A 57,671-nucleotide genomic window follows, 5' to 3' on the forward strand; every position below is an offset into this window, starting at 1 on the left:
TATGGCTGGGGTACCTGGATTCGAACCAGGGAATGCCGGTATCAAAAACCGGTGCCTTACCGCTTGGCGATACCCCATCAACATACTGCGCCGACGATGAAGAGAAATGGTGCGGGAGGCGAGACTTGAACTCGCACACCTTGCGGCGCCAGAACCTAAATCTGGTGCGTCTACCAATTTCGCCACTCCCGCAAATGCAAAAAAGAGATGGTGGCTACGACGGGATTCGAACCTGTGACCCCATCATTATGAGTGATGTGCTCTAACCAGCTGAGCTACGTAGCCCTCTTTTTTTGCTTTGCCTTCATCGGCGTTGCGGGGCGCATTATGCGTATATGACCGATTTGCGTCAACAAGTTTTTTCCCGAAAAAGCGCCCGGAAGCGCCGTTTGTCTGGGTTGTGAACATTATGGCGATAAAATCGGCAATTCAGGCAGTTGGCGGAGGAAAAAGGCAACAAAAAGGCGGGCCAAAAGGCCCGCCCCAAGGGAAAACGCCGCGCGATTATTTATAGGCGGCCTGATGCACGCCGACGGCGCGGCCGGAAGGATCGTCCATCTTCTTGAACGATTCGTCCCATTCGATGGCCTTGGCGGACGAGCAGGCGACGGACGGGCCGCCCGGCACGCATTCGGCAGCGCTCGGCAGCGGGAACAGCTCCTCGAAGATTTCGCGGTACAGGTAGCCTTCTTTAGAGGTCGGCGTGTTGTACGGGAAGCGGAAACGCGCGGTTTCGAGCTGTTGATCGCTGATTTGCTGCGCAGCGACCTCTTTTAGCGTGTCGATCCAACTGTAGCCAACGCCGTCGGAGAACTGCTCTTTCTGGCGCCAGGCCACGCTGGCCGGCAAATAGGACTCGAAACATTCGCGAACGATGTGTTTTTCCATTTTGCCGTTGCCGCACATTTTATCTTTCGGGTTGATGCGCATCGCCACGTCGAGGAATTTCTTGTCCAGGAACGGCACGCGGGCTTCGACGCCCCAGGCGGACATCGCCTTGTTGGCGCGCGCGCAGTCGAACATGTGCAGCGCCAGCAGTTTACGCACGGTCTCTTCGTGGAATTCGCGGGCGTCCGGCGCCTTATGGAAGTACAGGTAGCCGCCGAACACTTCGTCCGCGCCTTCGCCGGAGAGCACCATCTTGATGCCCATCGCCTTGATTTTGCGCGACATCAGGTACATCGGCGTCGAGGCGCGAATGGTGGTGACGTCGTAGGTTTCGATGTGATAAATCACGTCGCGGATGGCGTCCAGGCCTTCCTGCACGGTGAAGTGGATTTCATGGTGCACGGTGCCCAGATGGTTGGCCACCTCTTGCGCGGCGCGCAGATCCGGCGAGCCTTCCAGGCCGACGGCGAAGGAGTGCAGCTGCGGCCACCAGGCCTCGCTGCGTTCCTGATCCTCCACGCGGCGCGCGGCGTATTTCTTGGTGATCGCCGAGATGACCGAGGAATCCAGCCCGCCCGACAGCAGCACGCCGTAGGGCACGTCGGACATCAGGTGGCTTTTCACCGACTCTTCCAGCGCGGTGCGCAGGGCGGCGGCGTCGGTCACGTTGTCCTTGACGCTGTCGTAATCGAACCAGTCGCGGCGATAATATTCACGGATCTCACCGTCCTGGCTCCACAGATAGCTGCCGGCCGGGAATTCCTTGATGGTGCGGCACACCGGCACCAGCGCTTTCATTTCCGAGGCGACGTACAGGTTGCCGTGCTCGTCGTGGCCCATGTACAGCGGAATGATGCCCAGGTGATCGCGGCCGATCAGGTAGGCGTCTTTTTCGGTGTCATACAGGGCGAAGGCGAACATGCCTTGCAGATCGTCGAGGAAGTCCGGGCCTTTCTCCTGGTACAGCGCCAGGATCACTTCACAGTCGGAACCGGTCTGGAACGCGTAGCGGTCGCTCAGCTGTTGGCGCAGCGTCTGATGGTTGTAAATTTCGCCGTTGACCGCCAGAACGTGGGTGTGCGCAGCGTTGTACAGCGGTTGAGCGCCGTTGTTGACGTCGACGATCGACAGGCGTTCGTGAGCCAGAATGGCTTTGTCGCTGGCGTAAACGCCGGACCAATCCGGGCCGCGGTGGCGCATCAGACGTGACAGCTCCAGCGCTTTCTTACGCAGTTCAACGGGATCGGACTTCAGATCGAGCACACCGAAAATAGAACACATACAACTCTCCTAACGGGCTTTTATGACTGTGATGTTGTTTTTTACTCTTATGGGCAGCATTGCCGATTTATCAGCGATAACCCAGTTTTGCTGCGCTGTGGTTATGAAAATGCGCCAAAAGCTGCGGGAGATGCAAGCGTTTTAGCCATGCGTTGAGAAATAGTTGTTTGCTTAGGTGCGGTTTTTAACGGATGTTCAGTTATCGGCGTGAAAAATTATCGATTATGCAATTTTTAGCGTGATGGCGAGATTGCCGGCCAGTTTGACCGGCAATCGATTAGCGATTAGGCGATGAGCTGCCACAGGGTGAAGGCGGCGTCCGGCGTCCAGCCGGCGTTGGAAGTGTGCGCCTGGATACAGGTGTATTTCTTGCCTTTATAGCTCACCACGTCGCCGGCTTTGTAGCTGTGGTTGTTCTGCCACTCGGGCGCACCCGGATCGGGCGGCGTGCCGTCGTTGGCGGTTTTGACCGCCAGCGCGCTGCTCGGCAGCGAGGTATTGCCCTGGCTGTCGGTTGCGGTAACGAAGTAGCTGTACTGGGTGGCCGGGGTCAGGCCGCTGTCGGTCAGCGACAGGCCGGCGGTCTGGCCGATCGGGTTGCCGTTGCGGTAGACGGTGTAGCTGGCGATCGGTAACGCGCCGGTGGCGGCGGCCCAGCTCAGTTTCAGCGAGGTGGTGCCCAGCTCGGCGACCGTCAGCGCCGTCGGCGCATTAGGCTTTCCCGGCGGCGGGGTGACGCCGCCCTGAATCAGCGGCGCATAGCGGGTTTTGAATTCCCAGTTGTAGGCCACGCCGGCTTTGCTCTTGCCGTTGTCCCAGTTGATCGACCAGGTCATCAGGCCCTTGATCGACAGGCTTTTGGCGTCGAGACGCGCGAAGGCGTTATACACCGCCTGTTTGTCGATCACGTAGCCGGTGGCGGCGGCATCGTTGTTGCTCGGCAGGCCGATGACGAATTTCGCCGCCGGGATTTTCGCATAGCCGCGGGTGCCGGTGACCAGGCTTTCCGTCAGATAGTAGAGGAAGTCCTCTTTCATGGCGTCGTTATTCTGCGTGATCCAGGCGTTGAGTTCATCCACCCAAATACCGTCGCCGCCCTGGTTGTAATATTGCGGCGCAATAAAGTCGTAATAGCCTTCAAGGGCGTTGATATAATCCAGATAGGTGCCGTTGGTGCGCAAATACGGGAATTCCGGCGCCATGCTGATAATAAAGTTTTTCCCCTGCGCGGCGTAATGGTCTTTTACTTTTTTCAATGCCGCAGGCAAGACGGTTTTATTATTGGCGGCGCCGATCGCCGCCTGTTCCAGATCGATATCCAGGCCGTCGAAGCCATAGACTTCCACCAGGCGAATAATCTCGTCTTTCAGCTTGTCTTCGTCGCCGGTCTTCAGCTCGATATGCGCGTCTGCGCCGCCGAGGGAGATCAGCACCGCGCGGCCCTGGCTGTTCAGCACGCCCACCTGGCGGCGAAACTCGGCGTCGGACAGGTTGTAAGGTTTGAAGGTCGGGATGCCCTGGCCTTTCATAAAGGCGACGGCCACTACGTTGTACTCGGCGGGAATGTCGGTCAGATTCATATTGGCGAACTGGCCTTGTTGATAACCGTCACTGGCGCCGGCGGCCCAGTTGTGCCAGAAACCCATCAGGATCTTTTTATTGGCGATAGACGGCATAATGGCCGCGTCATCGGCGGCGACGGCATTAATAATGTTATTTGTGCTCATGGTGGCCTCATTCATTAAGGGGGAGAGTTTTTCGCTCGCCGGCAATATCAGCTATTGGCGGGGCGTAAACTTATAATGAGGATTTTTAGCGCAGGCAGGCTGAAACCTTTTGCGGCCATGAGCGAATTAAATTCAAACTGCGGTCAGGAAGAGGGAAATAATGGCGGCCGGGCAGCCGCCATCGATGGATCAGAAGATGGTGATATCGGCGACGGAAGGGTAGACGTAGCTCGGGCGGAACGGCATGGTTTCGATGTCGCTCAGCGTGGAGACGCCGGACAGCACCAGCACGGTTTCCAGGCCGGCCTGGAAGCCCGCCAGAATGTCGGTGCGCAGGTTGTCGCCGACGATCACCGTCTCTTCCGAGTGCGCCTGCATTTTGTTCAGTGCGGCGCGAATGATCCACGGGCTGGGCTTGCCGACATAAAACGGCTTGCGGCCGGTGATCTTCTCGATGGGCGCGCACAGGGCGCCGCAGGCCGGCGAGAAGCCGTGGCCGTGGCTATCCGGATTGGTCGCGATAAAGCGCGCGCCGTTACTGACGAAGTAGGCGGCTTTGTGCATCATGTCCCAGTTGTAAGAGCGGGTTTCACCGACGATCACAAAATCCGGGTTGATGTCGGTGATGGTGAAACCGGCTTTGTACAGCTCATGGATCAGCGCGCCTTCGCCGACCACATAGGCTTTTTTGCCTTCCTGACGGCGCAGGAAGTCGGCGGTGGCCATCGCCGAGGTATAGAACGCGCTCTCCGGCACTTCCAGCCCGGCGGCGGCGAAGCGGTTCGCCAGATCCTGTGCGGTCTGTGACGGGTAGTTGGTCAGCACCACCAGCGGCATGCCTTGTTCCTGGATGCGCGCCAGGAACAGATCGGCGCCGGGTACCGGCGTATTGTCATGCAGCAGCACGCCGTCGATATCGCATATAACGTTTTTGATTTTCATTTGTCGCTGTTTCTCATGATTACGGCAGGCAAGAAGTGACGATAACACACCTGCCAGAAGCGGCGGATCAGCTTTCCAGCAATCGCTGCAAGAGCACGCCGTTGAGCATCGCGCGTTTGGCCAGGGCGAAAGCGCCGATCGCCGAGCGATGATTGAGTTCGGAGGTCACCACCGGCAGATTTTTGCGGAAGTCCTTCAGCACCTGGGTATTGATGCAGCTTTGGATCGCCGGCAGCAGCACCTTGTCCGCTTCGGTGATCTCACCGGCGATCACCACCTTCTGCGGATTGAACAGGTTGATGGCGATGGCCACCGCCTTGCCCAGATAGCGGCCGACGTGTTCGATCACTTCGCTGGCCAGCAGATCGCCGCGGTTGGCGGCCTTGCAGATGGCGTTGATGCCGCAGTCTTCCAGCGTCAGTTTGCTCGGGTAGCCCTGGCTCAGCAGCTGGCGCACGCGCTGTTCGATCGCCGCGTTGGCGGCCACCGTCTCCAGGCAGCCGAAGTTGCCGCAGTGGCAGCGTTCGCCGAGCGGATCGATCTGGATATGGCCGATCTCGCCGACGTTGCCGTTGTTGCCGAGAAAAATCTGCCCGTTGACGATGATGCCGGCGCCGGTGCCGCGGTGCAGGCGCACCAGAATCGAGTCTTCACAGTCGCGGGTGGCGCCGAAGTAGTGCTCCGCCAGCGCCAGGCTGCGGATATCGTGGCCGACGAAGCTGGTGACGTTAAAGCGCTGCTGCAGGTTGTCTACCAGCGCCCAGTTGCTGACGCTGATGTGCGGCATATAGCGCACCACGCCCAGCGCCGGATCCACCAGGCCGGGCAGGATCACCGCGATGGCGATCAGCTCGCGCAGGCGGCGCTGGTTCGCTTCGATGAATTGAGTGATGGCGGCGAACAGCGCATTCTCCAGCGTTTCCTGGGTGCGTTCCGGCAGCGGATAGTGTTCTTCACTGAGCGATTTACCGCTCATGTCATACAGCGTGATGGTGGCGTCGTGGCGGCCGAGGCGCACCGCGACGGTATGGAAATGACGGGTTTCCGACACGATGGAGATCGCGCGGCGGCCGCCGGTGGAGGCTTGCTGATCGACTTCTTTGATCAACCCGCGCTCCAGCAGCTGGCGAGTAATCTTAGTGACGCTGGCGGGGGCGAGCTGGCTGAGTTCGGCGATTTGAATGCGCGAGATCGGGCCCTGTTGGTCGATCAGGCGATAAACTGCCGCGCCGTTAAGTTGTTTGACTAAGTCAACGTTCCCTATTTGTGCTTGTCCGCCAGTGCTCATCAATAATGTTACTCGCTGTTCATTGAATTAAACCTCGTTACCGTTAACGAGCGTTTTGGTGATCTTGAAATCACGGGTGAAGGCGGTCAGGTTAGCCACCTTGCCGGCTTCGAGGGTGCCCAGACGGTGATCGACGCCGATCGCGCGCGCCGGGTACAGCGTCGCCATGCGCAGCGCTTCGTCCAGCGCGATGCCGATATGCTCGACGCTGTTTTGCACCGCTTCGATCATGGTCAGCGCGGAACCGCTCAGGGTGCCGTTCTCATCCACGCACAGCCCGTCCCGATAGTATATTGTTTTACCGGCGAAAATAAATTGGTCAATATCTGCACCCGCCGGTGCGGTCGCGTCGGTGACCAAGACCAATTTATCACCTTTCAGGCGTTTGGCGTTACGGATACTCGCCCAGGCCACGTGATGGCCGTCGGCGATGATGCCGGTATAGACCTCCGGCGTGTCGAAGATAGCCCCCATCAGCCCCGGTTCGCGGCCGGTGATATACGGCATGGCGTTGTACAGGTGGGTGGCGAAGCTGATGCCGGCGGCGAAGCCGGTGCGCGCCTGATCGTAGGTGGCGTTCGAGTGGCCGGCGGAGACCACGATGCCGGCCTCGGTCAGCTGCTTGATAAAGTGCGGCTCAACCATTTCCGGCGCCAGCGTCACCTTGGTGATCACGTCGGCGTTGGCGCACAGGTAATCGATCATGTCTTGGGACGGCTTGCGAATGAACGCCGGGTTGTGGGTGCCTTTTTTCACCGGGCTGAGGTACGGCCCTTCCAGGTGCAGGCCCAACGCCTGGTTTTGGTGCTTTTTCAGATAAGCGCGCATCACGTCGACGCTGTGCTTCATGAATTCGTCGCTGCTGGTGATCAGCGTCGGCAGATAGCTGGTGCAGCCGGATTTCTCGTTGGCGCGCTGCATGATCTCCAGCGTTTCTTCCGAGATGGCTTCCAGCGAATCGTTGAACTGGACGCCGCCGCAGCCGTTCAGCTGCACGTCGATAAGCCCGGGGGCCAGGATGGCGCCACCCAGGTCGCGCGTTTCGATGCCGGCGGGCAATTCAGCCACCGGGCAGACTTTCTCAATCAGCCCATCAGCGATAATGACTGCATGGTCATCAAGTACGTCGTGGCCGGTATAGATTCGGCCGTGGGTTAAAGCGAACATCGTAGCCCCCTGCAAAGATTAAAGACTTTTCACGCTTTCCGCTTCTAACTCGCGGAAATATTTGACGGTTTTGACTTTCAGTTCCATGGTGGCCGGTTCGTCGCACACCACCACCGCTTTGGCGTGCAGCTGCAGGCAGCTGATGGTCCACATGTGGTTGATGTTGCCTTCCACAGCGGCTTCCAGCGCCTGCGCCTTGGCGTGGCCGGTCACCAGGATCATCACCTCTTCCGCGTCCAGCAGCGTACCCACGCCGACGGTCAGCGCATATTTCGGCACCAGGCTGACGTCGCCGCCGAAGAAGCGCGAGTTGGCGATGCGGGTGTCTTCGGTCAGCGTTTTGATGCGGGTGCGCGAAGCCAGGGACGAAGCCGGCTCGTTGAACGCGATATGGCCGTCGATACCCACGCCGCCCATGAACAGGTTAATTTTGCCGTAAGACTTGATCTTCTCTTCGTACTGGCGGCACTCGGCGTCGACATCCGCGGCGTTGCCGTTCAGCAGATTGATATTTTCACGAGGAATATCAATGTGGTCAAAGAAGTTGCGGTACATGAAGGTGTGGTAGCTTTCCGGGTGTTCCTGCGGCAGGCCAACGTACTCGTCCATGTTGAAAGTCACAACATGCTTAAAGCTTACTTCACCTGCTTTGTGCATCGCAATCAGATGTTTGTAGGCTTCCAGCGGCGTGCCGCCGGTAGGCAGGCCGAGTACAAACGGGCGCTCTGCGGTTGGCTTGAATGCGTTGATGCGTTGAACGATATGACGCGCGGCCCATTTGCCGACTTGTGCGGTATCTTTCAGTGGGATAAGTCTCATCTAACACCTCTTGGGATAAGTAAACTAAAGCTATACTGTACGGGCCTGCGGGAGTCCTAAGCGTAACCCAGCTTTATGATTCTCGCGTGAATCGTCCGTCCGGTTGATTTTTTGAATGATAAAATAAGTTTTGTGTGATGGCCAGCAATCTGGGAGGTGAAGACTACTTTTTGGTGATATTTATCACAAAAAGGGAGGTTTTAATTTGCGATACAAAATAAATTTTTTACACTCGGCATGAGTGATACGTGCCAAGCATTGTTTCTAAAAAGGTAGTGAGAGCTTCAAATAAACTACTAATAGGGTCCGTCCGCGGACAACATAGGGGGAAAAGGTGAACATTCTTAGTTATTTGCAAAAGGTGGGACGGGCGCTGATGGTGCCGGTCGCCACGCTGCCCGCCGCCGCCATCTTGATGGGCGTCGGGTACTGGATTGACCCTGTTGGTTGGGGCGGCGACAACGCTTTCGCTGCCTTATTGATTAAGTCTGGCTCTGCGATTATCGATCATATGGCGGTGTTGTTCGCCGTTGGTGTCGCCTACGGCATGTCCAAAGACAAGGACGGCTCTGCCGCACTGACCGGCTTCGTCGGTTTCCTGGTGCTGACTACCCTCTGTTCACCGGCCGCCGTGTCGATGATTCAGAAGATCCCGCTCGATCAGGTGCCTGCCGCGTTCGGCAAGATTGAGAACCAGTTCGTCGGTATTCTGGTGGGTATCATCTCCGCCGAAGTGTACAACCGCTTCAGCGGCGTTGAGCTGCCTAAGGCGCTGTCGTTCTTCAGCGGCCGCCGTTTGGTGCCGATCCTCATTTCCTTCCTGATGATCCTGGTCGCTTACATCCTGATGTTCGTCTGGCCAGTCGTGTTCGGCGCTCTGGTGAGCTTCGGCGAACACATCCAAAAATTGGGCTCCGTCGGCGCGGGCATCTATGCCTTCTTCAACCGCCTGCTGATCCCGGTCGGTTTGCACCACGCGCTGAACTCGGTGTTCTGGTTCGACGTGGCCGGCATCAACGATATCCCTAACTTCCTCGGCGGCCAGCAGTCGATTGATGCGGGTAAAGCGGTTGTTGGCATCACCGGCCGTTATCAGGCGGGCTTCTTCCCGATCATGATGTTCGGTCTGCCGGGCGCGGCGCTGGCCATCTATCACTGCGCGCGTCCTGAGAATAAGGCGAAGGTGCTGGGGATCATGATGGCGGGGGCATTCGCTGCCTTCTTTACCGGCATCACTGAACCGCTGGAGTTCTCCTTCATGTTCGTGGCGCCGGTGCTGTATGTGATCCACGCCGTGCTGACCGGTATCTCGGTGTTCATCGCCGCTAACATGCATTGGATTTCAGGTTTCGGTTTCAGCGCCGGCCTGGTGGATATGATGCTGTGGGTGCGTAACCCGCTGGCGACCCACTGGTACATGCTGATCCCGCAGGGCCTGGTGTTCTTCGTTATCTACTATGTGGTGTTCCGCTTTACCATCAACAAGTTCAACCTGATGACCCCGGGTCGCGAGCTGGCGGTTGCCGGTGACGAAACCGACGGTTATGACGTCAACGTCAACAGCAGCGCCGGTAAAGACGAGAATGAAACCACCACGCTGGCCCGTCGCTACGTCGGCGCGATCGGCGGTTCCGACAACCTGACCGGCATCGACGCCTGCATCACTCGCCTGCGTTTGAACGTGAAGGACTCTGCGCTGGTGAACGACGCATTGGCGAAGCGCCTCGGCGCGTCGGGCGTTATCCGTCTGAACAAGCAGAGCGTGCAAGTGATCGTCGGCACCCGTGCCGAGCTGATTGCCAGCGCAATGCGCAACGTAATTGCGGCCGGCCCGGTGGCGGCTGCGGCGGCTCCGGCGGCGGCTCCTGCTGCGGAAGCCAAACCGCAGGCGGTGCCGAACGCACCGAAAGCCGCGTTTGAAACGCTGGTGGCGCCGGTAACCGGTGAAGTGGTGGCGCTCGATCAGGTGCCGGACGAAGCCTTCGCCAGCAAGGCGGTAGGCGACGGCCTGGCGATTCGCCCGACCGACAACATCGTCGTGTCGCCGGCTGACGGCACCGTGGTGAAAATCTTCAATACCAACCACGCCTTCTGCCTGGAAACCGACAAGGGCGCTGAGATTGTGGTGCACATGGGGATCGACACCGTCGCGCTGGAAGGCCAGGGCTTCAAACGCCTGGTGGAAGAGGGCGCGGAAGTGAAAGCCGGTCAACCGATTCTGGAACTGGATTTGGATTACCTGAACGCCAATGCGCGTTCGATGATCAGCCCGGTGGTGGTCAGCAACTCTGACGACTATGCCGGCCTGGCGGCGCTGGCCAGCGGCTCAGTGGTCGCCGGTCAGACCAAGCTGTACGAGATCCAAAAGTAAGGCCGTTTTTACCTGAGTAGTACCCGGGGCCGGTCACGCATCATGGCGGAGTTTGCCCCGACTTGGCGGGAAGAGAGCGATCTCTTCCCGCTTTTTTTATCCCGTTTCGCGCCACGGCGGCGCGCTGCGCGCCGAGGGTGCAATATGCCGCATTTTTCGTGAAACAAACGGTTGTTTCCAGACGTGGCTTGTTGGATCATAGGCGGTTATGTGTAGCGCTTTGCATTGAGGAACAGTGAAATGAGTGAGGCTGAAGCCCGCCCAACCAATTTTATCCGTCAGATCGTCGATGAAGATCTGGCATCGGGGAAACACACGTCGGTACATACCCGTTTCCCGCCGGAGCCTAACGGCTATCTGCATATCGGCCACGCCAAGTCCATCTGCCTGAACTTCGGCATCGCCAAGGACTATCAGGGCCAGTGCAACCTGCGTTTCGATGACACCAACCCGGTGAAAGAAGACATCGAGTTCGTGGAGTCAATCAAGCACGACGTGGAGTGGCTGGGCTTTGAGTGGAGCGGCAACGTTCATTACTCCTCAGACTATTTCGATCAGCTGCACCAGTATGCGGTTGAGCTGATCACCAAGGGGCTGGCCTACGTCGATGAGCTGTCGCCGGAGCAGATCCGTGAATATCGCGGCACCCTGACCGCGCCGGGCAAAGAGAGCCCGTACCGCGACCGCAGCGTGGAAGAGAACCTGGCGCTGTTCGAGAAGATGCGCAACGGCGAGTTCGCCGAAGGCGCCGCCTGCCTGCGCGCCAAGATCGATATGGCTTCGCCGTTTATCGTGATGCGCGATCCGGTGCTGTACCGCATCAAGTTCGCCGAACACCACCAGACCGGCAACAAATGGTGCATCTACCCGATGTACGATTTCACCCACTGCATTTCCGATGCGCTGGAAGGGATCACCCATTCGCTGTGTACTCTGGAATTCCAGGATAACCGCCGTCTGTATGACTGGGTGCTGGATAACATCACCATTCCTTGCCACCCGCGGCAGTACGAGTTTTCGCGTCTCAACCTCGAATACGCCATCATGTCGAAGCGCAAGCTGCACCAACTGGTGGCCGAGAAGATCGTCGAAGGTTGGGATGACCCGCGCATGCCGACCGTCTCCGGTCTGCGCCGCCGCGGTTATACCGCCGCCTCGATTCGCGAGTTCTGCCTGCGCATCGGCGTGACCAAGCAAGACAACAACGTCGAGATGGTGGCGTTGGAATCCTGCATTCGCGACGATCTGAACGAGAACGCCCCGCGCGCCATGGCGGTGCTGGATCCGGTGAAAATCGTCATCGAGAACATGGGCGATGCGGTGGAAATGGTCACCATGCCTAACCACCCGAACAAGCCGGAAATGGGCAGCCGCGATGTGCCGTTCAGCCGTGAGATCTATATCGATCGCGCCGACTTCCGCGAAGAAGCCAACAAGCAGTACAAGCGTCTGGTGCTGGGTAAGGAAGTGCGTCTGCGCAATGCGTACGTGATCAAGGCCGAGCGCGTCGAGAAGGACGAAGCGGGCGAGATCACCACCATCTTCTGCAGCTACGATGCGGAAACGCTGAGCAAAGATCCTGCCGACGGCCGCAAGGTGAAGGGCGTGATCCACTGGGTGTCCGCGGCGCACGCGCTGCCGGCGGAAATTCGCCTATACGATCGCCTGTTCAGCGTGCCTAACCCGGGCGCGGCGGAGGATTTCCTCTCCACCATCAACCCGGAATCGCTGGTCATCAAGCACGGTTTCGTCGAGCCGAGTCTGGCGGCCGCCCAGCCGGAGAAGGCCTACCAGTTCGAGCGTGAAGGCTACTTCTGTGCCGACAATCGTTACTCGTCGGCCGAGCATCTGGTGTTTAACCGCACCGTTGGTCTGCGTGATACCTGGGCGAAAATCGAAGGCTAATCTTATTCGCCTTGGAAATTAATGAATCAGCGCGGCTTAGGCCGCGCTTTTTTTATGTCTGCCATCGAGCAAATCATCTATTCCTGCAGTGTTATTCCGGGCTGTGCTTAATTAACCGCAGTGCGTTAATCAATAAGTTTTCTGATATTGGGCTTAATAGTCTTAATTTTTACTTATATATTCGTGATGCGAATTAATTTCATTTGGAGAGCGCTCTCAATTTTTATTGTCTGAATGACGGATTTGGTCAGGCTGAAACCATTAATCGTCTCTGGTTGACCTTGTATCTCAATTTATTCTGATTTAATTGAATTTTTTATTCGACACCTTCCATGAACACCGGCGTAACAAAATCTCACTGATATGTGCTCCTTGTCATATTTTGACAAATCTCCCGCATTTTTCATTTGATAATTCGCGTCGCGAAAAATAGTCTGTCTGTAGCAATTAGTGCTGTGGGAATAACATCTCGTCGGCAATTTTTTTTACCCGTTCGGGTTTTTTATTGGCAGTCGTGCAGGGCAGTGGTGAACACAGGCGGCTGCAACTTTTAAGTTAAGTCAAAGAGGAATTTCAATATGGGTACGCACGGTGCTCAGCGTAAAACGCTGGCGCTCGCAGTCGCGGGCGCGCTGTTGGGAACAGGGTTTGCCATGGCGCCTGAGGCGAAAGCCGCAGGGTTTATCGATGATTCCACGCTGACCGGCGGCATCTATTACTGGCAACGTGAGCGCGACCGTAAAGATCTCAATCCGGACAGCAAGGATTACAACCAATACACCACCAACCTGTCGCACTCTACCGCCAACCTGAGCCTGGATTTCGCTTCGGGTTATGCCTGGGACATGTTCGGTCTGGACGTCGGTGCCTTTACCGCCATCGAGCTGGCGGAATCCAGCGCCAGCGGCCACCCGAACGAGATCGCGTTCTCCTCAAAAAACCGTACCTACGACGAAGACTATTCCGGTGACAAAGGCGGCGTCAGCCTGTACAAAGCCGCCGCCAAGTTCAAATACGGCCCGGTCTGGGCACGCGCCGGCTATATTCAGCCGAGCGGCCAAACCCTGCTGGCGCCGCACTGGAGCTTTATGCCGGGCACCTATCAGGGTGCCGAGGCCGGCGCCAAGTTCGACTACGGCGATGCCGGCGCGTTGAGCTTCTCCTACATGTGGGCCGACAAATACAAGGCGCCGTGGCATATCGAAGTGGACGACTTCCGCCAGAACGATAAGAAAACCCGCGTCTCCTACCTGCACTCGCTGGGCGCCAAGTACGATTTCAAAAACGATCTGGTGCTGGAAGCCGCTTTCGGCCAAGCCCAGGGCTACGTGAATCAGTACTTCACCAAGGCGTCTTACAAATTCGATCTGCTGGGCAACCCGCTGACCACCAGTTACCAGTTCTACGGCGCGGAAGACCGCATCAGCGACAAGAACGATCCGAACAGCATCTACGACGGCCTGGCCTGGCTGCAGGCGCTGACCTTCGGTTACACCACCGGCCAGTTCAACTGGCGTCTGGAAGGCACCATGGTCAAGGCGGAAGGCAACCAGGGCTTCTTCCTGCAGCGTATGACCCCGACCTACGCCTCATCCAACGGCCGTCTGGACGTGTGGTGGGACAACCGCTCCGACTTTAACGCCAACGGCGAGAAAGCGGTGTACGCCGGCGTGATGTACGACCTCAGCAACTGGAACCTGCCGGGCATGGCGGTCGGCGGCTCCTACGTTTACGCCTGGGACGCCAAGCCGAGCACCAACCCAATCTACGATCAGAGCCAGCGCCTGAAAGAGAGCGCCTGGAGCCTGGACGCGATGTACACCATCCAGGAAGGGCGCGCCAAGGGCACCCTGATCAAGCTGCACTACACCCAGTATGACAACCACACCAACATCCCGAGCTGGGGCGGCGGTTACGGCAACATCTTCCAGGACGAGAAAGACGTCAAGTTCATGGTCATCGCGCCATTCACCATCTTCTGATGCGTTCCCCGGCCTCGCCGCCGGGGGCAGTTAAGGGAATTCAACGATGAAAAAAATCATGCTGATGTTGGCGGCCGCCGCGGCCTTGAGCGCCTGTGCGCAACCCGCCGCACCGCCGGAAGACGCCAAATTGAAGCAGGCTTACAGCGCCTGCATCAACACCGCCGAAGGTTCGCCGGAGCGTCTGCAGCCCTGTAAGGCGGTGCTGAACGTGCTGAAACAAGAAAAACAGCACCAGCAGTTTGCTGAGCAGGAAACGGTGCGGGTGATGGATTATCAGAACTGCATTATGGCGGTTCACAGCGGTAACGGTCAGGCTTATGACGCCAAGTGCGGCAAGCTGTGGCAAGAAATTCGCGATAACAATAATTAAGAAGGATGAGAAGATGAACGCATTCAAACTGAGCGCACTGGCCGCTTTGACGGCAACGATGGGATTCCTGGGCGGTATGGGGAGCGCCATGGCCGATCAACAGCTGGTGGATCAACTGAGCCAGCTGAAGCTGAACGTGAAAATGCTGGATAACCGCGCCGGCGAAAACGGTGTGGATTGCGCGGCGCTGGGTGCTGACTGGGCCTCTTGCAACCGGGTGTTGTTCACCCTCAGCAACGACGGCCAGGCGATCGACGGCAAAGACTGGGTCATCTATTTCCACAGCCCGCGGCAGACCTTGCGGGTGGACAACGACCAGTTCAAGATCGCGCATCTGACCGGCGATCTGTACAAGCTGGAGCCGACCGCCAAATTCAGCGGTTTCCCGGCCGGTAAGGCGGTGGAAATCCCGGTGGTCGCCGAATACTGGCAGCTGTTCAGAAACGACTTCCTGCCGCGTTGGTATGCCACCTCCGGCGACGCCAAGCCGAAAATGCTGGCGAATACCGACACCGAAAACCTGGATCAGCTTGTGGCGCCGTTCACCGGCGACCAGTGGAAGCGCACCAAGGACGACAAAAACATTCTGATGACGCCGGCTTCGCGCTTTGTCAGCAATGCCGATCTGCAGACGCTGCCCGCCGGCGCGCTGCGCGGCCAGATCGTGCCGACGCCGATGCAGGTGAAGGTCCACGCACAGGACGCCGACCTGCGCAAAGGGGTGGCGCTGGATCTGAGCACGCTGGTCAAGCCGGCGGCGGACGTCGTCAACCAGCGTTTCGCGCTGCTGGGCGTGCCGGTTCAGACCAACGGTTACCCGATCAAGACCGATATCCAGCCGGGCAAGTTTAAAGGCGCGATGGCGGTATCGGGCGCCTATGAGCTGAAAATCGGCAAGAAAGAGGCGCGAGTGATCGGCTTCGATCAGGCCGGGGTGTTCTACGGGCTGCAGTCGATCCTGTCGTTAGTGCCGAGCGACGGCAGCGGCAAGATCGCCACGCTGGACGCCAGCGATGCGCCGCGCTTCCCGTATCGCGGCATTTTCCTCGACGTGGCGCGCAACTTCCATAAGAAGGACGCGGTGCTGCGTCTGCTGGATCAGATGGCGGCTTACAAGCTCAATAAATTCCACTTCCACCTGAGCGATGACGAAGGCTGGCGCATCGAGATCCCCGGCTTGCCTGAGTTGACGGAAGTCGGCGGCCAGCGCTGCCACGATCTGAGCGAAACCACCTGCCTGCTGCCGCAGTACGGCCAGGGGCCGGACGTCTACGGCGGCTTCTTCAGCCGTCAGGACTATATCGACATCATCAAATACGCCCAGGCGCGCCAGATTGAGGTGATCCCGGAGATCGACATGCCGGCGCACGCCCGCGCCGCGGTGGTTTCGATGGAAGCGCGCTATAAAAAGCTGCATGCCGCCGGCAAAGAGCAGGAGGCCAACGAATTCCGTCTGGTGGATCCGACCGATACCTCCAACACCACCTCCGTGCAGTTCTTTAACCGCCAGAGCTACCTGAACCCGTGCCTGGATTCCTCCCAGCGCTTTGTCGACAAGGTGATCGGCGAGATTGCCCAGATGCATAAAGAAGCCGGGCAGCCGATCAAGACCTGGCACTTTGGCGGCGATGAGGCGAAAAACATCCGCCTGGGCGCCGGCTATACCGACAAGGCGAAACCGGAACCGGGTAAAGGCATCATTGACCAGAGTAATGAAGACAAGCCGTGGGCCAAGTCGCAGGTGTGCCAGACGATGATCAAAGAGGGCAAAGTAGCCGACATGGAGCACCTGCCGAGCTACTTCGGCCAGGAGGTCAGCAAGCTGGTGAAGGCGCACGGCATCGACAGAATGCAGGCCTGGCAAGACGGCCTGAAAGACGCCGAAAGTTCGAAGGCGTTCGCCACCTCGCGCGTGGGCGTCAACTTCTGGGATACGTTGTACTGGGGCGGTTTCGATAGCGTCAACGACTGGGCCAATAAAGGGTATGAAGTGGTGGTTTCCAACCCGGACTACGTCTACATGGACTTCCCTTACGAGGTGAACCCGGACGAGCGTGGTTACTACTGGGGCACCCGCTTCAGCGACGAGCGCAAGGTGTTCAGCTTCGCGCCGGACAACATGCCGCAGAACGCGGAAACCTCGGTCGACCGCGACGGCAACCACTTTAACGCCAAAAGCGACAAGCCGTGGCCGGGCGCCTACGGTCTGTCCGCTCAGCTGTGGAGCGAAACCCAGCGCACCGATCCGCAGATGGAATACATGATCTTCCCGCGCGCGCTGTCGGTGGCGGAACGCGCCTGGCACCGCGCCGGTTGGGAGCAGGACTATCGCGCCGGCCGTGAATACAAAGGCGGGGAAACCCACTTTGTCGACACCAAGGCGCTGGAGAAAGACTGGCTGCGCTTCGCCAATATCCTGGGCCAACGAGAACTGGCCAAGCTGGACAAAGGCGGCGTCGCCTACCGTCTGCCGGTGCCGGGCGCCCGCGTGGCGGGCGGCAAGCTGGAGGCGAATATCGCGCTGCCGGGATTGGGCATCGAGTACTCCACCGACGGCGGCAAGCAGTGGCAGCGTTATGACGCCAAGGCCAAGCCGGCGGTATCGGGTGAGGTGCAGGTGCGTTCGGTCAGTCCGGACGGTAAACGTTACAGCCGCGCCGAGAAGGTCTAAGCCCGGCACATCGGCCTGTCGTCATGGCGGCGGGCCGCTTAACGAAGGGGGAATGCGTTCGCCCCCGCGCGTGCCGGCGTGGGGCGGATGTTGAAGTGAGAGCAGTACGTGGAGTCGCAGTGCCGCTGCAATTGTAGTATTTCATGACATGATCTTCCCCCGGCTTGTCCGGGGATTTTTTTGCCCGTTGTACGGCGGGCATAAAAAAACCGCCCCAATGTGAGGCGGTTTTTCATAGCCGGTCAGGCTTATTTCTTGTCGTGCAGCGATTCGTCTTCGCGGCAGTCACCGGTTTCGCAGTGGCCGTACAGGTACAGACTGTGGTTGGTGAGCTTGATGCCGTGCTGCTTGGCGATATCACGCTGGCGCACTTCGATGGATTCATCACTGAATTCGATCACTTTGCCGCAGTCCAGGCAAATCAGGTGATCGTGGTGATGTTGTTGGGTCAGCTCGAACACGGACTTGCCGCCTTCGAAATTGTGACGTGTCACAATGCCCGCATCGTCAAACTGGTTCAGTACGCGATAAACCGTCGCCAGGCCGATCTCTTCGCCCATATCAATCAGTTTTTTGTACAAATCTTCCGCACTGACGTGATGGCATTCCGGATTTTGCAGTACTTCCAGGATTTTGAGTCGCGGAAGCGTGACTTTTAAGCCGGCCTTCTTCAATGCGATGTTGTTGTCGGTCATGCGAATTCAGTCCTGTTACTATGCTAATCAAGTTGAGGCGTACTCGCCTGTGGCATCGGTCGGCACAAAGAGTTAATGCGTCTCATTATAGAACCGGTTGTACTAAATGGAAACCGCCGGTTGTTAACAAAGATATAATTGCACTATTGCATGTTTTGCATGCAACGCCTTGATGGATGGGATAAACCGATATCTCAGTCTACCGTGACGGGGTGGGAAGTTACAAATCTGTAGCTTCTATCGCAGCAATCCCTGTTGCCGATGACGGCCCTGTCGGCACACTATGCACTTTACAGGGCCTTTGTTCAACCTTTCGCCAGTACCGGCGTTTAGCCGACGATATCGGCCAGGCTCAGCTCTTCGACGATCTGTTTGACCCAGGCGTCCACGCGCTCATTGGTCAGCTCCGGCTGACGGTCTTCGTCGATCGCCAGACCGATGAAGTGGTTGTCGTCCGCCAGGCCTTTGGAAGCTTCGAAGTGGTAGCCTTTGGTCGGCCAGTGGCCCACGATGGCCGCGCCGCGCGGTTCGATGATGTCGCGGATGGTGCCCATCGCGTCACAGAAATATTCCGCGTAGTCTTCCTGGTCGCCGCAGCCGAACAGCGCCACCAGTTTGCCGTTGAAATCGACTTCTTCCAGCGTCGGGAAGAAATCATCCCAGTCACACTGCGCTTCACCGTAGTACCAGGTCGGGATACCCAGCAGCAGGATATCGAACCCTTCCAGGTCTTCTTTGCTGCTTTTGGCGATGTCATGCACTTCTGAGACATCGTCGCCAAACTGTTTCTGAAGAATTTTCTGGATCATTTTGGCAATGTTTTCGGTATTGCCAGTGTCGCTGCCAAAGAAAATGCCTACAGTAGCCATATCGCGTATAACCTTTAAATTCAATTAATTGCATTACTCGGCGCCGGCACTGCCGCCGATTAAAATGATGCCATGACAAGAGCCTTTCGCCATGGTGGCGGGCGCCGACAGGCGCAGTCTCTTACCGGTAAATGCGTATCATGCCAGAAAGTGGCGCCGGGGTTTTATCGCATTTATGCGATGCCGAAGGATGAAGAAAAGCGTGGTCGATCCGGCGTTGTCCTTAACGCCGCGCCGCGCGTGCGGCCGAAGAGATCAATGTTCCGGCTGTTCTTCCGCCAGTTGCGCCAACAGCATCTGCTCGATGAGTTCGCTGCGGCTGATGTTGCGCTGTTCCGCCAGTTTGTTCAGGGCGTCCACCGCATCCGCGTTGATTTTCAGCTCTACGCGTCGCAATCCGCGCACTTTATCGCGCCGTAACTGATTGCGCTTATTGATTCTAAGCTGTTCATCGCGGGAAAGCGGGTTGGTTTTCGGGCGCCCCGGACGGCGTTCATCTGCGAACAGATCCAGCGTCGTGCGATCCGTTTGTTCTTTTGCCATAGGTAGCGGTACTGCAAGGGAGTTTGCATCAAAAAGCGCTCGCACGCTTCCGGAGGCATCGATTAACACACTTCGGGCCAATAAACCCTAACCCAAATTTACCCCCGAACCGGCGTTCGCGAACGCGCTGGCGCGGCGGCAAAATTATAGCGCGCCATATTACCCCAGCAGATGGAGCGGCGACAATGCCTAACTGCGGGCTAAACGCGCTAAGCCGTTATCTTTAGCGCGTTTTTTCGCCAGATTAACGTATTTTTCAGGCTTCGCCGAGGAAACGGTGGATGGCGCGCAGCACCGCTTCCGGTTTTTCGGCGTGCACCCAATGGCCGGTACCGGCGACGACGTGCGCGCGGGCCTGCGGGAACTGGCGGGCGATGTCTGCACGGTAGCTGTCCTGCACGTACGGCGACAGGCCGCCGCGAATGAACAGGGTCGGGTGTGGCCAGGCCGGGACTTCCTGCCAGCCGGTGATGTCTTCGTAGCGTTCGATCAGCACCGGCAGGTTGAAGCGCCATTCACCGTTATGGAAGGACTTCAGCAGGAACTGGATCACGCCTTCTTCCTGCAGGTAGTCGCGCATCAACTGGGCGGCCGCCTGGCGCTGGGTGATGCCGGCGGCGCTGACGGCCTTCAGCGCGGCGAAGATCTCGTCATGACGTCGGGTCTGGTAATCCACCGGCGCGACGTCGATGACGATCAGCTTGGCGATGCGCTCGGGCGCGATGGCGGTCAGCGCCATCGCCGCTTTGCCGCCCATCGAGTGGCCGATGACGATCGCTTTCTCCAGCTGCAGCTCGTCGAGCAGCGCCAGCAGATCCTGCGCCATGGCGGGGTAGTTCATGTCGTCGGCGCGCGGGGAGAGGCCATGGTTGCGCAGATCGACCTTGATCACACTGTGCTGTTTATGGAGATCGCGCGCCAGCACGCCCAGGTTGTCGAGATTGCCGAACAGGCCGTGGATCAGCAGCACCGGCAGCGCGTCTGACTCGGCGGCCAGCAGTTGATAATGTAATTTCATGGCGAAGTTCATACTGAGAGAGATTCAGATTAGGGTATCATGATTGAATCGCACGATGAATCATGCGGAATTTTCGCGGCGCGGGCTTGGCAGTGCCGGCTATAGGTATTAGTCTGCATTTGCCGTCCGGAGGCACATTGTTGTGTTCGCCCCAGCGCTTTTAACCTTATAATCCCATGGCTTGAATGCAGGATCTGGCTTCAGGTTCTAAGTAGAAAAAACAGTATTGGATAAAGATGAAAACTATTGAAGTCGACGAAGAGCTTTACCGTTATATTGCCAGCCACACGCAACACATCGGTGAAAGCGCGTCCGATATTTTACGCCGCATGTTGAAATTCACCGCCGGTCAGCCGGTGCGCGCGTTGCCTGCCGCCAGTGCGTCGTCGTCCGTCGAACTGGAAAAAGCGGTGCCGGTTCAGCGCCCGCGCGATCGCGTACGCGCCGTGCGTGAACTGCTGTTGTCGGATGAATACGCCGAGCAGAACAAAGCGGTCAACCGTTTCATGCTGGTGCTGTCCACGCTGTACACCCTCGATGCCGCCGGTTTCGCCGCCGCCACCGAGGCGTTGACCGGCCGCACCCGCACCTATTTCGCCGGCGATCAGCAGACCCTGCTGGCCAACGGCACGCACACCAAGCCGAAGCATGTGCCGGGCACCCCTTACTGGGTGATCACCAATACCAATACCGGCCGCAAGCGCAGCATGATCGAACACATCATGCAGGCGATGCAGTTCCCGGCGGAACTGATCGAGAAAGTTTGCGGTACCGTCTAATTTAGCGAACAGCCCGTCATGATGGCCGTGCGCGACGTATTTGCCCGGTCACCGACAGGGATGAGGGAGATATGTCGATGGCGAATAATCCACGTGCCGGGCAGCCCGCCCGTCAAAGCGATCTGATCAACGTAGCCCAGCTGACGTCGCAGTACTATGTGCTGCAACCGGAAGCCGGCAATGCCGCACATGCGGTGAAGTTTGGCACTTCCGGCCACCGCGGCAGCGCGCAGCGCCACAGCTTCAATGAGGCGCACATCCTCGCCATCGCTCAGGCGATCGCCGAAGTTCGTCATCAGCAGGGCACCACCGGCCCGTGCTACGTGGGCAAAGACACCCATGCGCTGTCCGAGCCGGCCTTTATTTCCGTGCTGGAAGTGCTGACCGCCAACGGCGTCGATGTGATCGTGCAGGAAAACAACGGCTTCACGCCAACGCCGGCGGTATCGCACGCCATTCTGTGCCACAACCGCCGCGGCGGCGCGCAGGCTGACGGCATCGTCATTACGCCGTCCCACAACCCGCCGGAAGACGGCGGCATCAAATACAACCCGCCGAACGGCGGCCCGGCTGACACCAACCTGACGTCGGTGATCGAAAAGCGCGCCAACGAACTGCTGGCGCAGCAGCTGAAAGGCGTTCAGCGCCAGTCGCTGGACAAGGCCTGGAACAGCGGCCACCTGCACGCCAAAGATTTGGTGCAGCCTTATGTCGAAGGGCTGGTTGACGTGGTCGACATGCCGGCCATTCAACGCGCCGGCCTGAAGCTGGGCGTGGATCCGCTCGGCGGCTCCGGCATCGCCTATTGGCAGCGGGTAGCGGAACACTACAAGCTGGATCTGACGCTGGTGAACGACTCCATCGATCAGACCTTCCGCTTTATGCACCTGGATCACGACGGCATCATCCGCATGGATTGCTCGTCCGAGTCGGCGATGGCCGGCCTGCTGGCGCTGCGCGACAAATTCGATCTGGCGTTCGCCAACGATCCGGATTACGACCGCCACGGCATCGTCACGCCGAAAGGCCTGATGAACCCGAACCACTATCTGGCGGTAGCCATCAACTACCTGTTCCAACATCGCCCGCAGTGGGGCGCCGATGTGGCGGTAGGTAAAACGCTGGTGTCCAGCGCGATGATCGACCGCGTGGTGGCTGACCTGGGCCGCAAGCTGGTGGAAGTGCCGGTCGGTTTCAAATGGTTCGTGGACGGCCTGTTCGACGGCAGCCTGGGCTTCGGCGGTGAAGAGAGCGCCGGGGCCTCGTTCCTGCGTTTCAACGGCCAGCCGTGGTCGACCGACAAAGACGGCATCATCATGTGCCTGCTGGCGGCTGAAATCACCGCGGTAACCGGTGAGAACCCGCAGCATCATTATGACGATCTGGCCAAGCGCTTCGGCGCGCCGAGCTACAACCGTATCCAGGCGCCGGCAACCCATGCGCAGAAAGCGGCGCTGTCCAAGCTGTCGCCGGAGATGGTCAAGGCCAGTACGCTGGGCGGGGATCCGATCACCGCACGTCTGACTGCGGCGCCGGGCAACGGCGCGTCGATCGGCGGCCTGAAAGTCATGACCGACAACGGCTGGTTCGCGGCCCGTCCTTCCGGCACCGAAGAGGCTTACAAGATCTACTGCGAGAGCTTCCTCGGGGCGGAACACCGCGAGAAGATTGAGCACGAAGCGGTCGAGATCGTCAGCGAAGTGCTGGCTTCCGCCAAGTAATCGCTTTTCTTGATGGATAAAAAGCGCTGTTTTTACAGCGCTTTTTTTATGCCTGCAATTTAGATATATCTTTTTCACGGCACGCGCTTGCGCATTTAGATATATCGATCTAGATTAGCGTTATCGACGCTGTTTAGATATATCTAAACAACCTCGTATTGATGTTCACTGTTAAAGCGAGGTATCACCCTATGTTTCATCGATTAGGTTTACACCGGCATCACCACCACCCTCATGCGTGCGAAGAGGGGCGCCGTCATCGCGGCGGGCGTCATCACTTCGGCGGCGAAGGCGAAGAGCACGGCCGAGGTGGGCGCGGCGGCCGGGGCGGGCGTTATCGTCTGTTCGAACACGGCGATCTGCGCCTGGTGTTGCTGGCACTGGTGGCGCGCAAGCCCAGCCACGGATACGAATTGATCAAGGCGATCGAGGAAGCCTCTTCCGGCCTGTATGTGCCGAGCCCGGGGGTGATTTACCCCACGCTGACGCTGCTGGAAGAACAGGATTTTCTCGAACCGCTCACCACCGGCAACGGCCGAAAAAGCTACCGCATCACCACGGCGGGTGAGGGCGAGCTGCAAAAGCATCAACAGGTGGTTGACATCATTCTGGCGCGTCTGGCGGGCGCCGGCCGCGAGCATCATCGGCACGGCAACCTGGCGGAAGGCATTTACGACGCCATGAACCGTCTGCGCAGCCTGCTGCGCGGCAACGTGATGCGCGCCGATCTCACGCCGCAGCAGGTGGAGCGCATCAACGCCGCGTTGCTGGCCGCCGTGGCGGCGATCGAAAGCGAAATGCACATTCAACCCACGCAGCAGGAGGAGAACTGATGCCCGGCCACCGTTTTAACATTACCGTTGAAGCCCTGAGCGACCGCCAGGGCAACCCCGTCGAGAAGGCACCGCTGAGTTTTGAGGTGACCAATCATGACGATATTCTCGAGATCGTCGAGCGCATTCGGGCGCGTGACGATCTGAACTTCGGCCCCGAGCAGAGCGCGGCCTTCGCCGTGGGGTTGAAACTGTTCTCCGAAGTGATGATCGAAAACCGCAAACACCCGGTGTTCGCTCCGCTGCGCGAGGCGTTTAAGGAATTTATGGTCGGATTGAAGAAAGGCCCGGCGGCGTAAAGGCGCGGCACACCGCGCTCGCCGGGGTTAAGGCATGAAACGGTAGCCGACGCCGGTTTCGGTCAGCAGGTGTTTGGGCCGGGCCGGATCGGCTTCGAGCTTCTGCCGCAAATGGCCCATGTAGATGCGCAGGTAGTGGCTGTGTTCCACGTAGTTCGGCCCCCAGACGTGGCTCAACAGCTGGCGTTGGGTAATCACCTTGCCGGCGTTGGCCAGCAGCTCCGCCAACAGGCGAAATTCTATCGGCGTCAGGTGCAGATCTTCGTCGTTGCGCAGCACCCGGCGATTCACCAGATCGACGGTGATCGCCGAAAAGCTCACCAGCGGGCTTTCCTGTTGGTTGGCGGAGTGGCGGCGCAGCGCGACCCGCACCCGCGCCAACAGCTCACCGATGCCGAACGGTTTGCTGAGATAGTCGTCGGCGCCGGCGTCCAGCGCGGCGATTTTGTCCTCTTCGGCGTTGCGCGCCGACAGTACGATCACCGGAATGGCGCTCCACTGCCGCAGATCCCGGATGTAGCTCAGCCCGTCGCCATCCGGCAACCCCAAATCCAGGATGATCAGATCCGGTTTGCGCGTGCCGGCCTCAATCAGCCCGCGCTGCAGCGTTTCACTTTCAAACACCCGCAGGCCTTCGCTCTCCAGCGCGGTGCGCACGAAGCGGCGGATTTCTTTTTCATCTTCAACAATCAGAATGTTGGTTGGCGTTATGCTCACGTTTCCCCTGCGTTGATTACAGATCGAAGGCGTCGCCGTCGATCTCGGGCGGTTTTTCCAGCGGCAGCACGAAGCGGAAGCTGGCGCCGCCGTTGGCGCCGTTTTCCGCCCAGATGCGGCCATCATGCACTTCAATAATGGCACGACAAATCGCTAACCCCAAGCCTACGCCGGGGATCGCCGACTCTTTATTGCCGCGTGAAAACTTGTCGAAAATCAGCTGCAGCTGATCGGCGGGGATGCCGGGGCCGTTATCCCAGACCTCGACTTCCAGCCACTCGGGCAGCGTGCGGGCGCGAATGCCGATGGTGGCCTCGGCGCCGGCGTATTTATTGGCGTTTTCCAACAGGTTGGTGAACACCCGTTCCAGCAGGCTGCCGTCGCAGTTGACCAGGATCTGTTCCGGCGGCAGCTCGACCTCGATCGGATGCTGGCTGAGCAGCGGCTCCAGCATGTGCAGCGAGGCGCCGACGATCTCTTCCAGCGACTGCCACTCTTTACGCAGGCTGAAACCGCCGGACTGGATGCGCGCCATATCCAGCAGGTTGTTCACCAGCCGGGTGGTGCTCAGCACCTGCTGGCGGATCTGGCTGGCCTGGGTGGCGTGATTGGAGCCTTCGGCCGCCAGGTCCAGCGTGAGAATTTCCGCCTGGCCGAACAACACGGTCAGCGGGGTGCGCAGATCGTGCGACAGCGCCGCCAGCAGCGAGTTGCGCAGCTGTTCGCGTTCGGCGTCCAGCTTGGCTTCTTCGGCGCTGCGCGCCAGGTGCAGCCGTTCCAGCGCGCTGGCGATCAGCACTGCGAAGGTTTGCAGCAGCCGCTGTTGTTCCGGCACCATCAGCTGGCGCAGGTTGTTGGGTTCGATCGCCAACAGGCCGAAGGTCTGTTTGGGGGTATTGAGCGGCAGCAGTTGGTAAGGCACGCCGGGCAGGGTGTCGGTACCCGCGCCGGCCGGCAAGCCTTTGTCGAAACTCCAGCGCGCGATGGCTTCGTCTACCGACAGCAGTCCGCCTTCCTCGCCGATCATTTGCTGCAGCCGGCCGTCTTCCTGCGGCAGCAGCAGCACGGTTTTCGCCTGGAAGCTGCTGGAGAGGAAATGACGGCTGGTGTTGGCGATGTCGGCCACGGTCAGCGCGCGGCTCAGCCCGCGCGACATTTCGTACAGATGACGCGCCCGCTGCTCGCGATAGCGCGCCACCCGGGCCTGATAACGCACCCCGGCGGTCAGATTGCCGATGATGATGCCGACGGCGAGCATCACGCCGAAGGTCAGCAGATACTGCATATCGCTGACGGCGAACGACCATTCGGGCTGGACGAAGAACAGATCGAAGCTGGCGACGTTGATCACCGCCGCCAGCACCGACGGCCAGCGGCCGAAGAACAGCGCGACGATCGCCACGCCGAGCAGGTAGACCATCACCAGGTTGGCCTGATCGAAGCCCGGCAGCAGCCACTGCGAGAGCAGGGTAATCAGCGCACACAGCGCTATCGCCACCGCGCAGCCGCGCAGCTGCATGCGCCATTTCTCATTGAAGCTGCGGCCGTCGTGCTCCTTGCCCGGCGGGGGCTGCGCGGCGTCGCTGTCCAGCGCCACGATCACCAGATCGAGATCCGGGCCCAGCCGGCCGAGGCGATCGGCGAAGCTGCCGCGCAGTTTCCAGCGCTGCTCGCTGCGGCGGCCGATGATGATTTTGCCGAGGTTATGCTCGCGGGCGTAGCGCAGCACCGCGCGCTCTTCGGACGGATCGGCCAGGGTGGCGGTTTCGGCGCCCAGCTCCTGCGCCAGCCGCAGCGCGCGCAGAATGGCGCGGCGCTGGTTTTCCGGCAGCCGGTGCAGCTTGGGGGTTTCCACGTAGACTGCATGCCAATGGCAGCCAAGCCGCGCCGCCAGCCGGGCGGCGATGCGCACCAGCTTTTCGTTGCCACTGCTGTGGCCGACGCACAGCAGAATGCTGTCGCGGGTGTGCCACACTTTCTCGCGCCCCTGGGTGTCGCGAAACTCGCGCATCTGATCATCGACCCGATCGGCGGTGCGGCGCAGCGCCAATTCGCGCAGAGCGATCAGGTTGCCTTTACGGAAAAAATGCTCGATGGCGCGCTCGGCCTGGCCGGGAATATACACTTTGCCTTCGTGCAGCCGTCGGCGCAGATCGTCCGGCGGCAGATCGACCAGCACCACTTCGCTGGCCTCGTCAAACACGTGGTCGGGCACCGTTTCGCGCACTCGCACGCCGGTCACGCCGCCCACCACGTCGTTCAGACTTTCCAGATGTTGCACGTTGACGGTCGTCAGCACGTCGATGCCGGCGTCCAGCAGCTCTTCTACATCCTGCCAGCGTTTGGGGTGGCGCGAACCGTGGGCGTTGCTGTGCGCCAGTTCGTCCATCAGGATCAGCGCCGGGTGGCGCGCCAGCGCGGCGTCGAGATCGAATTCATGCACCAGTCGCCCGCGGTGCTGGATGCGTTTTTGCGGCAGCAGCGCCAGGCCGTCGAGCAGGGCGGCGGTCTCGTTGCGGCCGTGGGTTTCCACCACGCCGACCAGCACATCCAGCCCCTGAGCGCGCAAGCGCTGGGCTTCCTGCAGCATGGCGTAGGTTTTGCCCACGCCGGCGCAGGCGCCGAAGAATACCTTCAACCGGCCGCGCGGTTTTTCATTGGCCAGCGCCAGCAGGCTATCGGGATCGGGACGCTGCTGTTCTTCTTCGACCATGGCAATTCCTTGTGTTACCAAGCAAAAAGGGGTTCGGCACGCCGAACCCTATCACTATGCTGAATACGGCGCGTTACTTCAACGCATCCAGCGCCAGGTTCAGCTTCAACACGTTCACCACCGATTCGCCCATGAAGTTGGGCGTGGCCCGATCGGTGTTGTCTTCGATCAGTTTGGCGATCTGTTCCGGCGGCAGATGACGCGCCGCCGCGACCCGCGCCAGCTGATAGCGCGCCGCGGCGATCGAGATCTGTGGATCCAGCCCGCTGCCGGAGGCGGTCAGCAGATCCACCGGGATCGGGCCGCGCATCGCAGGATTGGCCTGGCGCAGCTGCGCTGCGCGCTCGGCGATAGCCTTATCCAGCGCCGGGTTGGTGGCCGCCAGGTTGCTGCCGGCGGAGGCCAGTGGATTATAGGCCGAATCGCCGGTGGCCGACGGGCGGCCCCAGAAATAGTCGGCGCGCGTGAAGTTTTGGCCGATCAGCGCGGAGCCGACCGCCTTGTCGCCCTGGTACAGCAGCGAACCGTTAGCCGAGCCCGAAAACAGCAGCTGCGCCAGCCCGGTGGTCAGCAGCGGATAGGCGATGCCGGTGATCAGCGTCAGCAGGATCAGCATCACCAGCGCAGGTCGTAAATACGTCATGTTCATTTCCCTCAATGGTTAACCGGCGACGTGCAGCGCGACCAGGATCAGGTCGATCAGTTTGATGCCGACGAACGGCACCAGCAGGCCGCCGACTCCGTACAGCCACAGGTTGCGGCGCAGCAGGGCCGCGGCGCTCATCGGTTTGTAGCTCACCCCTTTCAGCGCCAGCGGGATCAGGAACACGATCACCAGGGCGTTGAAGATCACCGCCGACATGATGGCGGAGGCCGGGGAATGCAAATGCATCACGTTCAGCGCGTTCAGCTGTGGATAGGTGGCCGCGAACGCCGCCGGAATAATGGCGAAGTATTTGGCCACGTCGTTGGCGATGCTGAAGGTGGTCAGCGAGCCGCGCGTCATCAGCATCTGTTTGCCGATGTGCACCACTTCGATCAGCTTGGTCGGGTTGGAATCCAGATCGACCATGTTGCCCGCCTCTTTGGCGGCCTGGGTGCCGGAGTTCATCGCCACCGCCACATCGGCCTGCGCCAGCGCCGGGGCGTCGTTGGTGCCGTCGCCGGTCATCGCCACCAGGCGGCCTTCCGCCTGGTACTGACGGATCAGCGCCAGCTTGGCTTCCGGCGTGGCTTCCGACAGGAAGTCGTCCACCCCGGCTTCGGCGGCGATCGCCGCCGCGGTCAGCGGGTTATCGCCGGTGATCATCACCGTTTTGATGCCCATCTTGCGCAGCTCGGCGAAACGCTCTTTGATGCCGCCCTTGACGATATCCTTCAGCGCCACCACGCCCAGCACCCGGGCGCCTTCCGCCACCACCAGCGGTGTACCGCCGGTGCGCGCCACGCTTTCCACCAGATCGTCCACCGCCCGCGGGAAGTGCCCCTGATTGGATTCGACGTGGCGGCGAATGGCGTCTACCGCGCCTTTGCGGATCATGCGCTCCTGCACGTTGACGCCGCTCATGCGGGTCTGGGCGGAGAAGGGCACGAAGGTGGCGTTCAGCGCCTGCAGATCGCGTTCGCGCAGGTTGAATCGCTGTTTGGCCAACACCACGATGCTGCGGCCTTCGGGCGTTTCGTCCGCCAGCGAGGCCAGCTGCGCGGCATCCGCCAGCTCTTGCTCTTTCACGCCCGGCGCCGGCAGGAACTCCGAAGCCTGGCGGTTGCCCAGCGTGATGGTGCCGGTTTTATCCAGCAGCAGCACGTCCACGTCGCCGGCGGCTTCCACCGCGCGGCCGCTGGTGGCGATCACGTTGGCGCCGAGCATGCGGCTCATCCCGGCCACGCCGATGGCGGACAGCAGGCCGCCGATGGTGGTGGGGATCAGGCAAACCAGCAATGCGACCAGCACGGTGATGGTGACCACGCTGCCGCTGCCGGCCGCCTCGACGCTGTATTGCGAGAACGGGAACAGGGTGGCGGTGGCCAACACGAACACGATGGTCAGCGCCACCAGCAGGATGGTCAGCGCGATCTCGTTCGGCGTTTTGCGGCGCTTGGCGCCTTCCACCATGGCGATCATGCGATCGAGGAAGGTTTCCCCCGGGTTGACGCTGCACTGCACCACCAGCCAGTCAGACAGCACGCGGGTGCCGCCGGTGACCGAGGAGAAGTCGCCGCCGGATTCGCGGATCACCGGGGCGGATTCGCCGGTGATGGCGCTTTCATCCACCGAAGCGCCGCCTTCCAGCACCTCGCCGTCGCACGGGATGGTGTCGCCGGCTTCCACCAGCACGATATCGCCTTTGCGCAGGCTTTCGGCGGCCACTTTCTCCGTGGCGCCGTCGCGGCGCGGGCCGGCCAGCTTTTTCGCCCAGCTGGTTTTCTTGGTGCCTTTCAGGCTTTCCGCCTGGGCCTTGCTGCGCCCTTCGGCCAGCGCTTCCGCGAAGTTGGCGAACAGCACGGTGAACCACAGCCACAGGGCGACGCTGCCGGTAAAGGCGGCGGCGCCGTCGGTTTGGCCGGCGAGGATAGCCAGCCAGATGGCGGTGGTCAGCAGGCTGCCGATATACACCACGAACATCACCGGGTTGCGCCATTGAACGCGAGGGTCCAGTTTTTTCACCGCATCGATCAGCGCGGTGCGCACCAGGGCCGGTTCAAACAGCGCGCGTTGTTTGCGAGTCATCTCTTATTCTCTCTCTGTGACGTCGGTTAGTTTGCCAACCAAAGCTGCAAATGCTCGGCCACCGGGCCCAGCGCCAGCGCCGGCACGAAGGTCAGCGCCCCCACCAGCAGCACGGTGCCGATCAGCAGGCCGATAAACAGCGGCCCATAGGTCGGCAGGGTGCCGTTGCCCGCCGGCTGACGCTGCTTGGCGCTCAGCGAACCGGCGATCGCCAGCACCGGCAGGATCACCCCGAAGCGGCCGACGAACATGGCGAAGGCCAGCAGCAGGTTGTAGAACGGCGTATTGACGCTCAACCCGGCGAAGGCGCTGCCGTTGTTGTTGGCGGCGGAAGACAGGGCGTACAGCACTTCGCTGAAGCCGTGGGCGCCCGGGTTGAGGATGCCGGCGCGGCCCGCGTCGGTGCCGATGGCCAGCGCGCTGCCTAGCAACACCAGCGTCGGCGTGACCAGGATCGCCAGCGCGGTCATCTTCATGTCGTAAACGTCGATCTTCTTGCCCAGGTATTCCGGGGTGCGGCCGATCATCAGGCCGGCGATAAACACCGTCAGCAGTACGAACAGCAGCATGCCGTACAGGCCGGAGCCGACGCCGCCGAACACCACTTCACCGATCTGCATCAGCCACATCGGCACCATGCCGCCCAGCGCGGTGAAAGAGTCGTGCATGGCGTTGACCGCCCCGCAGGACGCGGCGGTGGTCACCACCGAGAACAGGCTGGTGGCGAGAATGCCGAAGCGCGACTCTTTGCCTTCCATATTGATGTTGCTGTCGGCGCCCAGCGCGCTCAGGTGCGGGTTGCCCGCCAGCTCGGCGACCATCACCACCACCACCGCCACCACGAAGATCAGCGCCATCGCCCAGATCAGCGCATGGCCCTGGCGGTTTTCACCGGCCAACTGGCCGAAGGAGAAGCACAGCGCGCAGGGGATCAGGAAGATGGCCAGCATTTGTACGAAGTTGGTCAGCACGGTTGGGTTCTCGAACGGGTGCGCCGAGTTGGCGCCGAAGAAGCCGCCGCCGTTGGTGCCGAGCATTTTGATCGCTTCCTGCGAGGCCACCGGCCCCATCGGCAGCGTCTGCTGCGCGCCTTCGAGCGTGGTGACGTGCAGGTAAGGCAGGAAGTTTTGCAGCGTGCCCTGGCTGACGAAGAACAGGGCGATCGCCAGCGCGATCGGCAGCAGCACATACAGCGTGATGCGGAACAGATCGGCCCAGGCGTTGCCGACGGTCTTGCCGGCGCGGCGGGTGAAGGCGCGGATCAGCGCAAAGGCCACGGCGATGCCGGTGGAGGCGGAGACGAAGTTCTGCACCGCCAGTCCGGCCATCTGGCTGAAATAGCTGAGGGCGCTTTCGCCGCTGTAGGCCTGCCAGTTGGTGTTGGTGACGAAGCTGACGGCGGTGTTGAGCGCCAGATCCCAGGAGAGGCCCGGGAAGCCTTGCGGGTTGAGCGGCAGCGAGCCCTGCGTCATCAGCAGGGCGAACAGCAGCGCCAGGCCGAGCAGGTTAAACGCCAGGATCGCTAGCGCGTACTGCCACCAGTTCATTTCGGTGGCGCGGATGCCGCAGGCGCGCCAGACCCCGGCTTCCACCCCGCGCAGCGCAGGCAGCGGCTCACCCTCGATCAGGCGCGCCATAAAACCGCCCAGCGGCCGTGCCAGCAGCAGAAGCACCAGCAGGAAACTGGCGATCAGTAAAAAGGCTGAAGCCGCCATCAGAAATCCTCCGCGTTAAACAGGGCGTAGACCAGATAGGCCAACAGCAGCAGAACCAACAGCGCACCACCAATAACGCTGAAACTCACGGGACACCTCCAGAGGTGTTGTTTTTGATAGAGGCAGTGTAGGGAGCGGGGTAGAAAGAAGATGAAAAAATCGCGCGGGCGGGTGTAAAAAAAGTATAAAAATGACTGAAATTTCAGCGGAAATTGGCCATTTCAGGCAGCCTGCTTGCGGCGAGATTGCGCCTGATGTGTGAATAAGCAGGGGCTGAGGCGTGGGATGAAGAACCGAATAATAACCACAATGTAACCCATGTTTAGTTAAAAATTAACTTGATTGTAACAAAATTACGAATCAGCATGGTGATTAGCGATTTTTTGTGCGATTTAGTGGTCGGATGAGTAGTAAACTTTCATCAAGTGCGCTAAAATTTTGTCCAGTTACCAAATTACCGATTGTTCATTTGATACGCCCACGCCGTTTTCCCTGACAAATCAACGGCAGGCGTTTTTAAGGAGGTTCGCATGTCTACGACCTATCACGCTTATTCATTGCATCGGATTCTCCTGCGCCGCAGCGCAGTGGTGATCGCGGGCATTTTGGCCCTGCCGGTGATGCTGTTCCGCAGCGATCGCGGGCGTTTTTACAGCTACCTGCACCGCGTCTGGTCAAAAACCAGCGATAAGCCGGTCTGGCTGCAGCAGGCGGAACTGGCGTCCTGCGATTTCTACTGAGCCACTACTGATTCACGAAAAACCCTCGCCCTGCGGCGGGGGTTTTTTTATGCCTATAGCCGCCCCTATCAAGCGCAAGGTCGTATTCGGCAAGCCATTCTTCTACACTTTCCTCAATCGGCTAACAACGCGGGAGAGCGGTATGAGTGACAAGATCCCTATCGGCATCAGCGCCTGTTTACTGGGCGATGCGGTGCGTTTCGACGGTGGCCATAAGCGGCTGGCCTTTGCGGTGGAACAGTTGGCGCCCTATGTGCGCTTTGAGCCCGTTTGCCCGGAAATGGCGATTGGTCTGCCTACGCCGCGCCCGGCGCTGCGCCTGGTGAAACAGGCGCAGCCGTGGCCGGCGATGCGTTACAGCAACGACGCCGGCGTGGATCTGACTGAGGAGATGCGCAGTTTCTCCTCGCAGCGCGTGGCCGCGTTGCAGCACCTGTGCGGTTATATCGTCTGCGCCAAGTCGCCGAGCTGCGGACTGGAGCGGGTGCGGGTCTACAGCGAGAACGGCAAAGACTCGCGTAAAAACGGCGTCGGGCTGTTTACCGCTGAACTGCTGCGTCAGATGCCGTGGCTGCCGGTGGAAGAAGACGGACGATTGCAGGATGCGGCATTGCGGGAAAACTTCATTGAACGGGTGTACGCGCTGTATGAGCTGAATATGCTGTGGCGCCAGGGGCTGACCCGCGGCGGGTTGATCGCGTTTCACAGCCGCTACAAGCTTTCACTGTTGGCGCATTCGCAGCCGGCTTATCGCGAGCTGGGGCGCTTCGTCGCCGATATTCACCGCTGGGACTCGCTGGAGGCCTTCGCCGTGGAATACCGCAGCCGCCTGATGGCGCTGTTGGCGCACAAAGCAACGCGGCGCAACCACACCAACGTGCTGATGCACGTGCAGGGCTACTTCCGCCGTCAGCTCAGCGCGGCGCAGCGTCAGGAACTGGCGCACCTGATCGACCGTTATCGGCAGGGCATGCAGCCGCTGCTGGCGCCGATCGCGCTGCTTAAGCATTACATGGCGGAATACCCCGACCGCTATCTGGCGGAACAACGTTATTTCGAACCTTACCCGGAGGCGCTGCGTTTGCGTTACGGCCATTGATTGACAAGGAGTTTTATGACCACGCATCTGGTCTGGTTGCGTAACGATCTGCGTATCACCGACAACAAAGCGCTGCACGCCGCCTGCAGCGATCCCGAAGCCCGGGTGCTGGCGGTGTTTATCGCCACCCCGCAGCAGTGGCGGCAACATGAGATGGCGCCGCGGCAGGCGGCGCTGATCCACGCCAGCCTGCGGGCGGTGCAGCAGGCGTTGGCGCAAAAAGGCATTGCGCTGCATTGCCATGCTGGCACGGACTTTGCCTCGTCGATCGACTGGCTGGCGGACTATTGCGAGCGAGAGCAGGTAGATGCGTTGTTTTACAATCGCCAGTACGAACTGAATGAACGGCGCCGCGATGCGCGGTTGGAACAGCGATTGAGCGACCGGGTGGCGTGCCGCGGTTTCGATGACAGCCTGCTGTTGCCGCCGGGCAGCGTGCAAACCGGCGGCGGCGAGATGTACAAGGTCTATACGCCGTTTCGCAACGCTTTCATTCAGCGCCTGACCGAGTCCGATCTCAGCTGCCTGCCGGCGCCTAAAACCCGTGCCGGTGGCGCGTTGCCTGCGGCTGAGGCGCCGGCGGCGTTCGATTACCCCGCGGCGGAGGTTGGGGATGGCTATCCCGCCGGCGAGGAGGCCGCACTGCAACGTCTGCGCGCCTTTTGCCGTGAGCAAGTGCAGGATTACCTTCGCCAGCGCGATCTGCCCGCCATCGCCGGCACCAGCAGCCTGTCGCCCTATCTGGCGATTGGCGCGCTGTCGCCGCGCCAGTGCTTCAATCGCCTGCGCGCCGAATGCCCACGGTTGCTGGAAGATCGCGAGAGCGGCGCTTTCGCCTGGCTGAACGAGCTGATTTGGCGCGAGTTCTACCGCCATCTGCTGGTGGCCTATCCCGAGCTGTGCCGCCATCGGCCGTTTATCGCCTGGACGGACAAAGTGCGCTGGCGCGATGACGCGGCGAAGCTGCAGGCCTGGCAGCGGGGCGAGACCGGCTACCCGATCGTCGATGCCGCCATGCGCCAACTGAACGCCACCGGCTGGATGCATAACCGGCTGCGCATGATCAGCGCCAGTTTCCTGGTGAAGGATCTGCTGATCGACTGGCGGGCCGGGGAGCGCTACTTCATGTCGCAACTGCTGGACGGCGATCTGGCGGCCAACAACGGCGGCTGGCAGTGGGCGGCGTCCACCGGCACCGACGCCGCGCCGTATTTCCGCATCTTCAACCCGACGACGCAGGGTGAACGTTTTGATCCACAAGGCACTTTTATCCGTAAATGGTTGCCGGAACTGGCGGATGTGCCCGACAATGACATCCATCATCCTCACCGTTGGGCGGAAAAGCAGCCATGCGTGCTGAATTACCCGCTGCCGATCGTCGATCATAAGCAAGCCCGCCTGGAGACGCTGGCGGCGTTCGAGGCGGCGAAACGGGGAGAGTCTTGAGGCAACTGCAAGGAGCGACGCAATGATGAAAAAGGTGTTGGCCCTGTGCCTGAGCGGCTATTCCGCGCTGGCGATCGCCGGCTTTGACGTGGTGGCGCTGGGCGTCGACGGCGGCGTCAGCGACGGCAACCTGACTTCCTACCTGATCCGCAGCGACAATCAGCCGCAGTATGTGGCGCTGGACGCCGGTTCGCTGCTGCCGGGCATCGCCAAAGGGCTGGAGAAGGGCAGCTTCCCGCAGGTGACCGCCGAGTTGGCCGCGCCTTACACGCCGCAGGGCCATGTGTTCCGGCAGTTGATCGGCGGCTATTTCATCAGCCACGGCCATCTGGACCACGTGGCGGGGCTGATCGTCGGCTCGCCCGAGGACAATAAAAAAACCGTTTACGCCCAGGCTGACACCGTGCTGACCCTGCGTAATCACTACTTTAACTGGAAGGCCTGGCCGAACTTTACCGACGCCGGCAACGGTGCGCGGCTGGGCACCTACCGGCTGCAAACGGTGCGGCCGCAGCAGCGGTTTACCCTCGGGCTGACCGGGTTGACCGGCGTGATGTACCCGCTCAGCCACGATCGCTACCCGTCGTCGATGCTGCTGATTTCCAACGGTAACGAGTTCTTCGCCTACTTCGGCGATACCGGGCCGGATAAGGTGGAGCAGTCGCGCGATCTCGATACCGTCTGGCGCGCGCTGGGGCCGCTTGTCGAGCAGAAAAAGCTCAAAGGCATGATTATCGAAACCTCTTACCCCAACGGGATGGAGGACAAACATCTGTACGGTCATTTGACGCCGGCCTGGCTGCTGAAGGAGCTGAAGAACCTGACACAGTACAGCGGCGGCGAAGGCTCGCTGAAGGGTCTGCCGGTGGTCATCAGCCACATCAAGCCCAGCCTGAAGCAGGGCGAAGACGCGCGCGCCGCCATTGCGCAGCAGCTGACGCAGGGCAACGATCTGGGGGTGAAATTCATCCTGATGGCGCAGGGCGACCGGCAGACATTTTGACTATGAAGAGAGAAGAGAATGCGTAACCTCGATCTGGAACAACTGATCAACACGGAACTGAACGCCGCGGCGTTTCAGGACTACGCCCCCAACGGTTTGCAGGTAGAAGGCCGCCCGCACGTGCAGCGCATCGTGACCGGCGTCACCGCCTGTCAGGCGCTGCTGGACGCCGCGGTGGCGCATCAGGCCGACGCGATTATCGTACACCACGGCTATTTCTGGAAAAACGAGGCGCCGGCGGTGCGCGGCATGAAACGCAATCGCCTGAAAACGCTGCTGACCCACGATATCAATCTGTACGGCTACCACCTGCCGCTGGACGCGCATCCGGTGCTGGGCAACAACGCGCAGCTGGCGCAGGCGCTGGGCATCCGGGTGATTGGCGACGTCGAGCCGCTGGTGCCGCACGGCGAATTTGAACAGCCGCTGACCGGTGAAGCGCTGCAGCAGCGTATCGAAAGCCGACTGGGGCGCGCGGTGCTGCACTGCGGCGATAACGCGCCTGAACATATTCGCCGGGTGGCCTGGTGCACCGGCGGCGGCCAGGGCTTTATCGACAGCGCGGCGCGTTTCGGCGTCGATGCGTTCATCAGCGGTGAAGTGTCTGAGCAGACCATTCACAGCGCGCGTGAAATGGGCGTACATTTCTTCGCCGCCGGTCACCACGCCACCGAGCGCGGCGGCGTGAAAGCGTTGGGTGAGTGGCTGGCCCAGCACCACGGCTTTGATGTGACCTTTATCGATATCCCGAATCCCGCCTGATTTTTTTCTTCCCCGGATCCAGCCCGGCCTGTGCGCCGGCTGAATCCTTTTATCGCGCTATTTCCTTATTTTCCTTATGGTTGCGCTCTATTGACAGCCGGGGCCGCGTCACGCATAACTGGTGTGTTTTTCAGCGCGATAATAATAAGGAGAATAAGGGTGCAACAAGCGCGTTATTACCTGTTGGGTGAAAGAGCGGTAGTGCTTGAACTGTCGCCGCCGGTGACGTTGCCGAGCCAGCAGCGCATCTGGGCGCTGGCGGAAAAGCTGAATCACCATCCCGACGTGCGGGAAGTGGTGCCGGGGATGAACAACCTGACGCTGCTGCTGCATACGCCGCAGGCCGATGCCGAAGCAATGCTGGCATTGCTGCAGCAGGGGTGGGAGAGCAAAGAGCGCCTGACGCCGGAATCGCGTCAGGTGGATATTCCGGTTATCTACGGCGGGGAACAGGGCCCCGACCTGGATGAGGTGGCGCGTCATACTGGCATGACGCCGCAACAGGTGGTGGAATGCCACGCGGCGGCGGCCTATGTGGTCTATTTCCTTGGCTTTCAGCCGGGCTTCTCCTATTTGGGCGGCATGCCGGAACAACTGGCGACGCCGCGCCGCGCTGAACCGCGTCTGGCGGTGGCGGCCGGCTCCGTCGGCATCGGCGGCGGCCAGACCGGCATCTATCCGCTGGTGACGCCCGGCGGCTGGCAGCTGATCGGCCGCACGCCGTTGGCGTTGTTCAATCCGCATGAAATGCCGCCGACGCTGCTGCGTCCGGGCGATAACGTACGCTTTGTGCCGCAGAAGGAGGGCGTATGCTGATTATTCTGCGCGCCGGCATCTATACCACGGTGCAGGATTTGGGCCGCGAGGGATTCCGCCGTCTGGGCATCAGCACCGGCGGAGCGCTGGATCAACCGGCGCTGAAGATCGCCAACCTGCTGGTGGGCAATGCGCCGGAGGCCGCCGGGCTGGAGATCACGCTCGGCCAGTTCAGCGCCGAGTTTACCCGCGCAGGCTGGATCGCCCTGACCGGCGCCGGCTGCGACGCGCAGCTGGACGGCAAGCCGCTGTGGACCGGCTGGCGCTATCCGGTGAAAAAGGGGCAGCGGCTGGCGCTGGGCACGCCGAAACGCGGCATGCGCAGCTACCTGGCGATCTCGGGCGGTATCGCCGTGCCGGAAATGCTGGGATCGTGCAGCACCGACATGAAAGCCGCCTTTGGCGGCCACGAAGGCCGTAACCTGAAGGACGGCGATCGGCTGCCGCTGGGCAACTCTGCCGCTCAACCGCAACATTCCTGCGGCGTGAAACAGCTGCTGTTCACCAACCGCATCCGTGCTTTGCCGGGGCCGGAGTACGCCGAGTTCAGCGAAGAGGCGCAGGACACGTTCTGGCGCACCGCCTGGCAGCTCAGCCCGCAGAGCAACCGCATGGGCTACCGCCTGCATGGCGGCACGCCGCTGGCGCGCACCACTGAGAGAGAGATGCTGTCGCACGGCCTGATGCCCGGCGTGGTGCAGGTGCCGCACAACGGCCAGCCGATCGTGCTGATGGCTGATGCGCAAACCACCGGCGGTTACCCGCGCATCGCCTGCGTGATCGAAGCCGATCTCTACCATCTGGCGCAGGTCCGTCTCGGCGAACCGATCCACTTCGTTCTCTGCTCATTGGCCGAGGCGCAGCGCGCCAAGGCCGAACAGGATCTCTTCCTTCGACAGATTGCCTGGGGGTTACATGATCGTTGATTTGAACGCCGATCTCGGCGAAGGCTGCGCCAACGACCAGGCGCTGCTGCAATTGGTGAGTTCGGCCAACATCGCCTGCGGCTTCCACGCCGGCGATGCGCAGACCATGCGTCAGTCGGTGCGCTGGGCATTGCAGTACGGCGTGGCGATTGGCGCCCACCCGAGTTTTCCCGATCGGGAGAACTTCGGCCGGACCCGCATGCAGCTGCCGCCGGAAACGGTCTACGCGCAGGTGGTGTATCAGCTCGGGGCGCTGGCGGCCATCGCCCGCGCCGAGGGCGGAGTGATGGTGCACGTTAAGCCGCACGGCATGCTGTACAACCAGGCGGCGGTTGAGCCGGCGCTGGCGGAAGCGATCGCTCGGGCGGTGCAGGCGGTCGATCCGGCGCTGCGGCTGGTGGGGCTGGCCGGCAGCGCGCTGATCCGCGCCGGGGAACAACTTGGCCTGACCACCCGGCAAGAGGTATTCGCCGATCGCGGCTATCAGGCCGACGGCACGCTGGTGCCGCGCGGTTTGCCGGGGGCGCTGATCGAGGACGACGAACAGGCGCTGGCGCAAACGCTGGAGATGGTGCGCCATCACCGGGTTCGCAGCGTGGATGGCGTCTGGGCCGCCGTACAGGCGGAAACCGTCTGCCTGCACGGGGACGGCGAGCATGCGCTGGCGTATGCGCGCAAGCTGCGGGACAGTTTTGTTCAGCAGGGCATCCGCGTCAGCGCGGAGCAATAAAGCAAGACACAACATCACAAGCAAAAAACTATTAGAAAATATTGAGGGAAGACTATGGAACAGGCCGTGAATCTCTGGCCACTGATCGGCATCGCCGCCATCGTGGTCGGATTTGTATTGCGTTTCAATCCGGTGCTGGTGGTGATCGCCGCCGGCATCATCACCGGTCTGGCGGCGCTAATGCCGCTGGACGTCATTCTGGAAAAGCTCGGCGAGGGCTTTCTCAATACCCGCAACCTGCCGCTGATCCTGCTGTTGCCGCTGGCGGTGATCGGCCTGCTGGAACGACACGGGCTGAAAGAGCGGGCGCAGGCGTGGATCGCCAAGATCAAAAGCGCCACCGCCGGCCGTTTGCTGATCGTGTACCTGTTCGTGCGCGAGATCACCGCAGCGATGGGGCTGACCAGCCTGGGTGGGCACCCGCAGATGGTGCGGCCGCTGCTGGCGCCGATGGCGGAAGGGGCGACGGAAAACCGCTACGGCGAGCTGCCAGAGCGCACCCGCCACCGCCTGCGCGCCATGTCGGCCGCGACCGACAACGTCGGGCTGTTCTTCGGCGAGGATATTTTCGTGGCCTTCGGCGCGATCATCTTCATGCATAACTTTATGCTGGAGTCCGGCGGCATTCAGACCGAGCCGCTGCATATCGCGCTGTGGGGCATTCCGACCGCCATTTTCGCCTTCCTGATCCACGCGTTCCGGCTGTATCGGATGGATAAACAGCTGAGCGCCGAGCTGGCGCAGCTGAATCAGGCGGCGCTGCAGGCGAAGGGGGAGGCGCGATGAACTTCCAGCAACAATATCTCTACTGGCTGGCCGGCGCGGTGCTGCTGATTGTGGCGGTGATGTCCTTCCGCGATCGCGCCAACCCGCGCCGCATCACCACCGGGCTGTTTTGGGGGCTGTACGGCCTGGTATTCCTGGTCGGCGACTGGACTTACCGCCTGCTGGGCGACGTGCTCGGCGAAGGCAGCAACGAGAAACGCATGCTGCATATCATCGTTGGCGGGGTGGTGGTGGTGATGGCCCTGATCGCCGGCTTCGGCGGCGTGCGCCTCGGCAGCTATCATCAGCGAACGCCGCAGGAGCGCGAGGCCAGCGCCAAGCGTTTGGGCAACAAGCTGTTTATCCCCGCGTTGGCGATCCCGGTCGTGACGGTGATCGGCGTGCTGCTGTTCAACAACGTGCCGGCGTTGCAAAGCGCGGTGTTCGGCAGCGGTAACCACGCGACGCTGATCACCCTGTTCTCGATGACCGTCGGCTGCCTGATCGGTCTGGCGATCGCGGTGAAAATGACCCATGAGAAGGCCCTGCAGCCGATACAGGAAGCGCGGCGCCTGCTGGATTCGATCGGCTGGGCGTTCATTCTGCCGCAGATCCTCGCCACGCTGGGGTTGCTGTTTACCGTCGCCGGCGTCGGCACCGCAATCTCGCATTTGACCCAGGAGTATCTGGCGGTGGATAACCGCTTTATCGCCGTGGCGGTCTACGCTATCGGTATGGCGGTGCTGACCATGGTGATGGGCAACGCCTTCGCCGCGTTCCCGATCGTCACCGCAGGCATCGGCATTCCGATCCTGGTGCTGCAACACGGCGGCAACCCGGCGGTGATGGCGGCGATCGGCATGTTCTCCGGCTATTGCGGCACCCTGATGACGCCGATGGCGGCGAACTTCAACATTGTGCCGGCGGCGCTGCTGGAGTTGCCGGACAAGAATGCGGTGATCAAGGCGCAGGTGCCGACCGGCGTGCTGCTGCTGTTGGTTAACGTGTTCCTGCTGTATTTCCTGATGTTCCTGTAGGAGTAAGGATGCAAAAAGTATTGATCACCGGCTTCGAGCCGTTTGGTGGTGAGCGCCTCAATCCCTCCTGGGAAGTGGTGAAGCAGCTCAACGATATGGAACTGGTCGGCACGCGCATTGTGGCGCGCCAGCTGCCGTGCGTGTTCGGCGCGGCGCTGGAGGCGCTCAACGCGGCGATCGACGAGGTGCAGCCGGTGATGGTACTGGCTATCGGCCAGGCCGGCGGCCGCACCGACATCACGATTGAACGGGTGGCGATCAACGTCGACGACGCGCGTATCCCCGACAATCAGGGGCAGCAGCCGGTGGACGAACCGATCGTCGCCGGCGGTCCGGCGGCCTATTTCAGCACTTTGCCGATCAAAGCGATGGTGAGTTCGATGCGCGAGGCCGGCATTCCGGCAGCCGTTTCGCAGACTGCCGGCACTTACGTGTGCAACCATGTGATGTATGGGCTGCTGCACCGTTTGAGCGGCCAACGCGAGGTGAAGGGCGGTTTTATCCATATCCCGTATTTGCCTGAGCAGGCGGCGGCGCACCCCGGCGCGCCGAGCATGGCGGCTTCGACGGTGCTGTTTGCGCTGGAGCTGGCCGTTTCCATCGCTTTGCAGGTGGAACACGATCTGAAAGTGGTGGGCGGCGCGACGCATTAATCAAGAACACTCCCGGCGCACCGGGTTGCGCCGGGTCTACGCAAGGAGTGGTCTATGCCGGAAGGACCGGAGATCCGCCGGGCGGCGGACAAACTGGCGGCGGCGGTGATCGATCAGCCGCTGACCGCCGTCGATTTCACTTTTCCCCAGTTGAAGCACTACCGCCAGCGTTTGCTCGGCGAGCGCATCGTCGCCATCGAGCCGCGCGGCAAGGCGCTGCTGACCCATTTCTCCAACGGGCTGACGATGTACAGCCATAACCAGCTGTATGGCGTGTGGAAAGTGGCGGCGGCGGGGGAGACGCCGGAGACCAAACGCGAACTGCGGGTGCGGCTGGAAACCGCCCGCAGCGCGATATTGCTCTACAGCGCTTCCGACATTACCCTCGGGCCGCGCGAGGAAATAGAACAACACCCGTTTTTGCAACGCATCGGCCCCGACGTGTTGGACATGTCGCTGACGGTGGATGAGGTGCAGGAGCGTTTGCTGACGCCGCGTTTTCGCCGCCGGCAGCTGGGTGGCATGCTGCTCGACCAGGCGTTTCTTGCCGGATTGGGCAACTATCTGCGCGCCGAAATCCTGTGGCAGGCCGAGTTGGCGCCGCAGCACAAACCGCAGGATCTGGCGCCAGAGGCGCTGCGGCGCCTGGCGGAGGCGTCGCTGGCGGTGCCGCGCCTTTCCTACCAGACGCGCGGGCAGGCGGATGACAACCGGCATCACGGCGCGCTGTTTCGCTTCAAGGTGTTTCATCGCAGCGGTGAGCCGTGCGAACGCTGCGGTGGGATGATCGTGCGTACCGACCTGTCGTCGCGGCCGTTTTATTGGTGCCCGGGCTGCCAGAAATAACCAAAAAAAAACGCCGCCCGAAGGGGCGGCGCTGTACGGTTTCAGCCAGGAAAGTGGCTTACTTGTTTTTCAGCTGGGATTTGAAATCACGCTCGGCATAGCCGGTGTACAGCTGACGCGGACGAGCAATTTTGATGCCTTCGTCGTGCATTTCGTTCCAGTGGGCGATCCAGCCGATGGTGCGCGCGATGGCGAAGATCACGGTGAACATGGAAGAAGGAATGCCCATCGCCTTCAGGATGATGCCGGAGTAGAAGTCGACGTTCGGGTACAGTTTCTTCTCGATGAAGTACGGGTCGTTCAGCGCGATGTGTTCCAGCTCCATCGCCACCTGCAGCAGGTTGTCGTCCTTCTTGTTCAGCTCTTTCAGCACTTCGTGACAGGTTTCGCGCATCACGGTGGCGCGCGGATCGTAGTTCTTGTACACGCGGTGGCCGAAGCCCATCAGGCGGAAGGAGTCGTTCTTGTCCTTGGCGCGCTTGATGAATTCCGGAATGTGCTCGACGGTCTTGATCTCTTCCAGCATTTTCAGCGCCGCTTCGTTGGCGCCGCCGTGCGCCGGCCCCCACAGGGAGGCGATGCCGGCCGCGATGCAGGCGAACGGGTTGGCGCCGGAAGAGCCGGCGGTGCGCACGGTTGAGGTAGAGGCGTTCTGCTCATGGTCGGCGTGCAGGATCAGGATGCGGTCCATGGCGCGTTCCAGCACCGGGTTCACCACGTATTCTTCGCACGGAGTGGCGAACATCATGTGCAGGAAGTTGCCGGCGTAGGACAGATCGTTGCGCGGATAAACGAACGGCTGGCCCAGGGAGTATTTGTAGCACATCGCGGCCACGGTCGGCATTTTGGACAGCAGGCGGAACGCGGTGATTTCACGGTGACGCTCGTTGTTGACGTCCAGCGCATCGTGGTAGAACGCCGCCAGCGCGCCGGTCACGCCGCACAGCACTGCCATCGGGTGCGAGTCGCGGCGGAAGCCACGGAACAGATGGGTGATCTGGTCGTGGATCATGGTATGGCGGGTTACGGTGGTCTTGAAGGTTTCGAATTCTTCCGGCGTTGGGGTCTCGCCGTACAGCAGGATGTAGCACACTTCCAGGTAGGAAGATTCTTTCGCCAGCTGCTCGATAGGGAAGCCGCGGTGCAGCAGCACGCCTTTGTCGCCGTCGATGAAGGTAATCTTGGATTCGCAAGAAGCGGTGGAGGTAAAGCCGGGATCAAATGTGAAATAACCTTTGGAACCCAGGGCGCGGACATCGAGGACATCAGGGCCCAGTGTCGGTGTCAATACGCCCAGTTCGATCGGAGCTTCGCTGTCGTTAATGGTTAGCGTCGCTTTCTTATCAGTCATTTACTGTCTCCTTAGCGCCTTATTTTAAAAACCACTAACAACTGAAATACCTTAAATCTCTGCAGGTTGCCCGCAAAAAATGGTGCGGACGCTAACTCTGTGAGCGACTGCGCAACTGTGCGCGGGTAGGGTACAGAGTGCTGACCAGGCGAACGAGACGGGTGACCAGTTGTTAACGATTCAGAGTAATTCGTTATAGTCTGTTAATCTTACCTATGAGCTGTTCGAAGAGATGTGAACCTATCCCAATAATCTGTTTTTATGTGCTTTATTTGCTTTTGACGCCGGCAAACTCGAGCGGGAAACAACGGCTATTGGGATAGGTTCGCCAAATACACTGTTGCATAACTCGAACCCGGGAGGAAGTGTATCTGCTGACCCATAGCGCATCATAGGACCGTTTGTGCCCCTATATGTAATGGAAATGTTGATCTCTTGTCAAATCAGATAATTAATTTTGCACTAATTGTGAAATCCGTGATCTGAATCACTGTTCGGGGGAAATGTTATCAAAGCGGTTGTATGAGAATTGTAATCAGAATGTGATCCTCCTATACTGCCGCCAGGTCTCCGGATTACCCTGAAGTAGGAGCACCCAGCGTTATAAATGCGCGCCGTTTGAGCACAGAGGATGTTGATGTTTGAGCGCGTGACGTGTAAGGGTTTTAGGCTCTTAACGCTGTCTGATCCCCGCCCAGGCCCGGAGGAAGGAAAATAATAAGAGCTGTGTGGGCAAATACGTGAAAAAACAACGACCTGTCAACTTGGATCTGCAAACGATCCGGTTCCCCGTAACTGCGATAGCGTCTATCTTACACCGAGTCTCTGGCGTAATTACCTTCGTTGCCGTGGGTATCCTCCTCTGGCTGCTGGGCCTGTCACTCTCTTCCCAAGAGGGGTTCCTGCAGGCGGCCGCCATCATGAATAGCTTCATCGTCAAATTCATATTCTGGGGCATCCTCACGGCGCTGGCCTATCACATTTGCGGTGGCATCCGTCACTTGTTAATGGATTTTGGCTACATCGAAGAGAGTTTGGCCGCCGGTACCCGTTCCGCCCAGGTGGCGATCGGTCTGACCGTCGTGCTGTCAGTTCTGGCTGGAGTCCTCGTATGGTAAACAACGTTTCTGCATTAGGGCGCAACGGCGTGCACGATTGGCTGCTGCTGCGTGCTTCCGCGATCATCATCACCCTGTACGTCCTGTATATCCTGGGCTTTTTCGTCACGGCTCCGGAACTCACTTATGACATCTGGCGCGGTTTCTTCGCCACTTCCATTACGAAAGTGTTCACTCTGCTGACCTTGCTGTCGATTCTGGTGCACGCCTGGATCGGGCTGTGGCAGGTGCTGACGGACTACGTCAAGCCGCTGGCGGTTCGCCTGGTGTTGCAGCTGGCTGTCGTGGTCGCGTTGCTGGTCTATTTACTGTACGGAACAATCGTAGTGTGGGGTGCTTAAATGAAACTGCCAGTCAGAGAGTTTGATGCCGTCGTAATCGGCGCCGGCGGTGCGGGCATGCGTGCCGCGCTGCAAATTTCCCAAGCGGGCTCGACCTGTGCCCTGCTGTCCAAAGTTTTCCCGACCCGTTCCCATACCGTGTCCGCACAGGGCGGCATTACCGTCGCGCTTGGCAACAGCCACGAGGACAACTGGGAATGGCATATGTACGACACGGTGAAAGGTTCCGACTATATCGGTGACCAGGACGCCATCGAATATATGTGTAAAACCGGCCCGGAAGCGATTCTGGAACTGGAACACATGGGCCTGCCGTTCTCTCGTCTGGACGACGGCCGCATTTATCAGCGCCCGTTCGGCGGCCAGTCGCTGAACTTCGGCGGCGAGCAGGCGGCGCGTACCGCAGCCGCAGCCGACCGTACCGGCCATGCGCTGCTGCACACCCTGTACCAACAGAACCTGAAAAACCACACCACCATCTTCTCCGAGTGGTATGCGCTTGATCTGGTGAAAAACCAGGACGGCGCGGTGGTCGGCACCACGGCTATCTGCATCGAAACCGGTGAAGTGGTTTACTTCAAAGCCAAGGCCACCGTGCTGGCGACCGGCGGCGCAGGCCGCATTTACCAGTCCACCACCAACGCCCACATTAACACCGGCGACGGTGTCGGCATGGCGCTGCGCGCCGGCGTGCCGGTGCAGGACATGGAAATGTGGCAATTCCACCCGACCGGCATCGCCGGCGCGGGCGTGCTGGTGACCGAAGGCTGCCGCGGCGAAGGCGGTTACCTGCTGAACAAGCACGGCGAGCGCTTCATGGAGCGTTATGCGCCGAACGCCAAAGATCTGGCGGGCCGCGACGTGGTTGCCCGTTCGATCATGATCGAAATTCGCGAAGGCCGCGGCTGCGACGGTCCTTGGGGCCCGCACGCCAAGCTGAAGCTGGATCACCTGGGCAAAGAGGTGCTGGAATCCCGTCTGCCGGGCATTCTGGAACTGTCCCGCACCTTCGCGCACGTCGATCCGGTGAAAGAGCCGATCCCGGTTATCCCAACCTGTCACTATATGATGGGCGGCATTCCGACCAAGGTGACCGGCCAGGCGCTGACCGTGAACGAGAAGGGCGAAGACGTGGTGATCCCGGGGCTGTTCGCCGTGGGCGAAATCGCCTGCGTATCGGTGCACGGTGCCAACCGCCTGGGCGGCAACTCGCTGCTCGACCTGGTGGTGTTCGGCCGTTCCGCCGGCATGCACCTGCAGGAATCGCTGGAAGAGCAGGGCGTGAGCCGTGACGCCAGCGACTCCGACGTGGAAGCCTCGCTTGACCGTCTGAATCGTTGGAACAACACCCGTTCCGGCGAAGACCCGGTCGAAATTCGCAAAGCGCTGCAGTCTTGCATGCAGCACAACTTCTCGGTATTCCGCGAAGGCGATGCGATGGCCAAGGGCCTGGAAGAACTGAAAGTGATCCGTGAACGTCTGAAGAACGCACGCCTGGACGATACCTCCAGCGAGTTCAACACCCAGCGCATCGAATGTCTGGAGTTGGATAACCTGATGGAGACCGCGTATTCCACCGCCGTGTCGGCCAACTTCCGTACCGAGAGCCGTGGCGCGCACAGCCGCTTCGACTATCCGGAACGCGATGACGCCAACTGGCTGTGCCATTCGCTGTATCTGCCGCAATCGGAAAGCATGACGCGTCGTGAAGTGAACATGCAACCGAAGCTGCGCCCGGCATTCCCGCCGAAAGTGCGTTCTTACTAATTGCGGAGATCGACAGATGAAACTCGAATTTTCCATTTATCGCTACAATCCGGATGTCGACGACGCGCCGCACATGCAGGATTACACCCTGGAAGCGGAAGAAGGTCGCGACATGATGCTGCTGGATGCGTTGATCCAGCTGAAAGAAAAAGACCCGACCCTGTCGTTCCGTCGCTCATGCCGCGAAGGCGTGTGCGGTTCCGACGGCCTGAACATGAACGGTAAAAACGGCCTCGCGTGCATCACTCCGGTTTCGTCGCTGCGCAAAGGCAACGGCAAGATCGTGATCCGTCCGCTGCCGGGCCTGCCGGTAGTGCGCGATCTGGTGGTGGATATGGGCCAGTTCTATACCCAATATGAAAAGATCAAGCCATACCTGCTGAACGACGGTAAGAACCCGCCGGCGCGCGAGCACCTGCAATCGCCGGAGCAGCGCGCCAAGTTGGACGGTCTGTACGAGTGCATCCTGTGCGCCTGCTGTTCAACCTCTTGCCCATCGTTCTGGTGGAACCCGGACAAGTTCATCGGCCCAGCCGGTCTGTTGGCGGCGTATCGCTTCCTGATCGACAGCCGTGACACGGAAACGCAAGAACGTTTAGATGATCTGGACGACGCTTTTAGTGTTTTCCGCTGCCATAGCATTATGAATTGTGTCAGTGTATGCCCTAAAGGCTTGAACCCGACGCGTGCGATCGGGCATATCAAGTCCATGCTGCTGCAACGCGGCGCATAAACGGAATGAGATGCTGCGCCGGGCTCTTTTCCGGCGCACATCCCATAGGGGAGGGAACCTCTAAAAACTGACCCGCGGCTGCGGCGCTATGCAGCCTGGTTCTTCCGCCGGTTTTTAGAGGTTCCTTGTAAGGGACCGCAAGGTCCATAACAGAACGTATCGGGCCGTCATGGCCGCAAGTACGTCGAGTGAACCGTTTTACGGCAAACCGTATTCATCACGGTAATTATGTTAACCACGGCGAAAACTAAAGCTTCAAAGCTTAAGGGATCATGATGCAGAACGGCGCAATGAAGGCCTGGCTGGATTCCTCCTATCTGGCGGGCGCGAACCAGTCTTACATAGAGCAGCTCTATGAAGACTTCTTAACCGATCCGGGTTCCGTTGAAGATAGCTGGCGTTCCATTTTTCAACAGCTACCAACCGCGGGTGTCAAACCCGATCAGCTTCACTCTCAAACGCGCGATTACTTCCGCCGCCTGGCGAAAGACTCCGCGCGCTACAACACCACCATCACCGATCCGGAAACCGACGCCAAACAGGTCAAGGTACTGCAGCTGATCAACGCCTTCCGCTTCCGCGGGCATCAGCATGCCAACCTCGATCCGCTTGGCCTGTGGCAGCGCGAGCAAGTTCCTGACCTTGATCCCGCTTACCACAACCTGACCGAAGCCGATTTCCAGGAAACCTTCAACGTGGGCTCTTTCGCCATCGGCAAAGAAACCATGAAGCTGGGCGATCTGTACGCCGCGCTGAAGCAGACCTATTGCGGGTCGATCGGTGCTGAGTACATGCACATCACCAACACCGAAGAGAAACGCTGGATCCAGCAGCGTATCGAGTCGGTGGTGGGGCGCGCCAGCTTTACCGCCGACGAAAAACGCCGTTTCCTGAACGAGCTGACCGCGGCGGAAGGCCTGGAACGTTACCTGGGCGCCAAATTCCCGGGCGCCAAACGCTTCTCGCTGGAAGGCGGCGACGCGCTGGTGCCGATGCTGAAAGAGATGGTGCGCCACGCCGGCAAGAACGGCACGCGCGAAGTGGTGTTGGGCATGGCCCACCGCGGCCGTCTGAACGTGCTGATCAACGTGCTGGGCAAAAAGCCGGCCGATCTGTTCGACGAATTCGCCGGCAAGCATAAAGAACACCTCGGCACCGGTGACGTGAAATATCACCAGGGCTTCTCTTCCGACGTAGAAACCGAAGGCGGCATGGTTCACCTGGCGCTGGCGTTCAACCCGTCGCACCTGGAGATCGTCAGCCCGGTGGTCATGGGGTCGGTTCGCGCCCGTCGCGATCGTCTGGACGAAGCGCGCAGCAACATGGTGCTGCCGATCACCATCCACGGCGACGCCGCCATCACCGGCCAGGGCGTGGTTCAGGAAACCCTGAACATGTCTCAGGCCCGCGGCTACGAAGTGGGCGGCACCGTGCGTATCGTCATCAACAACCAGGTTGGCTTCACCACCTCCAACCCGCTGGATGCGCGCTCTACCGAATACTGCACCGACATCGCCAAAATGGTTCAGTCGCCGATCTTCCACGTTAATGCGGACGATCCGGAGGCCGTGGCCTTCGTCACCCGCCTGGCGTTGGATTTCCGTAACACCTTTAAGCGTGACGTGATGATCGATCTGGTCTGCTACCGTCGCCATGGGCACAACGAGGCCGACGAGCCGAGCGCCACCCAGCCGGTGATGTATCAGAAGATCAAGAAACACCCTACGCCGCGCAAAATCTATGCTGACGTGCTGACCGAGCAGAAAGTGGCCAGCCTGGAAGATGCCACGGAAATGGTCAACCTGTACCGCGACGCGCTCGACCGCGGCGATTGCGTGGTTGAAGAGTGGCGTCCGATGAACCTGCACTCCTTCACCTGGTCACCGTACCTGAACCACGAGTGGGACGAAGAGTACCCGAGCAAGGTTGAGATGAAGCGCCTGCAGGAGCTGGCACGCCGCATCAGCACCGTGCCGGAAGCGATCGAAATGCAGTCGCGCGTGGCGAAAATCTACGCTGACCGCGCCGAGATGGCCGCAGGCAACAAGCCGTTCGACTGGGGCGCCGCCGAAACGCTGGCCTACGCCACCATGGCGGATGAAGGCATTCCAATCCGCATCTCCGGCGAAGACGCCGGCCGCGGCACCTTCTTCCACCGTCACGCGGTGGTGCACAACCAGAAAAACGGTTCGGTCTACGTTCCGCTGGCGAATATCCACAGCGGCCAGGGCGAATTCAAGGTTTGGGACTCCGTACTGTCTGAAGAAGCGGTGCTGGCGTTCGAATACGGCTACGCCACGGCGGAACCGCGTACGCTGACCATCTGGGAAGCGCAGTTCGGCGACTTCGCCAACGGCGCGCAGGTCGTTATCGACCAGTTCATCAGCTCCGGCGAGCAAAAATGGGGCCGTATGTGCGGCCTGGTGATGCTGCTGCCGCACGGCTATGAAGGCCAGGGCCCTGAGCACTCTTCCGCGCGTCTGGAACGCTATCTGCAGCTGTGCGCAGAGCAGAACATGCAGGTGTGCGTCCCGTCTACGCCGGCGCAGGTTTACCATATGCTGCGTCGTCAGGCGCTGCGCGGTATGCGCCGTCCGTTGGTGGTGATGTCGCCGAAGTCGCTGCTGCGCCATCCGCTGGCGATTTCTTCGCTGGACGAGCTGGCCAACGGCACCTTCCTGCCGGCGATCGGCGAGATCGACGACTTGGATCCGAAAGCGGTCAAGCGCGTCGTGCTGTGCTCCGGCAAGGTCTACTACGACCTGCTGGAACAGCGTCGCAAGAACGAGCAGAAAGACGTGGCCATCGTGCGCATCGAGCAGCTGTATCCGTTCCCGCATCAGGCCGTGCAGGCCGTGCTGGAGCAATACTCGCACGTGCATGATTTCGTCTGGTGTCAGGAAGAGCCGCTGAACCAGGGCGCCTGGTACTGCAGCCAGCACAACTTCCGTGAAGTGGTGCCGTTCGGGGCTTCTTTACGTTACGCAGGACGTCCGGCCTCCGCCTCTCCGGCGGTGGGCTATATGTCCGTACACCAGAAGCAGCAGCAGGCTCTGGTGAACGACGCGCTGAATATTGACTAATGTTCGCTCGCTTGCCGGCCGTGGGGCCGGCAAGCAGATGATAAAAAACTTAAGGGAAAGCTAAATGAGTAGCGTAGATATTCTGGTTCCTGACCTTCCTGAATCGGTTGCCGATGCGACCGTAGCCACCTGGCACAAAAAGCCGGGCGACAGCGTGCAGCGTGATGAAGTCCTGGTTGAAATCGAAACCGACAAAGTGGTGTTGGAAGTGCCGGCCAGTGAAGCGGGCATTCTCGATGCTATCGTGGAAGAAGAGGGCGCGACCGTACTGTCTCGCCAGCTGCTCGGCCGCATCCGCCCAGGCGACAGCTCCGGCAAACCGACCGCCGAGAAGAGCCAGGAGAAAGAGTCCACGCCTGCACAGCGCGCGACCGCGAGCCTGGAAGAAGAAAGCAATGACGCGCTCAGCCCGGCGATTCGCCGCCTGATCGCCGAACACGACCTCGATGCAGGCGCCATCAAAGGCACCGGCGTGGGTGGCCGCATCACGCGTGAAGACGTGGAAGCGCACCTGGCCAAAGGCGGCGCCGCCGCCAAACCGGCCGCCGCCGCTGAAGCCGCACCGCAGCCTGCTCTGGCCGGCCGTAGCGAAAAACGCGTGCCGATGACTCGCCTGCGCAAACGCGTCGCTGAGCGTCTGCTGGAAGCGAAGAACAGCACCGCGATGCTGACCACCTTCAACGAAATCAACATGCAGCCGATCATGGATCTGCGCAAGCAGTACGGCGAAGCCTTCGAGAAGCGTCACGGCGTGCGTCTGGGCTTCATGTCCTTCTACATCAAGGCGGTGGTTGAAGCGCTGAAGCGCTTCCCGGAAGTGAACGCGTCGATCGACGGTTCCGACGTGGTTTACCACAACTACTTCGACATCAGCATCGCGGTTTCTACCCCGCGCGGCCTGGTGACGCCGGTACTGCGCGATGTGGACGCCATGAGCATGGCTGACATCGAGAAGAAAATCAAAGAGCTGGCCGTTAAGGGCCGCGACGGCAAACTGACCGTGGAAGAGCTGACCGGCGGTAACTTCACCATTACCAACGGCGGCGTATTCGGCTCCCTGATGTCCACTCCGATCATCAACCCGCCGCAGAGCGCCATCCTGGGCATGCACGCCATCAAAGATCGCCCAATGGCGGTCAATGGTCAGGTGGTGATCCAGCCGATGATGTATCTGGCGCTGTCTTATGACCACCGCCTGATCGACGGTAAAGAATCCGTCGGTTATCTGGTGACGGTCAAAGAGATGCTGGAAGATCCGGCTCGTCTGCTGCTGGACGTCTAGTAACCCTTGCCGGGCGCGGCGTGCCGCGCCCGCACTCTGTGCTATGTGGCCGGAAAACCATGCGGTTTACCGCGTAATAATGGTCCGGCTAAAAACCTTCAGAACTGAATGGATAGAACATCATGAATTTACACGAATATCAGGCAAAACAGCTGTTTGCTCGGTATGGCATGCCGGCACCGACCGGTTACGCCTGTACCACTCCGCGTGAAGCAGAAGAAGCCGCATCCAAAATCGGCTCCGGCCCGTGGGTGGTGAAATGTCAGGTTCATGCTGGCGGCCGCGGTAAAGCGGGCGGCGTTAAAGTCGTCAACAGCAAAGAAGATATCCGTGCTTTCGCGGAAGCCTGGTTGGGCAAGCGTCTGGTGACTTACCAGACTGACGCGCTGGGCCAGCCGGTTAACCAGATCCTGGTTGAAGCGGCGACCGACATCGATAAAGAACTGTACCTGGGCGCCGTCGTAGACCGCGCGACCCGTCGCATCGTATTCATGGCGTCTACCGAAGGCGGCGTGGAAATCGAGAAAGTGGCGGAAGAAACCCCTGAACTGATCCACAAAATGACCATCGATCCGCTGGCGGGTCCACAGCCTTATCAGGGCCGTGAGCTGGCCTTCAAACTGGGCCTGACCGGCAAGCAAGTCAGCCAGTTCGCCAAGATCTTCATGGGCCTGGCGACGCTGTTCCTGGAGCGCGACCTGGCGATGGTTGAGATCAACCCGCTGGTGATCACCAAGCAGGGCGATCTGGTGTGCCTGGACGGCAAACTGGGCGCCGACGGCAACGCCCTGTTCCGTCAGCCTGAACTGCGTGAAATGCGTGACCCTTCTCAGGAAGATGAGCGTGAATCCCGTGCGGCCCAGTGGGAGCTGAACTACGTTGCCCTCGACGGCAACATCGGCTGCATGGTGAACGGCGCAGGTCTGGCGATGGGCACCATGGACATCGTTAAACTGCACGGCGGCGAGCCGGCCAACTTCCTGGACGTAGGCGGCGGCGCGACCAAAGAGCGCGTGACCGAAGCGTTCAAAATCATCCTGTCCGACGACAAGGTGAAAGCGGTTCTGGTTAACATCTTCGGTGGTATCGTTCGTTGCGATCTGATCGCCGACGGTATCATCGGCGCAGTGGCTGAAGTGGGCGTTAACGTCCCGGTCGTGGTGCGCCTGGAAGGGAACAACGCCGAACTGGGCGCCAAGAAACTGGCGGACAGCGGCCTGAATATCATTGCTGCGACCAGCCTGACTGATGCGGCTCAGCAAGTTGTTGCAGCAGTGGAGGGTAAATAATGTCCATCTTAATCGATAAAAACACCAAAGTAATTTGCCAGGGCTTCACCGGTAGCCAGGGGACTTTCCACTCCGAACAAGCTATCGCTTACGGCACCAAAATGGTTGGCGGCGTCACCCCAGGCAAAGGCGGCACTCAGCACCTGGGTCTGCCGGTGTTCAACACCGTGCGCGAAGCGGTTGAAGCGACCGGCGCGACGGCCTCCGTCATTTACGTTCCAGCGCCGTTCTGCAAAGACTCCATTCTGGAAGCGATCGATGCCGGCATCAAATTGATCATCACCATCACCGAAGGCATCCCGACCCTGGACATGCTGACCGTGAAAGTGAAGCTGGATGAAGCCGGCGTGCGCATGATTGGGCCGAACTGCCCTGGCGTGATCACCCCGGGCGAGTGCAAAATCGGCATCATGCCTGGCCACATCCACCTGCCGGGCAAAGTGGGCATCGTTTCCCGCTCCGGTACCCTGACCTATGAAGCGGTGAAACAAACCACCGATGCCGGTCTGGGCCAGTCCACCTGCGTGGGCATCGGCGGCGACCCGATCCCGGGCTCCAACTTCATCGATATCCTGAAGATGTTCCAGCAGGATCCGCAGACCGAAGCGATCGTGATGATCGGTGAGATCGGCGGCAGCGCTGAAGAAGAAGCGGCAGCTTACATCAAAGAACACGTCACCAAACCGGTTGTGGGTTACATCGCTGGCGTGACCGCGCCGAAAGGCAAACGCATGGGCCACGCGGGCGCCATCATCGCCGGCGGCAAAGGCACGGCGGACGAGAAGTTTGCTGCGCTGGAAGCGGCGGGCGTGAAAACCGTTCGCAGCCTGGCGGACATCGGCGACGCGGTAAAAGCGGTGCTGAAGCGCTAAGATCTTAGTACGAAATAATAATATCTCGACATGTTTGGCCACCCATTGGGTGGCCTTTTTTATGGGCGAAGATCAGAAATCGTTGAGTGCTTTGATTAGCGCGATCCGATCCTGCAGGCGGCGCTGTTGTACCGGATCCACGGCAGTTTGCCGCTGTTGATCCAGCGAGGTGAGGGCGGTGCGGTAATCGTCGGCGTTGCGGAACAGCGCGTCTTTGACGTTGATCGAGGCGACGTTGGTGTAGCGCCCGTCGTCGGTAGTCGGTACCTGGATAACGCCTTCATTAAGCAGCCGTTTGACGATCGCCCGCTGCGGTTCGTATCCTTCCATGCCAACCAGTTTCCAGCGCTGCGGCGGCACGCCCTGGTATTGGCCGTGTTTCACTTCCGTCAGGTAGCGCAGGGCCAGGTGGCGAATGGTGCCTTCTTCTTCACCGTATTGCGCTTTGCTGTCGAACAGCACCGGGAAGGATTGCCCTTCCAGCGCGCCGCCCTTTTGCGTCAGGTGGCCCATGCGGTAACTGTTCATGCCCAGACGGATCGGCATGTCGTCGGTGACCGGCGTGCCGTCTGCCAGGCGCAGATCGACGATGCGCGAACCGGCGGGTTGGCGCAGATCGATGGTATAGGTGACGCCATCGAAGAAATCGTTGGTGGAATATTTGGACGAACGCCGCGCCGGGTTAAAGCTGTAGGTGACGTCGCCCGGCTGCAGCTGATTGAAGTAGCCGGCGGACCACTCCATATAGCGTTTAAGCGCTTTACCGGTAAGCTGATAAACGGTGATCTCGCCGCCGGCGTATTGGTAGTTGAAGGCGATGTCCTTGGCCTTGATGTCGCCGACGTCCAGTTTGGCGCGATCGTTGTCAATCTGCAGAGCGATCACCTGCGCCAGCGGTGCGTAGTGACGGGCGGCCTGCTGGAACAGCGCGCTGATGCCGGTATCCTGCACGTGCACCTGAGGAATGCCGCGGAACTCGTCGGCAGGCACCAGATCGCTGCCGCTCAGCTTCGCCACCACCCGGTTGGCGTTGGCGCGCAAAATGTCATGATACGGCTGGTAGAGAGCCTGCATGGCGCTGTCCGGCGTCAGCCCTTTGATCGGGTAGGTGTAGCTGTTTTTGTCGATCAGCGTGAATTTGCCATCGCGGCGTTCAAATTGCAGATCGATGCGTGACAGCGCGCGGCCGTATTTGTCCGGTTCGGTGATGATGACGCCGTTGACCACCGCCTTGTCGATCTTCACATGCATGTGGCCGGCGACGATCGCCGCCAGCTCCGGGTTGGCGTTGGCGATGTCGGCCACGCCGGTGCCGGGGCGCTGGTTCTCGTTGTCGATGCCCATATGCGCCACCAGCACGATGGCATCGACCTGGCCGTCGATTTGTTTGATGACCTGTTTCACCGCCTGCACCGGATCGGTGAAGTTCAGTCCTTTGATACGATCTGTGCCCTTGGCGAATTCAGCGGTCATCGGCGTGTCCATGCCGATAATGCCGATCTTCACGCCCTGGCGTTCGAGGATGGTGTAGGCCGGCAGATAAGGCTTGCCGTTATCCCAGACGATGTTGCCCGCCAGCGCCGCGCCCTTGAACTGCTTGAGCGGGGTGCCCAGCACCGGCAGGCCGAAGTCGAACTCGTGATTGCCCATCACCCAGACGTCGTAGTTGAGCGCGTTGAGGCCCAACATCATCGGGCTGACGGCCTCATGCTTGAAGGTTTCAACGAAGTTGCCCTGAATAGTGTCGCCGGCGTCCACCAGGATCAGGTTAGGCTGCTCGGCGCGTACCTTTTTGACCTGAGTGGCTATCTGGCTCAGGCTGCCCGCCAGGTTTTCCGTGTCGCTGGCGTAGTCCCAAGGCACGAAGGTGCCGTGCAGATCGGAGGTGCCCAGCAGGGTGATGTTTACCGTTTCGGCGGCCATGGCGTTTCCCGAGAGTCCCAAGACAGAGGCAAAGATGATTTTTTTCATAACTTATTGTCACTCAATGCAATTTTAACATAAGCGGTCATTTTGCTACAAAATCGCAACCTTTACGATCCCATCGCGAGAAATAGACTAATATTGGAGAGAGATTTGTTGTTTTGTGACTGCAATCACTGTCACGGCTTAATGGAAATAAAAGGTTAATTATGTCGCAGAATAAGCGCGTAATAATACAATGGCGGCCATTTTAAATTACATTTATTTAACACAAAAATATCATTAAAAAACAATTAAACCATTGCGCAACATGCCCTCAAGAAAAATAGGCGAAATGTGCTGATGAATATGGAAATAATATGCGGATAGGCTTAAATTGTCTCAGATCAAATTAGCCCGAAGTACCTCTTTCGGCTAAGATTTGACCTGTAACCAAAAGTCCAACCCACGTCACGTAAAAACCTATTTATTGTGTGGGATTGGGCGAGTATCATCCATGCTGTGATTATGGATGGTTGATCTTGTTGCATTTGTTACCCGTTGTCGGTTTTCAGTGGCGTGCTTGTCGACGGCCCGAGAGGCTATTGGCGAGTGTGCGGTTGAAAGCGGAGAAGCTGGATCAAATTTGTTGTGTTTAAGGGCATTCACTGCGGGGCGTTACTGGCGGCTTTGAAAGAAGCATGCCGATAACCGCGTGTCGGAGTCTTCCTGCGAGGAGCAAGGAGTCAAGATGTTTGATATTGTCGAACTGTCGCGCTTACAGTTTGCTTTAACGGCGATGTACCATTTCTTATTTGTCCCATTAACGCTCGGTATGGCGTTCTTGCTGGCAATTATGGAAACGGTATATGTCCTGTCTGGCAAACAAATCTATAAAGACATGACCAAATTCTGGGGAAAGTTATTTGCGATTAACTTTGCTCTGGGTGTGGCCACCGGTTTGACCATGGAGTTCCAGTTCGGGACCAACTGGTCGTATTTCTCTCATTACGTCGGCGATATCTTCGGGGCCCCACTGGCTATCGAAGGTCTGATGGCGTTC

Annotated in this window: 48 protein-coding genes and 3 tRNA genes (1 of these 51 running past the window's edge); 30 read left to right on the forward strand and 21 right to left on the reverse strand. The window is 59.9% G+C overall.

Annotated elements, in window-relative coordinates; all coding sequences use genetic code 11:
* Positions 1-2: 2 nt before the first annotated feature.
* The 9 genes from ACTJJ6_RS11305 to nagB all read right to left on the reverse strand — a co-directional run bounded on the left by ACTJJ6_RS11305 (position 3) and on the right by nagB (position 8,112).
* Positions 3-77, reverse strand: a tRNA-Gln gene (locus tag ACTJJ6_RS11305).
* 30 nt (positions 78-107) lie between these two features.
* Positions 108-192: transfer RNA gene (locus ACTJJ6_RS11310), tRNA-Leu, on the reverse strand.
* A gap of 16 nt (positions 193-208) precedes the next feature.
* Positions 209-285, reverse strand: a tRNA-Met gene (locus ACTJJ6_RS11315).
* Between the two features lie 219 nt (positions 286-504).
* Entirely contained in the window at positions 505-2,169 is a 1,665-nt protein-coding gene (gene asnB / locus ACTJJ6_RS11320; RefSeq protein WP_048795479.1) for an asparagine synthase B, read from the reverse strand.
* A 284-nt stretch (positions 2,170-2,453) separates the two neighbouring features.
* Positions 2,454-3,896, reverse strand: a complete 1,443-nt coding sequence (locus ACTJJ6_RS11325) for a carbohydrate-binding protein (protein ID WP_440801447.1) — start codon at positions 3,894-3,896, stop codon at positions 2,454-2,456.
* Positions 3,897-4,085: 189 nt separating this feature from the next.
* A complete protein-coding gene (locus tag ACTJJ6_RS11330) occupies positions 4,086-4,838 on the reverse strand; it encodes an HAD-IIA family hydrolase (protein WP_004939957.1) in 753 nt (250 codons plus the stop codon).
* A gap of 67 nt (positions 4,839-4,905) precedes the next feature.
* A complete protein-coding gene (gene nagC / locus ACTJJ6_RS11335) occupies positions 4,906-6,126 on the reverse strand; it encodes a DNA-binding transcriptional regulator NagC (protein WP_016928760.1) in 1,221 nt (406 codons plus the stop codon).
* A gap of 27 nt (positions 6,127-6,153) precedes the next feature.
* Complete coding sequence (gene nagA, locus ACTJJ6_RS11340) at positions 6,154-7,293, reverse strand: N-acetylglucosamine-6-phosphate deacetylase (protein WP_016928759.1); 1,140 nt, start codon at positions 7,291-7,293, stop codon at positions 6,154-6,156.
* An 18-nt stretch (positions 7,294-7,311) separates the two neighbouring features.
* Complete coding sequence (nagB, locus tag ACTJJ6_RS11345) at positions 7,312-8,112, reverse strand: glucosamine-6-phosphate deaminase (protein WP_016928758.1); 801 nt, start codon at positions 8,110-8,112, stop codon at positions 7,312-7,314.
* Between the two features lie 334 nt (positions 8,113-8,446).
* On the opposite strand from nagB, the gene nagE reads away from it, so the two are divergent.
* From nagE to ACTJJ6_RS11370, 5 genes are all read left to right on the forward strand, one after another.
* Positions 8,447-10,483, forward strand: coding sequence for an N-acetylglucosamine-specific PTS transporter subunit IIBC (nagE, locus tag ACTJJ6_RS11350; protein ID WP_028127712.1), 2,037 nt, complete (start codon positions 8,447-8,449; stop codon positions 10,481-10,483).
* Positions 10,484-10,723: 240 nt separating this feature from the next.
* Positions 10,724-12,388, forward strand: a complete 1,665-nt coding sequence (glnS, locus tag ACTJJ6_RS11355; RefSeq protein WP_440801451.1) for a glutamine--tRNA ligase — start codon at positions 10,724-10,726, stop codon at positions 12,386-12,388.
* 578 nt (positions 12,389-12,966) lie between these two features.
* Positions 12,967-14,370, forward strand: a complete 1,404-nt coding sequence (chiP, locus tag ACTJJ6_RS11360) for a chitoporin ChiP (protein ID WP_025301859.1) — start codon at positions 12,967-12,969, stop codon at positions 14,368-14,370.
* Positions 14,371-14,416: 46 nt separating this feature from the next.
* The gene (gene chiQ, locus ACTJJ6_RS11365; protein ID WP_048322392.1) at positions 14,417-14,743 is read left to right on the forward strand and encodes a ChiQ/YbfN family lipoprotein; all 327 of its coding nucleotides are present in this window, start codon (positions 14,417-14,419) and stop codon (positions 14,741-14,743) included.
* Between the two features lie 13 nt (positions 14,744-14,756).
* Positions 14,757-17,414, forward strand: a complete 2,658-nt coding sequence (locus ACTJJ6_RS11370) for a beta-N-acetylhexosaminidase (protein ID WP_440801455.1) — start codon at positions 14,757-14,759, stop codon at positions 17,412-17,414.
* Positions 17,415-17,662: 248 nt separating this feature from the next.
* Here ACTJJ6_RS11370 and fur read toward each other — a convergent pair whose 3' ends face one another.
* The 4 genes from fur to ybfF form a co-directional block, all read right to left on the reverse strand.
* Positions 17,663-18,109 carry a ferric iron uptake transcriptional regulator gene (gene fur / locus ACTJJ6_RS11375; RefSeq protein WP_004939939.1) on the reverse strand — a complete coding sequence of 149 codons (447 nt, stop codon included), beginning with the start codon at positions 18,107-18,109 and terminating at the stop codon, positions 17,663-17,665.
* A 329-nt stretch (positions 18,110-18,438) separates the two neighbouring features.
* Positions 18,439-18,978 carry a flavodoxin FldA gene (gene fldA / locus ACTJJ6_RS11380; RefSeq protein ID WP_004939938.1) on the reverse strand — a complete coding sequence of 180 codons (540 nt, stop codon included), beginning with the start codon at positions 18,976-18,978 and terminating at the stop codon, positions 18,439-18,441.
* 255 nt (positions 18,979-19,233) lie between these two features.
* Positions 19,234-19,521: a LexA regulated protein gene (gene ybfE, locus ACTJJ6_RS11385; protein WP_004939936.1), complete on the reverse strand. Its 288-nt coding sequence runs from the start codon at positions 19,519-19,521 to the stop codon at positions 19,234-19,236.
* A gap of 256 nt (positions 19,522-19,777) precedes the next feature.
* Entirely contained in the window at positions 19,778-20,551 is a 774-nt protein-coding gene (gene ybfF / locus ACTJJ6_RS11390; protein ID WP_015376956.1) for an esterase, read from the reverse strand.
* Positions 20,552-20,775: 224 nt separating this feature from the next.
* On the opposite strand from ybfF, the gene seqA reads away from it, so the two are divergent.
* The 4 genes from seqA (at position 20,776) to ACTJJ6_RS11410 (ending at position 24,171) form a co-directional block, all read left to right on the forward strand.
* Positions 20,776-21,318 carry a replication initiation negative regulator SeqA gene (gene seqA / locus ACTJJ6_RS11395; protein WP_049300335.1) on the forward strand — a complete coding sequence of 181 codons (543 nt, stop codon included), beginning with the start codon at positions 20,776-20,778 and terminating at the stop codon, positions 21,316-21,318.
* 77 nt (positions 21,319-21,395) lie between these two features.
* Positions 21,396-23,039 (forward strand): phosphoglucomutase (alpha-D-glucose-1,6-bisphosphate-dependent), encoded by a 1,644-nt coding sequence (pgm, locus tag ACTJJ6_RS11400; protein ID WP_016928750.1) that lies wholly within the window; start codon positions 21,396-21,398, stop codon positions 23,037-23,039.
* Positions 23,040-23,230: 191 nt separating this feature from the next.
* A complete protein-coding gene (locus tag ACTJJ6_RS11405) occupies positions 23,231-23,872 on the forward strand; it encodes a PadR family transcriptional regulator (RefSeq protein ID WP_440801460.1) in 642 nt (213 codons plus the stop codon).
* Complete coding sequence (locus ACTJJ6_RS11410; protein ID WP_004939927.1) at positions 23,872-24,171, forward strand: DUF3861 domain-containing protein; 300 nt, start codon at positions 23,872-23,874, stop codon at positions 24,169-24,171. Before ACTJJ6_RS11405 ends, ACTJJ6_RS11410 begins: the two co-directional genes overlap by 1 nt.
* Positions 24,172-24,198: 27 nt before the next feature.
* On the opposite strand, the gene kdpE is transcribed toward ACTJJ6_RS11410, so the two are convergent.
* From kdpE to ACTJJ6_RS11440, 6 genes are all read right to left on the reverse strand, one after another.
* Entirely contained in the window at positions 24,199-24,888 is a 690-nt protein-coding gene (gene kdpE / locus ACTJJ6_RS11415; protein WP_016928747.1) for a two-component system response regulator KdpE, read from the reverse strand.
* 16 nt (positions 24,889-24,904) lie between these two features.
* Complete coding sequence (gene kdpD, locus ACTJJ6_RS11420; RefSeq protein ID WP_049300333.1) at positions 24,905-27,601, reverse strand: two-component system sensor histidine kinase KdpD; 2,697 nt, start codon at positions 27,599-27,601, stop codon at positions 24,905-24,907.
* A gap of 73 nt (positions 27,602-27,674) precedes the next feature.
* A complete protein-coding gene (gene kdpC, locus ACTJJ6_RS11425; RefSeq protein WP_164053421.1) occupies positions 27,675-28,244 on the reverse strand; it encodes a potassium-transporting ATPase subunit KdpC in 570 nt (189 codons plus the stop codon).
* A gap of 18 nt (positions 28,245-28,262) precedes the next feature.
* Positions 28,263-30,332 carry a potassium-transporting ATPase subunit KdpB gene (gene kdpB / locus ACTJJ6_RS11430; protein ID WP_143778551.1) on the reverse strand — a complete coding sequence of 690 codons (2,070 nt, stop codon included), beginning with the start codon at positions 30,330-30,332 and terminating at the stop codon, positions 28,263-28,265.
* A 26-nt stretch (positions 30,333-30,358) separates the two neighbouring features.
* Positions 30,359-32,047, reverse strand: a complete 1,689-nt coding sequence (kdpA, locus tag ACTJJ6_RS11435; protein ID WP_049300332.1) for a potassium-transporting ATPase subunit KdpA — start codon at positions 32,045-32,047, stop codon at positions 30,359-30,361.
* Positions 32,047-32,136, reverse strand: a complete 90-nt coding sequence (locus tag ACTJJ6_RS11440) for a K(+)-transporting ATPase subunit F (protein WP_016928742.1) — start codon at positions 32,134-32,136, stop codon at positions 32,047-32,049. The genes kdpA and ACTJJ6_RS11440 overlap by 1 nt, the downstream gene beginning before the upstream one ends.
* A 441-nt stretch (positions 32,137-32,577) precedes the next feature.
* On the opposite strand from ACTJJ6_RS11440, the gene ACTJJ6_RS11445 reads away from it, so the two are divergent.
* From ACTJJ6_RS11445 to nei, 12 genes are all read left to right on the forward strand, one after another.
* Positions 32,578-32,787: a YbfA family protein gene (locus tag ACTJJ6_RS11445; RefSeq protein WP_004939916.1), complete on the forward strand. Its 210-nt coding sequence runs from the start codon at positions 32,578-32,580 to the stop codon at positions 32,785-32,787.
* Positions 32,788-32,929: 142 nt separating this feature from the next.
* On the forward strand, positions 32,930-33,886 hold the full coding sequence (locus ACTJJ6_RS11450) for a YbgA family protein (protein ID WP_016928741.1): 957 nt from the start codon (positions 32,930-32,932) through the stop codon (positions 33,884-33,886).
* A 15-nt stretch (positions 33,887-33,901) separates the two neighbouring features.
* Positions 33,902-35,332 (forward strand): deoxyribodipyrimidine photo-lyase, encoded by a 1,431-nt coding sequence (gene phrB / locus ACTJJ6_RS11455; RefSeq protein WP_440801466.1) that lies wholly within the window; start codon positions 33,902-33,904, stop codon positions 35,330-35,332.
* A gap of 22 nt (positions 35,333-35,354) precedes the next feature.
* On the forward strand, positions 35,355-36,335 hold the full coding sequence (locus tag ACTJJ6_RS11460) for an MBL fold metallo-hydrolase (RefSeq protein ID WP_016928739.1): 981 nt from the start codon (positions 35,355-35,357) through the stop codon (positions 36,333-36,335).
* A gap of 18 nt (positions 36,336-36,353) precedes the next feature.
* A complete protein-coding gene (locus ACTJJ6_RS11465) occupies positions 36,354-37,097 on the forward strand; it encodes a type 2 GTP cyclohydrolase I (protein WP_016928738.1) in 744 nt (247 codons plus the stop codon).
* Between the two features lie 159 nt (positions 37,098-37,256).
* Entirely contained in the window at positions 37,257-37,913 is a 657-nt protein-coding gene (gene pxpB, locus ACTJJ6_RS11470) for a 5-oxoprolinase subunit PxpB (RefSeq protein ID WP_099982407.1), read from the forward strand.
* Positions 37,907-38,839 (forward strand): 5-oxoprolinase subunit PxpC, encoded by a 933-nt coding sequence (pxpC, locus tag ACTJJ6_RS11475; RefSeq protein ID WP_016928736.1) that lies wholly within the window; start codon positions 37,907-37,909, stop codon positions 38,837-38,839. Before pxpB ends, pxpC begins: the two co-directional genes overlap by 7 nt.
* A complete protein-coding gene (gene pxpA / locus ACTJJ6_RS11480) occupies positions 38,829-39,569 on the forward strand; it encodes a 5-oxoprolinase subunit PxpA (RefSeq protein ID WP_016928735.1) in 741 nt (246 codons plus the stop codon). Before pxpC ends, pxpA begins: the two co-directional genes overlap by 11 nt.
* Before the next feature lie 54 nt (positions 39,570-39,623).
* Complete coding sequence (locus ACTJJ6_RS11485) at positions 39,624-40,355, forward strand: DUF969 domain-containing protein (protein ID WP_016928734.1); 732 nt, start codon at positions 39,624-39,626, stop codon at positions 40,353-40,355.
* Positions 40,352-41,371 carry a DUF979 domain-containing protein gene (locus ACTJJ6_RS11490; protein WP_016928733.1) on the forward strand — a complete coding sequence of 340 codons (1,020 nt, stop codon included), beginning with the start codon at positions 40,352-40,354 and terminating at the stop codon, positions 41,369-41,371. Before ACTJJ6_RS11485 ends, ACTJJ6_RS11490 begins: the two co-directional genes overlap by 4 nt.
* 8 nt (positions 41,372-41,379) lie before the next feature.
* On the forward strand, positions 41,380-42,024 hold the full coding sequence (gene pcp / locus ACTJJ6_RS11495) for a pyroglutamyl-peptidase I (protein ID WP_016928732.1): 645 nt from the start codon (positions 41,380-41,382) through the stop codon (positions 42,022-42,024).
* A gap of 54 nt (positions 42,025-42,078) precedes the next feature.
* Positions 42,079-42,870 (forward strand): endonuclease VIII, encoded by a 792-nt coding sequence (gene nei, locus ACTJJ6_RS11500; protein WP_176063571.1) that lies wholly within the window; start codon positions 42,079-42,081, stop codon positions 42,868-42,870.
* 58 nt (positions 42,871-42,928) lie between these two features.
* Here the strand turns inward: nei and ACTJJ6_RS11505 are convergent, their stop codons facing one another.
* Complete coding sequence (locus tag ACTJJ6_RS11505) at positions 42,929-44,221, reverse strand: citrate synthase (protein ID WP_016928730.1); 1,293 nt, start codon at positions 44,219-44,221, stop codon at positions 42,929-42,931.
* Positions 44,222-44,949: 728 nt separating this feature from the next.
* Here ACTJJ6_RS11505 and sdhC point away from each other — a divergent pair.
* The 8 genes from sdhC (at position 44,950) to sucD (ending at position 54,706) form a co-directional block, all read left to right on the forward strand.
* On the forward strand, positions 44,950-45,339 hold the full coding sequence (gene sdhC, locus ACTJJ6_RS11510) for a succinate dehydrogenase cytochrome b556 subunit (RefSeq protein WP_004939893.1): 390 nt from the start codon (positions 44,950-44,952) through the stop codon (positions 45,337-45,339).
* On the forward strand, positions 45,333-45,680 hold the full coding sequence (gene sdhD, locus ACTJJ6_RS11515; protein ID WP_004939891.1) for a succinate dehydrogenase membrane anchor subunit: 348 nt from the start codon (positions 45,333-45,335) through the stop codon (positions 45,678-45,680). Before sdhC ends, sdhD begins: the two co-directional genes overlap by 7 nt.
* The gene (gene sdhA, locus ACTJJ6_RS11520) at positions 45,681-47,447 is read left to right on the forward strand and encodes a succinate dehydrogenase flavoprotein subunit (protein WP_015376974.1); all 1,767 of its coding nucleotides are present in this window, start codon (positions 45,681-45,683) and stop codon (positions 47,445-47,447) included.
* 16 nt (positions 47,448-47,463) lie between these two features.
* A complete protein-coding gene (locus ACTJJ6_RS11525; RefSeq protein WP_015376975.1) occupies positions 47,464-48,180 on the forward strand; it encodes a succinate dehydrogenase iron-sulfur subunit in 717 nt (238 codons plus the stop codon).
* Between the two features lie 275 nt (positions 48,181-48,455).
* Positions 48,456-51,263 (forward strand): 2-oxoglutarate dehydrogenase E1 component, encoded by a 2,808-nt coding sequence (sucA, locus tag ACTJJ6_RS11530; RefSeq protein ID WP_025301881.1) that lies wholly within the window; start codon positions 48,456-48,458, stop codon positions 51,261-51,263.
* 64 nt (positions 51,264-51,327) lie between these two features.
* Positions 51,328-52,545 carry a 2-oxoglutarate dehydrogenase complex dihydrolipoyllysine-residue succinyltransferase gene (gene odhB / locus ACTJJ6_RS11535; RefSeq protein ID WP_015376977.1) on the forward strand — a complete coding sequence of 406 codons (1,218 nt, stop codon included), beginning with the start codon at positions 51,328-51,330 and terminating at the stop codon, positions 52,543-52,545.
* 122 nt (positions 52,546-52,667) lie between these two features.
* Complete coding sequence (gene sucC / locus ACTJJ6_RS11540; protein ID WP_015376978.1) at positions 52,668-53,834, forward strand: ADP-forming succinate--CoA ligase subunit beta; 1,167 nt, start codon at positions 52,668-52,670, stop codon at positions 53,832-53,834.
* Positions 53,834-54,706: a succinate--CoA ligase subunit alpha gene (sucD, locus tag ACTJJ6_RS11545; RefSeq protein WP_004939878.1), complete on the forward strand. Its 873-nt coding sequence runs from the start codon at positions 53,834-53,836 to the stop codon at positions 54,704-54,706. Before sucC ends, sucD begins: the two co-directional genes overlap by 1 nt.
* 72 nt (positions 54,707-54,778) lie before the next feature.
* Here the strand turns inward: sucD and ACTJJ6_RS11550 are convergent, their stop codons facing one another.
* Positions 54,779-56,677 carry a bifunctional metallophosphatase/5'-nucleotidase gene (locus tag ACTJJ6_RS11550; protein ID WP_193842629.1) on the reverse strand — a complete coding sequence of 633 codons (1,899 nt, stop codon included), beginning with the start codon at positions 56,675-56,677 and terminating at the stop codon, positions 54,779-54,781.
* A 682-nt stretch (positions 56,678-57,359) separates the two neighbouring features.
* Between ACTJJ6_RS11550 and cydA the strand changes: the two genes are divergently transcribed.
* Positions 57,360-57,671: the start of a cytochrome ubiquinol oxidase subunit I gene (gene cydA / locus ACTJJ6_RS11555; RefSeq protein ID WP_049300326.1), read on the forward strand. It continues 1,257 nt past the right edge of the window; 312 of the gene's 1,569 nt are visible here — the first part of the coding sequence; the start codon lies at positions 57,360-57,362; its stop codon lies beyond the right edge, outside the window.

The organism is Serratia sp. 22278, assembly GCF_052045405.1.
GTDB classification, from domain to species: Bacteria; Pseudomonadota; Gammaproteobacteria; order Enterobacterales; family Enterobacteriaceae; genus Serratia; species Serratia marcescens.

What these genes read in the sequence shown, in the direction of transcription:
- asnB (WP_048795479.1), bottom strand. Translation starts at nt 2,169, where the DNA reads ATGTGTTCTATTTTCGGTGTGCTCGATCTGAAGTCCGATCCCGTTGAA.
- ACTJJ6_RS11325 (WP_440801447.1), bottom strand. Translation starts at nt 3,896, where the DNA reads ATGAGCACAAATAACATTATTAATGCCGTCGCCGCCGATGACGCGGCC.
- ACTJJ6_RS11330 (WP_004939957.1), bottom strand. Translation starts at nt 4,838, where the DNA reads ATGAAAATCAAAAACGTTATATGCGATATCGACGGCGTGCTGCTGCAT.
- nagC (WP_016928760.1), bottom strand. Translation starts at nt 6,126, where the DNA reads ATGAGCACTGGCGGACAAGCACAAATAGGGAACGTTGACTTAGTCAAA.
- nagA (WP_016928759.1), bottom strand. Translation starts at nt 7,293, where the DNA reads ATGTTCGCTTTAACCCACGGCCGAATCTATACCGGCCACGACGTACTT.
- nagB (WP_016928758.1), bottom strand. Translation starts at nt 8,112, where the DNA reads ATGAGACTTATCCCACTGAAAGATACCGCACAAGTCGGCAAATGGGCC.
- glnS (WP_440801451.1), top strand. Translation starts at nt 10,724, where the DNA reads ATGAGTGAGGCTGAAGCCCGCCCAACCAATTTTATCCGTCAGATCGTC.
- chiP (WP_025301859.1), top strand. Translation starts at nt 12,967, where the DNA reads ATGGGTACGCACGGTGCTCAGCGTAAAACGCTGGCGCTCGCAGTCGCG.
- chiQ (WP_048322392.1), top strand. Translation starts at nt 14,417, where the DNA reads ATGAAAAAAATCATGCTGATGTTGGCGGCCGCCGCGGCCTTGAGCGCC.
- ACTJJ6_RS11370 (WP_440801455.1), top strand. Translation starts at nt 14,757, where the DNA reads ATGAACGCATTCAAACTGAGCGCACTGGCCGCTTTGACGGCAACGATG.
- fur (WP_004939939.1), bottom strand. Translation starts at nt 18,109, where the DNA reads ATGACCGACAACAACATCGCATTGAAGAAGGCCGGCTTAAAAGTCACG.
- fldA (WP_004939938.1), bottom strand. Translation starts at nt 18,978, where the DNA reads ATGGCTACTGTAGGCATTTTCTTTGGCAGCGACACTGGCAATACCGAA.
- ybfE (WP_004939936.1), bottom strand. Translation starts at nt 19,521, where the DNA reads ATGGCAAAAGAACAAACGGATCGCACGACGCTGGATCTGTTCGCAGAT.
- ybfF (WP_015376956.1), bottom strand. Translation starts at nt 20,551, where the DNA reads ATGAACTTCGCCATGAAATTACATTATCAACTGCTGGCCGCCGAGTCA.
- seqA (WP_049300335.1), top strand. Translation starts at nt 20,776, where the DNA reads ATGAAAACTATTGAAGTCGACGAAGAGCTTTACCGTTATATTGCCAGC.
- pgm (WP_016928750.1), top strand. Translation starts at nt 21,396, where the DNA reads ATGGCGAATAATCCACGTGCCGGGCAGCCCGCCCGTCAAAGCGATCTG.
- ACTJJ6_RS11405 (WP_440801460.1), top strand. Translation starts at nt 23,231, where the DNA reads ATGTTTCATCGATTAGGTTTACACCGGCATCACCACCACCCTCATGCG.
- ACTJJ6_RS11410 (WP_004939927.1), top strand. Translation starts at nt 23,872, where the DNA reads ATGCCCGGCCACCGTTTTAACATTACCGTTGAAGCCCTGAGCGACCGC.
- kdpD (WP_049300333.1), bottom strand. Translation starts at nt 27,601, where the DNA reads ATGGTCGAAGAAGAACAGCAGCGTCCCGATCCCGATAGCCTGCTGGCG.
- kdpC (WP_164053421.1), bottom strand. Translation starts at nt 28,244, where the DNA reads ATGACGTATTTACGACCTGCGCTGGTGATGCTGATCCTGCTGACGCTG.
- kdpB (WP_143778551.1), bottom strand. Translation starts at nt 30,332, where the DNA reads ATGACTCGCAAACAACGCGCGCTGTTTGAACCGGCCCTGGTGCGCACC.
- kdpA (WP_049300332.1), bottom strand. Translation starts at nt 32,047, where the DNA reads ATGGCGGCTTCAGCCTTTTTACTGATCGCCAGTTTCCTGCTGGTGCTT.
- ACTJJ6_RS11445 (WP_004939916.1), top strand. Translation starts at nt 32,578, where the DNA reads ATGTCTACGACCTATCACGCTTATTCATTGCATCGGATTCTCCTGCGC.
- ACTJJ6_RS11450 (WP_016928741.1), top strand. Translation starts at nt 32,930, where the DNA reads ATGAGTGACAAGATCCCTATCGGCATCAGCGCCTGTTTACTGGGCGAT.
- phrB (WP_440801466.1), top strand. Translation starts at nt 33,902, where the DNA reads ATGACCACGCATCTGGTCTGGTTGCGTAACGATCTGCGTATCACCGAC.
- ACTJJ6_RS11460 (WP_016928739.1), top strand. Translation starts at nt 35,355, where the DNA reads ATGATGAAAAAGGTGTTGGCCCTGTGCCTGAGCGGCTATTCCGCGCTG.
- ACTJJ6_RS11465 (WP_016928738.1), top strand. Translation starts at nt 36,354, where the DNA reads ATGCGTAACCTCGATCTGGAACAACTGATCAACACGGAACTGAACGCC.
- pxpC (WP_016928736.1), top strand. Translation starts at nt 37,907, where the DNA reads ATGCTGATTATTCTGCGCGCCGGCATCTATACCACGGTGCAGGATTTG.
- pxpA (WP_016928735.1), top strand. Translation starts at nt 38,829, where the DNA reads ATGATCGTTGATTTGAACGCCGATCTCGGCGAAGGCTGCGCCAACGAC.
- ACTJJ6_RS11485 (WP_016928734.1), top strand. Translation starts at nt 39,624, where the DNA reads ATGGAACAGGCCGTGAATCTCTGGCCACTGATCGGCATCGCCGCCATC.
- ACTJJ6_RS11490 (WP_016928733.1), top strand. Translation starts at nt 40,352, where the DNA reads ATGAACTTCCAGCAACAATATCTCTACTGGCTGGCCGGCGCGGTGCTG.
- pcp (WP_016928732.1), top strand. Translation starts at nt 41,380, where the DNA reads ATGCAAAAAGTATTGATCACCGGCTTCGAGCCGTTTGGTGGTGAGCGC.
- nei (WP_176063571.1), top strand. Translation starts at nt 42,079, where the DNA reads ATGCCGGAAGGACCGGAGATCCGCCGGGCGGCGGACAAACTGGCGGCG.
- ACTJJ6_RS11505 (WP_016928730.1), bottom strand. Translation starts at nt 44,221, where the DNA reads ATGACTGATAAGAAAGCGACGCTAACCATTAACGACAGCGAAGCTCCG.
- sdhD (WP_004939891.1), top strand. Translation starts at nt 45,333, where the DNA reads ATGGTAAACAACGTTTCTGCATTAGGGCGCAACGGCGTGCACGATTGG.
- sdhA (WP_015376974.1), top strand. Translation starts at nt 45,681, where the DNA reads ATGAAACTGCCAGTCAGAGAGTTTGATGCCGTCGTAATCGGCGCCGGC.
- ACTJJ6_RS11525 (WP_015376975.1), top strand. Translation starts at nt 47,464, where the DNA reads ATGAAACTCGAATTTTCCATTTATCGCTACAATCCGGATGTCGACGAC.
- sucA (WP_025301881.1), top strand. Translation starts at nt 48,456, where the DNA reads ATGCAGAACGGCGCAATGAAGGCCTGGCTGGATTCCTCCTATCTGGCG.
- odhB (WP_015376977.1), top strand. Translation starts at nt 51,328, where the DNA reads ATGAGTAGCGTAGATATTCTGGTTCCTGACCTTCCTGAATCGGTTGCC.
- sucC (WP_015376978.1), top strand. Translation starts at nt 52,668, where the DNA reads ATGAATTTACACGAATATCAGGCAAAACAGCTGTTTGCTCGGTATGGC.
- sucD (WP_004939878.1), top strand. Translation starts at nt 53,834, where the DNA reads ATGTCCATCTTAATCGATAAAAACACCAAAGTAATTTGCCAGGGCTTC.
- ACTJJ6_RS11550 (WP_193842629.1), bottom strand. Translation starts at nt 56,677, where the DNA reads ATGAAAAAAATCATCTTTGCCTCTGTCTTGGGACTCTCGGGAAACGCC.